At 37.7% G+C, this 57,671-nt stretch carries 53 protein-coding genes and 4 pseudogenes (1 of these 57 running past the window's edge); 52 read left to right on the top strand and 5 right to left on the bottom strand.

From position 1 onward, the window contains the following. The 18 genes from J4O15_RS14975 to J4O15_RS14895 form a co-directional block, all read left to right on the top strand. Window positions 1-1,773: the 3' portion of an ABC transporter ATP-binding protein gene (locus J4O15_RS14975; RefSeq protein WP_009220373.1), read on the top strand. 15 nt of this gene lie to the left of the window's left edge; the window shows 1,773 of its 1,788 coding nt (coding positions 16-1,788); the start codon falls outside the window, past its left edge; the stop codon is at window positions 1,771-1,773. Continuing rightward, window positions 1,766-3,508: an ABC transporter ATP-binding protein gene (locus J4O15_RS14970; protein ID WP_208101362.1), complete on the top strand. Its 1,743-nt coding sequence runs from the start codon at window positions 1,766-1,768 to the stop codon at window positions 3,506-3,508. The genes J4O15_RS14975 and J4O15_RS14970 overlap by 8 nt, the downstream gene beginning before the upstream one ends. A 35-nt stretch (window positions 3,509-3,543) precedes the next feature. Then, window positions 3,544-4,146 (top strand): MptD family putative ECF transporter S component, encoded by a 603-nt coding sequence (locus tag J4O15_RS14965; protein ID WP_208101361.1) that lies wholly within the window; start codon window positions 3,544-3,546, stop codon window positions 4,144-4,146. After that, window positions 4,146-4,877, top strand: coding sequence for an energy-coupling factor transporter transmembrane component T (locus tag J4O15_RS14960; RefSeq protein WP_009220376.1), 732 nt, complete (start codon window positions 4,146-4,148; stop codon window positions 4,875-4,877). Before J4O15_RS14965 ends, J4O15_RS14960 begins: the two co-directional genes overlap by 1 nt. Window positions 4,878-4,904: 27 nt before the next feature. After that, entirely contained in the window at window positions 4,905-6,371 is a 1,467-nt protein-coding gene (locus tag J4O15_RS14955; RefSeq protein WP_002983007.1) for an ABC transporter ATP-binding protein, read from the top strand. A gap of 505 nt (window positions 6,372-6,876) precedes the next feature. Beyond that, a complete protein-coding gene (locus J4O15_RS14950) occupies window positions 6,877-7,320 on the top strand; it encodes an RNA polymerase sigma factor (RefSeq protein ID WP_009220377.1) in 444 nt (147 codons plus the stop codon). Further along, complete coding sequence (locus J4O15_RS14945) at window positions 7,301-7,552, top strand: helix-turn-helix domain-containing protein (protein ID WP_003060825.1); 252 nt, start codon at window positions 7,301-7,303, stop codon at window positions 7,550-7,552. Before J4O15_RS14950 ends, J4O15_RS14945 begins: the two co-directional genes overlap by 20 nt. Window positions 7,553-7,981: 429 nt before the next feature. After that, entirely contained in the window at window positions 7,982-8,185 is a 204-nt protein-coding gene (locus J4O15_RS14940) for an excisionase (RefSeq protein ID WP_002983016.1), read from the top strand. Window positions 8,186-8,260: 75 nt separating this feature from the next. Beyond that, window positions 8,261-9,451, top strand: a complete 1,191-nt coding sequence (locus J4O15_RS14935; RefSeq protein ID WP_002983018.1) for a site-specific integrase — start codon at window positions 8,261-8,263, stop codon at window positions 9,449-9,451. A 10-nt stretch (window positions 9,452-9,461) separates the two neighbouring features. Beyond that, window positions 9,462-9,587 (top strand): hypothetical protein, encoded by a 126-nt coding sequence (locus tag J4O15_RS16200; RefSeq protein WP_023353337.1) that lies wholly within the window; start codon window positions 9,462-9,464, stop codon window positions 9,585-9,587. Between the two features lie 143 nt (window positions 9,588-9,730). Beyond that, on the top strand, window positions 9,731-11,044 hold the full coding sequence (locus tag J4O15_RS14930; RefSeq protein ID WP_208101360.1) for an SPFH domain-containing protein: 1,314 nt from the start codon (window positions 9,731-9,733) through the stop codon (window positions 11,042-11,044). Between the two features lie 29 nt (window positions 11,045-11,073). Beyond that, a complete protein-coding gene (locus J4O15_RS14925) occupies window positions 11,074-11,550 on the top strand; it encodes a methylglyoxal synthase (RefSeq protein ID WP_009220380.1) in 477 nt (158 codons plus the stop codon). 2 nt (window positions 11,551-11,552) lie between these two features. Further along, entirely contained in the window at window positions 11,553-11,888 is a 336-nt protein-coding gene (locus tag J4O15_RS14920) for a zf-HC2 domain-containing protein (protein WP_009220381.1), read from the top strand. A gap of 10 nt (window positions 11,889-11,898) precedes the next feature. Beyond that, on the top strand, window positions 11,899-14,541 hold the full coding sequence (gene polA, locus J4O15_RS14915; RefSeq protein WP_208101359.1) for a DNA polymerase I: 2,643 nt from the start codon (window positions 11,899-11,901) through the stop codon (window positions 14,539-14,541). Further along, a complete protein-coding gene (coaE, locus tag J4O15_RS14910; protein ID WP_208101358.1) occupies window positions 14,541-15,101 on the top strand; it encodes a dephospho-CoA kinase in 561 nt (186 codons plus the stop codon). Before polA ends, coaE begins: the two co-directional genes overlap by 1 nt. A 4-nt stretch (window positions 15,102-15,105) precedes the next feature. After that, entirely contained in the window at window positions 15,106-15,900 is a 795-nt protein-coding gene (locus J4O15_RS14905) for an MBL fold metallo-hydrolase (protein WP_208101356.1), read from the top strand. Window positions 15,901-15,920: 20 nt separating this feature from the next. Further along, window positions 15,921-16,193, top strand: a complete 273-nt coding sequence (locus tag J4O15_RS14900; protein ID WP_243762102.1) for an ACT domain-containing protein — start codon at window positions 15,921-15,923, stop codon at window positions 16,191-16,193. A gap of 8 nt (window positions 16,194-16,201) precedes the next feature. Next, window positions 16,202-17,566: a PFL family protein gene (locus J4O15_RS14895; RefSeq protein WP_208101352.1), complete on the top strand. Its 1,365-nt coding sequence runs from the start codon at window positions 16,202-16,204 to the stop codon at window positions 17,564-17,566. A gap of 66 nt (window positions 17,567-17,632) precedes the next feature. On the opposite strand, the gene lepB is transcribed toward J4O15_RS14895, so the two are convergent. Beyond that, complete coding sequence (gene lepB, locus J4O15_RS14890) at window positions 17,633-18,172, bottom strand: signal peptidase I (RefSeq protein WP_208101350.1); 540 nt, start codon at window positions 18,170-18,172, stop codon at window positions 17,633-17,635. A gap of 281 nt (window positions 18,173-18,453) precedes the next feature. Between lepB and J4O15_RS14885 the strand changes: the two are divergent. The 11 genes and pseudogenes from J4O15_RS14885 to J4O15_RS14835 form a co-directional block, all read left to right on the top strand. Further along, window positions 18,454-19,146: pseudogene (locus J4O15_RS14885) on the top strand (ATP-binding protein); the annotation flags it as partial. A gap of 42 nt (window positions 19,147-19,188) precedes the next feature. Then, window positions 19,189-19,353, top strand: coding sequence for a hypothetical protein (locus tag J4O15_RS14880; protein ID WP_243762100.1), 165 nt, complete (start codon window positions 19,189-19,191; stop codon window positions 19,351-19,353). Window positions 19,354-19,591: 238 nt separating this feature from the next. After that, a complete protein-coding gene (gene glgB, locus J4O15_RS14875) occupies window positions 19,592-21,838 on the top strand; it encodes a 1,4-alpha-glucan branching protein GlgB (RefSeq protein ID WP_208101348.1) in 2,247 nt (748 codons plus the stop codon). Then, a complete protein-coding gene (locus tag J4O15_RS14870; RefSeq protein ID WP_208101346.1) occupies window positions 21,835-22,806 on the top strand; it encodes a mechanosensitive ion channel family protein in 972 nt (323 codons plus the stop codon). Before glgB ends, J4O15_RS14870 begins: the two co-directional genes overlap by 4 nt. Before the next feature lie 12 nt (window positions 22,807-22,818). Next, window positions 22,819-24,459: a 4-alpha-glucanotransferase gene (gene malQ / locus J4O15_RS14865; RefSeq protein ID WP_208101344.1), complete on the top strand. Its 1,641-nt coding sequence runs from the start codon at window positions 22,819-22,821 to the stop codon at window positions 24,457-24,459. 229 nt (window positions 24,460-24,688) lie between these two features. Then, window positions 24,689-25,534, top strand: coding sequence for an amino acid ABC transporter substrate-binding protein (locus J4O15_RS14860; RefSeq protein WP_208101342.1), 846 nt, complete (start codon window positions 24,689-24,691; stop codon window positions 25,532-25,534). A gap of 145 nt (window positions 25,535-25,679) precedes the next feature. Continuing rightward, complete coding sequence (locus J4O15_RS14855) at window positions 25,680-26,330, top strand: amino acid ABC transporter permease (protein ID WP_208101340.1); 651 nt, start codon at window positions 25,680-25,682, stop codon at window positions 26,328-26,330. 6 nt (window positions 26,331-26,336) lie between these two features. Next, window positions 26,337-27,092 carry an amino acid ABC transporter ATP-binding protein gene (locus J4O15_RS14850; protein WP_208101338.1) on the top strand — a complete coding sequence of 252 codons (756 nt, stop codon included), beginning with the start codon at window positions 26,337-26,339 and terminating at the stop codon, window positions 27,090-27,092. A gap of 17 nt (window positions 27,093-27,109) precedes the next feature. Continuing rightward, window positions 27,110-28,312: a cofactor-independent phosphoglycerate mutase gene (locus J4O15_RS14845; RefSeq protein WP_208101336.1), complete on the top strand. Its 1,203-nt coding sequence runs from the start codon at window positions 27,110-27,112 to the stop codon at window positions 28,310-28,312. Window positions 28,313-28,486: 174 nt separating this feature from the next. Further along, the gene (locus J4O15_RS14840; protein ID WP_009220397.1) at window positions 28,487-29,059 is read left to right on the top strand and encodes a DUF1836 domain-containing protein; all 573 of its coding nucleotides are present in this window, start codon (window positions 28,487-28,489) and stop codon (window positions 29,057-29,059) included. Between the two features lie 121 nt (window positions 29,060-29,180). After that, window positions 29,181-30,374, top strand: coding sequence for an N-acetylmuramoyl-L-alanine amidase family protein (locus tag J4O15_RS14835; RefSeq protein WP_208101335.1), 1,194 nt, complete (start codon window positions 29,181-29,183; stop codon window positions 30,372-30,374). Between the two features lie 62 nt (window positions 30,375-30,436). On the opposite strand, the gene J4O15_RS14830 is transcribed toward J4O15_RS14835, so the two are convergent. From J4O15_RS14830 to J4O15_RS14815, 4 genes are all read right to left on the bottom strand, one after another. Beyond that, window positions 30,437-31,711: a glutamate-5-semialdehyde dehydrogenase gene (locus tag J4O15_RS14830; RefSeq protein WP_208101334.1), complete on the bottom strand. Its 1,275-nt coding sequence runs from the start codon at window positions 31,709-31,711 to the stop codon at window positions 30,437-30,439. Between the two features lie 70 nt (window positions 31,712-31,781). After that, window positions 31,782-32,111, bottom strand: a complete 330-nt coding sequence (locus J4O15_RS14825; RefSeq protein ID WP_208101333.1) for a branched-chain amino acid transporter permease — start codon at window positions 32,109-32,111, stop codon at window positions 31,782-31,784. Then, on the bottom strand, window positions 32,104-32,799 hold the full coding sequence (locus J4O15_RS14820; protein ID WP_208101332.1) for an AzlC family ABC transporter permease: 696 nt from the start codon (window positions 32,797-32,799) through the stop codon (window positions 32,104-32,106). The genes J4O15_RS14825 and J4O15_RS14820 overlap by 8 nt, the downstream gene beginning before the upstream one ends. Next, entirely contained in the window at window positions 32,784-33,995 is a 1,212-nt protein-coding gene (locus J4O15_RS14815; RefSeq protein WP_208101331.1) for an FprA family A-type flavoprotein, read from the bottom strand. Before J4O15_RS14815 ends, J4O15_RS14820 begins: the two co-directional genes overlap by 16 nt. Window positions 33,996-34,464: 469 nt before the next feature. On the opposite strand from J4O15_RS14815, the gene ppdK reads away from it, so the two are divergent. The 23 genes and pseudogenes from ppdK to J4O15_RS14700 form a co-directional block, all read left to right on the top strand. Continuing rightward, the gene (gene ppdK / locus J4O15_RS14810; protein WP_208101330.1) at window positions 34,465-37,098 is read left to right on the top strand and encodes a pyruvate, phosphate dikinase; all 2,634 of its coding nucleotides are present in this window, start codon (window positions 34,465-34,467) and stop codon (window positions 37,096-37,098) included. A 233-nt stretch (window positions 37,099-37,331) separates the two neighbouring features. Continuing rightward, window positions 37,332-37,781 carry a DUF6075 family protein gene (locus J4O15_RS14805; protein ID WP_208101329.1) on the top strand — a complete coding sequence of 150 codons (450 nt, stop codon included), beginning with the start codon at window positions 37,332-37,334 and terminating at the stop codon, window positions 37,779-37,781. A gap of 22 nt (window positions 37,782-37,803) precedes the next feature. Continuing rightward, complete coding sequence (locus tag J4O15_RS14800; protein WP_208101328.1) at window positions 37,804-37,983, top strand: hypothetical protein; 180 nt, start codon at window positions 37,804-37,806, stop codon at window positions 37,981-37,983. Between the two features lie 28 nt (window positions 37,984-38,011). Continuing rightward, window positions 38,012-38,794: a ParA family protein gene (locus tag J4O15_RS14795; protein WP_009221111.1), complete on the top strand. Its 783-nt coding sequence runs from the start codon at window positions 38,012-38,014 to the stop codon at window positions 38,792-38,794. Then, window positions 38,787-39,665 (top strand): ParB/RepB/Spo0J family partition protein, encoded by an 879-nt coding sequence (locus J4O15_RS14790; protein ID WP_009221110.1) that lies wholly within the window; start codon window positions 38,787-38,789, stop codon window positions 39,663-39,665. The genes J4O15_RS14795 and J4O15_RS14790 overlap by 8 nt, the downstream gene beginning before the upstream one ends. 16 nt (window positions 39,666-39,681) lie before the next feature. Then, window positions 39,682-40,717 (top strand): annotated as a pseudogene (locus J4O15_RS16495) (DUF6017 domain-containing protein). A gap of 224 nt (window positions 40,718-40,941) precedes the next feature. Continuing rightward, complete coding sequence (locus J4O15_RS14780; protein ID WP_208101327.1) at window positions 40,942-41,745, top strand: KilA-N domain-containing protein; 804 nt, start codon at window positions 40,942-40,944, stop codon at window positions 41,743-41,745. A gap of 88 nt (window positions 41,746-41,833) precedes the next feature. Continuing rightward, the gene (locus J4O15_RS14775) at window positions 41,834-42,319 is read left to right on the top strand and encodes a PcfB family protein (protein WP_208101326.1); all 486 of its coding nucleotides are present in this window, start codon (window positions 41,834-41,836) and stop codon (window positions 42,317-42,319) included. A 284-nt stretch (window positions 42,320-42,603) separates the two neighbouring features. Beyond that, window positions 42,604-44,133 (top strand): annotated as a pseudogene (locus tag J4O15_RS14770) (VirD4-like conjugal transfer protein, CD1115 family); the annotation flags it as partial. A 330-nt stretch (window positions 44,134-44,463) separates the two neighbouring features. Beyond that, window positions 44,464-44,787 carry a single-stranded DNA-binding protein gene (locus J4O15_RS14765; RefSeq protein WP_009221105.1) on the top strand — a complete coding sequence of 108 codons (324 nt, stop codon included), beginning with the start codon at window positions 44,464-44,466 and terminating at the stop codon, window positions 44,785-44,787. After that, window positions 44,787-45,002 carry a Maff2 family mobile element protein gene (locus tag J4O15_RS14760; protein WP_005541812.1) on the top strand — a complete coding sequence of 72 codons (216 nt, stop codon included), beginning with the start codon at window positions 44,787-44,789 and terminating at the stop codon, window positions 45,000-45,002. The genes J4O15_RS14765 and J4O15_RS14760 overlap by 1 nt, the downstream gene beginning before the upstream one ends. A gap of 1 nt (window position 45,003) precedes the next feature. Further along, window positions 45,004-45,867 (top strand): VirB6/TrbL-like conjugal transfer protein, CD1112 family, encoded by an 864-nt coding sequence (locus J4O15_RS14755; RefSeq protein ID WP_009221102.1) that lies wholly within the window; start codon window positions 45,004-45,006, stop codon window positions 45,865-45,867. 94 nt (window positions 45,868-45,961) lie between these two features. After that, complete coding sequence (locus J4O15_RS14750; RefSeq protein ID WP_009221101.1) at window positions 45,962-46,255, top strand: hypothetical protein; 294 nt, start codon at window positions 45,962-45,964, stop codon at window positions 46,253-46,255. Beyond that, complete coding sequence (locus J4O15_RS14745) at window positions 46,243-46,632, top strand: PrgI family protein (RefSeq protein WP_208101325.1); 390 nt, start codon at window positions 46,243-46,245, stop codon at window positions 46,630-46,632. Before J4O15_RS14750 ends, J4O15_RS14745 begins: the two co-directional genes overlap by 13 nt. 43 nt (window positions 46,633-46,675) lie before the next feature. Beyond that, entirely contained in the window at window positions 46,676-49,102 is a 2,427-nt protein-coding gene (locus J4O15_RS14740) for a VirB4-like conjugal transfer ATPase, CD1110 family (protein WP_208101422.1), read from the top strand. Window positions 49,103-49,179: 77 nt separating this feature from the next. Continuing rightward, window positions 49,180-51,507, top strand: coding sequence for a C40 family peptidase (locus J4O15_RS14735; RefSeq protein WP_208101324.1), 2,328 nt, complete (start codon window positions 49,180-49,182; stop codon window positions 51,505-51,507). A 13-nt stretch (window positions 51,508-51,520) separates the two neighbouring features. After that, entirely contained in the window at window positions 51,521-51,817 is a 297-nt protein-coding gene (locus J4O15_RS14730) for a conjugal transfer protein (RefSeq protein WP_208101323.1), read from the top strand. Then, complete coding sequence (locus J4O15_RS14725) at window positions 51,798-52,676, top strand: CD1107 family mobile element protein (protein WP_009221191.1); 879 nt, start codon at window positions 51,798-51,800, stop codon at window positions 52,674-52,676. Before J4O15_RS14730 ends, J4O15_RS14725 begins: the two co-directional genes overlap by 20 nt. Before the next feature lie 257 nt (window positions 52,677-52,933). Continuing rightward, window positions 52,934-53,396: pseudogene (locus J4O15_RS16490) on the top strand (GNAT family N-acetyltransferase). A gap of 129 nt (window positions 53,397-53,525) precedes the next feature. After that, window positions 53,526-54,290 carry a nucleoside phosphorylase gene (locus J4O15_RS14715; RefSeq protein WP_009221188.1) on the top strand — a complete coding sequence of 255 codons (765 nt, stop codon included), beginning with the start codon at window positions 53,526-53,528 and terminating at the stop codon, window positions 54,288-54,290. 100 nt (window positions 54,291-54,390) lie between these two features. Next, window positions 54,391-55,824 carry a peptide-methionine (S)-S-oxide reductase MsrA gene (gene msrA, locus J4O15_RS14710; protein ID WP_442911603.1) on the top strand — a complete coding sequence of 478 codons (1,434 nt, stop codon included), beginning with the start codon at window positions 54,391-54,393 and terminating at the stop codon, window positions 55,822-55,824. 2 nt (window positions 55,825-55,826) lie between these two features. After that, window positions 55,827-56,180, top strand: a complete 354-nt coding sequence (locus J4O15_RS14705) for a cupin domain-containing protein (protein WP_007593636.1) — start codon at window positions 55,827-55,829, stop codon at window positions 56,178-56,180. 209 nt (window positions 56,181-56,389) lie between these two features. Beyond that, window positions 56,390-57,671, top strand: a 1,282-nt coding sequence (locus J4O15_RS14700) for a DNA topoisomerase (RefSeq protein ID WP_208101322.1), incomplete at its 3' end; no start/stop codon positions are given.

Raw genomic sequence — 57,671 nt, 5'->3', positions numbered from 1 at the left:
GTAATGAGCCGTTTGTTTGGTTACATGGGCTTATTCAAAATCACAATGATAATTTCTATTATCTTGTCCGCGGTTTCCGCAGTTATCAACCTATATGCTTTCGTGTGTGTGTATAACGTTATGAAAGAGATTGTCCAATCTCTCGGTGACATACATTCCCTCGACCAAGCATATATGGTGAATATGGGCTGGCGTGCTGTATATTTTATCCTCACGTCCTTTGGAATGTATGGTATGGCATTGTTATTTTCCCATATTACCGCCTTTAATACAGTAGCGAGGTTGCGGATCCGGCTTGTTCGGCATGTGGGACGCTTGCCTTTGGGGTATCATACCCAAAATCCCAGCGGAAAACTGCGAAAGATTATAGAAAAGAATTCAGACAATTTAGAAACACTGATTGCGCATCAAATCCCCGATTTTGCGGGAGCTGTTGCGCTGCCAATTGCTTTTTTGTTTTTTATGTTTATATATGACTGGCGGCTGTCTTTGATTTGTCTGATCCCAATATTAATCGGTTTTGGAATCCTTGTGTATATGCTGAAAGATGAGAGCGAGGGCTTTGCAAAACAATATCAAAAATCCGCCGAGGACATCAGCAATGCGGTTACGGAATATGTCAGAGGCATTTCCGTAGTTAAGGTATTCGGACAAACTGCCAATTCCTTCAGGCGCTATAAAGCCGCAGTAAAAGAGTACAGTGACTATTTGTTAAAGTATGCACTCTCAATGGAAAATACAGACGGTGCTTATCATGCGGCTATCAATGGGATATTCTTTTTCTTAATTCCCGGAGGGATTATCCTTTTTAATGCGGGCGGCAATCCTGAAAAAATGGTATTGAGTTTTCTGTTTTTTGCTGTCATTATCCCCATGGTAGTTACAATTTTAGCCCGTATTATGAGCAGCTCTTCAAATCTGATGCTGTCTAAAGCTTCCTTGGATGCAATTGATAGGATATTGGAGGAAAACCCTTTGCCGGAACCGACAAATCCTCGTAAACCTTCAGGGTATGATATTGCTTTTGAACATGTTTCGTTTGCATATGAAAAAGGAGCCGCAAAAGCTTTGAATAATGTATCTATGAATATAAAAGAAGGAACAATTACTGCACTGGTGGGAGAATCAGGCGGCGGCAAAAGCACTGTCACCAATTTGCTTGCAAGATTTTGGGATGTTCAGGAGGGGGCTATCAGGGTTGGCGGAGTAGATGTACGGGATATGGATTATAAGCAGTGGATGGAGCAGGTCAGTATTGTGTTTCAGGATACCAACCTGTTTAAGATGTCGATTGTTGAAAATGTCGCTGTTTTTAATCCGGATGCTTCTCGTGAGGAAATTCTACATGCACTTCATCTTGCTCAATGTGACAATATTATTGAGAAATTACCGCAAGGTGCAGATACAATAATCGGAACAAAAGGAGTTTACCTCTCCGGTGGGGAGATGCAGCGCATTGCTCTTGCACGCGCAATCCTTAAAAACACACCCGTGGTATTGCTGGACGAGGCTACAGCCTTTGCGGATGCTGAAAATGAATATCTGATCCAGAAAGCTCTTGACGAGCTGCTGCGAGGGAAAACGGTCGTTATGATTGCACATCGGCTTTCCACGATTATACATGCAGATCAAATTTGCGTTTTGAAGCAAGGGAGTATTGTAGAACGAGGGACTCACCGCGAATTAATGGATTTGGATGGTGTATATGCCGGAATGTACAGAGAATATCAGAGCAGCATTTCATGGCGGATTGGAGGCACACACTATGCTTAAAAAAATATACTATATCAGCGACGAGGGAAACAGAGCAATCCTAAAATCCGGGCTGTATATGGGACTGTTCAATATTGCCACTCTGCTGCCGGTAATATTACTAGCAATGGTGGCGAATGAAATGGTGAACCGTTATTTTGGAATAACACAGGGAGATATTCCGCTTTTGGGGTACTGGGGCGTCGCTTTTGTATTGCTGCTTGCAATTTTCTTTACATATCGCATAACCTATCGGAATAAGCATCTAACATCGACATCTGAAGATATGAGGCTTCGTATGGACATTGCGGATAAAATCCGAAAGCTTCCATTGTCTTATATCGGACGGCGTGACCTGAGTGATCTGACATCCACAGTTATGGATGATGTTGCCACTGTGGAAGCGGCTCTGGCAACAAGTGTAGCGGAGTTTATAGGCGGCTTTTTGTCAGGTGTTTCCTGCCTTATTGTTATTGCCTTTTATAACTGGAAGCTGGCTGGCAGTCTGGCTATCTGCCTTCCTCTGGTAGTTATTATAATGTCCCTGTGCCGCGTTATCTCCGAAGGAACAAATAAAAGAAATCGACAAAAGAAACTTGACATTAGTGACGGACTTCAAGAGTATCTGGAAAACATTAAGGTGTTGCGCTCTTCAGAAAAAATGGAGGGATATCAAAACCGTCTGGCTGTAACAATCAAGCGCGTTTTGACAGGACTTGTTTTATATGAGTTTTTGTCAGGATCCACGATTAGTTTTTCTCATAACATCATGAGAACCGGCGTAGGTCTGGTTATCGTTACTGGATCTACACTTCTGATTTCAGGGGAAATCAGTGTGTTTACATTTCTCCTTTTCCTTTTGGTTGCCGTCAGAATTTACGAGCCGCTGACAAAGGCCTGTGAGTCCTTAGGCGTAATGATTTCATCGCTGGTAAGCGCCAAACGGATCCGGGAGCTGATGGATTATCCTGAGCAGAAAGGAGCTGAGAATCTGCATCCCGAAACCTTTGATATTACCTTTGAACATGTATCCTTTGCCTACAATGAGGAAGACGTCCTGCATGACATTTCTTTTATCGCTAAGCAGGGACAAATCACTGCGTTAGTCGGACCATCAGGATGCGGGAAAAGTACACTCTGCCGACTGGCTGCCCGTTTTTGGGATGTAAACAGAGGAAGCGTATCTTTAGGCGGAACAAATATCAACGATATTGCGCCAGATGAGCTTTTGAAGAATTATTCTTTTGTGTTTCAGGATGTGGTGTTATTCAATGACACCATCTACAACAACATAAAGATAGGGAAAGAGAATGCAACTCGTGAGGAAGTCATGAAGGCGGCGAAACTTGCTCAATGTGACGAGTTTATACATCGGCTCCCTCAGGGTTACGATACAGTGATCGGAGAAAACGGCAAGACGCTTTCCGGCGGTGAGCGTCAACGGCTCTCGATTGCACGGGCATTTCTGAAGAACGCTCCTGTGATTCTGCTGGATGAAAGTACGGCTTCGATTGACCCGGAAAACGAAACAAAAATCCAGCAGGCGATCGGCAGACTGATTGAGAATAAAACAGTCTTAATCATTGCTCACAAACTTCGCTCTATCGTGGAGTGCGACAAGATAGTCGTTTTGAAGGAGGGTCAGTTATTGGAAACCGGTACGCATGAAGAGCTTATGAAACATAAGGGCTTATATCACCGCCTCTACTTACTGCAAAATGAAAGTTTAGCATGGACTGTAAAAAAATCTATATAATTATGAAAAATTTATCAACGAAAGGATCGAATAAAATGAAAAAAGAAGTGAACCAGAACCGACTGAATGGTAAAGATTTGATGAATGTAGGAATTTTTACGGCAATCAATGTTATTCTAGGAGTTGTAGTTGCAGTTGCTATTGGTCTAACCCCCATCGGTTTTATGATGATACCCTTTGTTGCAGCGATCATAATGGGCATTCCAATGATGCTTTACTTTACGAAAATAAAAAAGTTCGGCATGATTCTGATTTTTGAGCTCGTAAACGGAATAGTTCTTCTTCTGACCGGAATGGGACCTGATGCGTTGATTTGCGGAGTTGTAATTGGTCTGATTGTGGAATTTATTATCAAATCCGGCGACTATCGAAGTGCGAAGCGTGCCGTTTTTGGATATGCTCTTTTGATGCTCACCTCATGCGCCAACTATATCCATTGGCTGAATGCCAGTGCAGAATGGCTCAATAAAAATGCGGCGACATACGGACAGGATTTCATGTACACCATCTCCGGATGGCTTGACTATTGGTGGATGTTCCATGCAGTTATCCTTTCCGCTTTTATCGGAGGCATACTTGGCGGTTTGCTTGGTCGGGCTGTACTGAAAAAGCACTTTTTGAGAAGTGGGCTGGTCTGATGAACACGATATTACGAAATACAAGGCCGACAGCAAAGCAGATGTATCTTGACCCACGTACAAAGATCCTGCTTTGCCTGACGGTTTCCTGTGTCATGATGTCAAGTGATATTATCGGAATAATGAGATTCGTGTTGCCATGCCTTGCCGCTATTCCTCTTTTATTTCTTGTTTTTTTGAAAAAAACAAAGATTGCAGCCTACTATGTTGTTATGTATATAGTCACCGCAACCGTACCGAGGCTATTGATGCCTCATGTGTCGCCACTGTTCAACCTCCTTTTCACCGGTATGATTGCCATGTTTACAAAGCTGCTGCCAGGGATGTCCATGTTTTGCCTTTTGATATTAACAACAACGGTAAGTGAATTTGTTGCAGCTATGGACAGACTGCATATATCCAAAAAAATTTCAGTTCCGGTATCCGTAATGTTTCGATTTATTCCTACAATTCGGGAGGAGTACAAAGCGATTCGTGATGCTATGCGTCTGCGGGACTTAAGCTGGCGCAATCCGATGGAAATGTTGGAATATAGAATGGTGCCTCTTCTGACAGGGTTGGTAACAATTGGAAATGAGCTGTCTACGTCAGCTCTCACGCGGGGATTGGATTCCCCACAGCGACGCACAAATATGTGCCCGATAGGATTTCACTGGCAGGATGCAGTCGCACTGTTGTTCTGTATTGCCATTATTATTTGCTATGTTCTTTCCGCATTCTTTGGGTGGTAGCTAAAATGTTTAGAAGGAGATTTTTCTTTGATAAAAGTTGAACATGTATCTTTTACTTATGAGAATGCCGAAAACGGTGCGGCGATTCTTGATAACTCCGCACAAATTTCCAAAGGAGAAATTGTATTGTTGTGTGGGGAGTCCGGCAGTGGGAAAACCACATTCAGCCGTTTGATTAATGGACTGATTCCAAACTATTATGAAGGGACACTCGTCGGTAAGGTTCAGGTTAATACTATGATTCCAAAAGAGCTTGAACTTCATGAACTGGCTCCTTATATTGGTTCTGTGTTTCAGAATCCTAAAGCACAATTCTATACCCTGGTAACGGATACCGAAATCGTCTTTTCCTGTGAAAATATGGGCATGGAGCGAAAAGATATACTAATGCGGTTTGATGATACGGTGACCGCAATGCGATTGGAACCACTGCTTGGCCGAAACTTATTTACACTAAGCGGCGGCGAAAAACAAAAAATAGCGTGTGCCTCTGTCCATGCTTTGCTGCCTGATATTTTGGTTTTGGATGAACCGACATCCAACCTGGATATTGGTACAATCCATGAGCTTGAGAATATTTTGTCTTTGTGGAAGGCGCAAGGAAAGACGGTTATTGTAGCAGAACACCGACTGGCTTGGCTTCGCAGACTTGCAGACCGGGTTCTGTATTTCAGGAAAGGAAAAATTGAACAAGAGTTCACCGGTGAGATTTTTTTCCGAAAGCCGCTTCCCTCTTTACATGAAATGGGCTTGCGTGGGATAAGCCACTTTGTGCCGCTGCGAGTGAGCAGCAAAAGGACAGATGAAGGGATAGAACTCCGGGATTTTTCTTTTACTGTCGGAAAGGAAAATCTCCTCAATATTGACTACCTGAAGATTCCAAAAGGCTCCGTTGTTGCAGTGCTGGGGAATAATGGTGCAGGAAAGACAACTCTGGCCAGGTGTTTGTGCGGCTTAGAAAGAAAAATTAAAGGAACCTTTTCATTCCTTGGGAGAGAATATAAATCGAAACAGAGACTGAAACTCTGTTACATGGTGATGCAGGATGTCAACCACCAGCTTTTTGCAGAAAGCGTTTTTGATGAGATAACACTTGGGGCTAAAAATATTTCTGAGGAAGAGAGAAAAAATTACACGGAGAACATTCTGTCCATGTTGGATCTGCTATCGTACAAGGATAGCCATCCCATGTCTCTTTCAGGCGGGCAGAAACAACGTGTGGCAATAGCCGGTGCCATTGCTACGCACAAGGAAATCATCGTGTATGATGAGCCAACCAGCGGATTGGACTACCGCCATATGAAAGAGGTCGCAGCTTGCATCCAAAAACTATCTGATATGGGCAAAACCCAATTTATTATAACCCATGATCCTGAACTTGTCGCATATTGTTGCGATTATATGATGTTTATGGACAACGGTATTGTGTCACATTTTGGGGAATGGACAGATGAAAATATAGCTTTTATTTCCCGCTATTTTGAAAATGAATAGGAAAATCAAATTACATTATTTGGCGCAATGAAAAATGCTATTTCATCTATCTTTACAAAAACAAAGCTGCTGTCAAGGATATGCTGTAACCTGAAAAGTTAATATGATTTGATCTGACGGCGATTTTGAAAGTGTCACAATTTCAAACCGCCGTTTTCTGTTTTGAAAAAGGATGCGGAGGATGTATAGCGTCACTCTATTCACAGAACACAGCGGTATCAAAGGAGGTATCGTCGTGTTTATTTTTCGTCATCTTAAGTTAAAGGGGATATATTCTATTTCCGGGTTTCCGTACCCTTACGGATAACCTGTTACATCATATCCATATAGCTATCTTTTCATGTCCGATCCCGGCTGCCCTGTGCAGTCGGGATTTTTTGTGCCTACAAAAACTTTTTTTCAAAAATATTCGCTTTTCTTTGGCAGTTTTCAACTCTGTGTTGTTGAGGGTTTACGAAAGGGGAAATTCTACCCGCTTTCGCGGCTGCGAAAGGAGGTGAATACCATGAATGAACCTGAAAGAACCGAATGGCAGATACGCTGCGCATTTAACGGCTTCTGCAAGCGGACATTGAAAAACGAAAGTATCAATGCCCATCGGGATCTTAAAAAGCGGCAGGCACACGAAATTAACTTTTCCGACCTGACACCGAAAGAGGAAAACCAACTTTATACCTGTGAAGATTTTTTTACGGAAGATAAAGAAGAACAAACATTTTTCGCAGGTGGAAAGGAATTGAGTGCAAATCTTATTGCCGATGCGATCCACAGCTTGCCGGAAGAAAAAAGAAGAGCTGTCCTGCTCTACTACTTCTTTGATATGAGCGATGCGGAAATCGCAGCACTCTATCAGATTCCGAGAAGCACAGTGCAGTATCGAAGAACCAGCTCATTTGAGCTGTTGAAACGCTATTTGGAGGAACACGCTTATGACTACCCAGGCTGGTAAAACAACCGATGATGAACGCGGCTTGTTGCCTTATCCGGTAATCATAGCCGCAACCAAAGGAGAGCCACAGGCAATGAATATTGTCTGCCAGCATTACGCAGGCTATATCGCACACCTTTCTATGAGAAAGCTCCGTGATGAACGGGGAAACACCTATTACGGCATAGATGAGGATATGCGAGATCGCCTTCGCTCAAAGCTCATGCAGGCTGTCCTGATTTTCAAGATTTAAGATTGTAACAATCTGCGCTCCCCTTTCCGCAGACAAGGCAGAAAATACTTGCCGCCTGTTCTTTGACAAATATACCCGCAAGATAACGGCGGCGTATTATAGGGCAAACCGGACACTTTCCTTTTGTGCCTTAGCTGTGCGGAGAATACGCCATGACACTTCCCTACACGGAAGCCGAGCGAGAAATATTCTACCGCAAAGCAAGCGTAGCACCTTGCAAGCCATGACAGCACAAAATATATAATGATACTCCCTTACAGCCACAGTCCGAGCGTTAGAAGCGTCGCAGGCAATGGGTAGGGCTACATGAGAACCATGCAGGGGTGAGATTCCCGTGAGGCTAATGCTTACAGCCATCCGGTAATGCCTTTCTTAAATATGAATATCAGAACTTTTACTTATACCTATTTTGAGAAAGGGGGCGATGAGATGAATCAAACGGATGTGCCTATCTGGGAGAAATATACCCTTACCATAGAAGAAGCGGCAAAGTATTTTCGCATCGGAGAAAATAAGCTGCGAAAACTGGCAGAAGAAAATCCTACTGCAAATTGGGTTATATTAAATGGCAACCGTATTCAGATCAAGCGCAGACAGTTTGAAAAAATGATCGATACGGTTGACACAATCTAATGGAGATCGAGCCTTGACGATGGTATAATAGATATAGCATATCAAGGCTCTTTCCGTCTTGGAAAGGAGCATAAAATGTCAGGAAAAAGACGGGACAGCAAGAACCGAGTTTTGCGGTCAGGTGAGAGCCAGAGAAAAGACGGGAGATATGCTTACAAATATACAGATACCTTTGGGAAACCGCAATTTGTGTACGCATGGAAATTAGTTCCTACGGATAAGACCCCTAAGGGTAAGCGTGAGGATAAATCCCTGCGTGAAAAGGTTAAGGAAATACAAAAAGACCTTGATGACGGGATTGACCCTGTAGGAAAGAAAATGACCGTATGCCAGCTTTATGAGAAGCACATACGAAATCATGCAAATGTAAGGCATGGTACAAAACAAGGTCGAAAGCAGCTCATGAGAATACTTGAGAAAGATACAATCGGAGCATGCAGCATTGAGAATGTAAAAATGTCTGATGCAAAGGAATGGGCTTTACGCATGAAAGAAAAAGGCTATTCTTTTATCACGATTAGCAACCATAAGCGTTCTCTAAAGGCAGCTTTTTACACCGCTATTCAGGATGACTGTATCAGAAAAAATCCTTTTGACTTTCATATCAATACAGTTATTGAGGATGACACCGAGCCGAAAATTCCTCTTTCGCCCATGCAGGAAGAAAGCCTGCTTTCCTTCGTGAAAAGCGATAAGGTCTATTACAAGTATTATGATGAGCTTATCATTCTGCTTGGAACAGGACTTCGTATTTCCGAGTTTTGCGGACTAACGGACAGTGATATTGACTTTGAGAATCGGACAATCAATGTAGATCATCAGCTTCAATACTCCGGTAAAAAGTCCTACCGCATAGAAACTCCGAAAACGGAAAACGGCATTCGTAAAATTCCAATGAGTGACCGCGTACTGGAAGCCTTGCAGAGAGTGATGCAGAACCGAAGAAAAAGCGATTTTACTGTTGACGGTTATACAGGCTTTCTCTTTCTTACAAGAAACGGAACACCTCAAAACTACATTAACTATGATATTATGTTTCGCAAACTTGTAGAAAAGTACAACAAGAAACACGAGGAAGTTTTGCCGGTGGTAACAACACCTCATACTCTGCGGCACACATTCTGTACCAATATGGCAAATGCGGGAATGAATCCGAAAGCCTTGCAGTATCTTATGGGACACGCCAACATAACGATGACCCTGAACTATTACGCACACGCCACCTTTGACAGCGCACAGGCGGAATTTTTCAGACTGGTGGCTTAAAGGAAAAGAGATGTTTTACTACTTCTTTACTACCTTTCAAAGCGAAAACACAAGCGGATTTAAGAAAATATGTGAGTATCTCCCGATAGATAAAATACCGGCAATGCCTGTAAAGACAGGCTATACCGGCATATAAGAAGTTTTGAGAAGATAGTTAAAAATCGTATTAGAGTTTATATAAATATTTAATAATTGATTTACTGGTATTGATTGTAAAAAATTGATATAATCATAGTAATTATCGCTTTAAAAATTAAGCGCAACAGGAGGTTAGAATCTATGGGACTTATTTCAGCTATAAGCGGTGCAGCAGGTGGTGTACTGGCAGATTCATGGAGAGACTATTTCTATGAGGATTCATTGGAAGGTGATTTACTCGTAACAAAAGGTAAAAAAAGAGTGGACCAGAGAGGTTCAAATAATAAATCTACAAATAATGTTATTACAGACGGCTCTATTATTGCGGTGGCGGACGGTCAGTGTATGATAGTGGTTGAAAACGGAAAAATAAAGGATGTCTGTGCCGAAACCGGAAAATATGTGTACAGTAATACTGAAGAGCCTACTATTTTTGCAGGTAATCTTAAAGAAACAGTGAAAAGGACATGGGAGCAGTTTAAGAGCAGATTGGTGTTTGGAGGCGGTGCTACCGGAGATACCAGAGTCTATTATATCAATACAAAGGAGGTACCGGGATTTAAATTCGGAACTTCCACACCTATACCATACAGAATAGTGGATTCAAATATCGGACTTGATATTGATTCCAAAATCAGATGTCATGGTGAATATTCTTTCAAAATAGTAGATCCTTTACTTTTTTATCAAAATGTAACAGGAAATATAGCAGGTGATTACAGACTTGAGGGGAAGCTTTTAGATCAGATGACTGCAGATCTTTTAAATTCGCTTCAGCCTGCATTTGGAAGACTTTCGGGAATAGGCTCAAGATACAGTGATATTCCTAATCATGCTATGGAACTTGCGGATGAGCTTAACAGTATAATGTCAAGTAAGTGGGGAGACAGACTTGGAATTGAGATTGCTTCATTTGCAATAAGCGGTATGTCTATTCCACCGGAAGATGAGGACATGATAAAGCAGCTTCAAAGAACAGCTGTTTTCCAGAAAGCATCTATGGCAGCTGCAAACCTTAGTTCGGCACAGGCTGATGCTATGAGAGATGCGGCAAAAAATACAGCAGGCGCAATGATGGGATTTGCAGGTATGAATATGGCAAGTCAAATGGGTGGAATGAATGCAAACCAGCTTTATCAGATGGCTGCAAATGAGCAGGCACAGCAGCAGGCTAATCAACAGATGTATGGTAATCAGCCAAATATGAACGGTATGCCGCAGCAGGGCAATCAGATGCCACAGGGCGGTAATGCCATGTCGCAAAGCAGCGGTCAGCAGGCGGCGGATGGCTGGACATGCAGCCAAGGTCATTCACATAATACAGGAAAGTTCTGCTCAGAATGTGGAGAGCCTAAGCCTGTAGCAGCTCAAATTCATTGCTCGTCATGCGGATATACTCCAAATGATCCGAGCAATCCTCCAAAGTTTTGCCCGGAGTGTGGAAAACCGTTCTAAATTAGATGATTTAATTGAATGGAGACTTTATGAATAATATAGACAAGGTAACCCTTACAATTCCTAAAGAAAAAAATATTGCATTGATTGCACATGACGGAAAAAAGCCTGATATTATAAAATGGTGTGAAGATAATAAGGATATATTGGCAAAGCATAAACTGTATGGAACAGGTACGACAGCCAGACTTATTACGGAAAAGACGGGACTTACCGTGAAGGGGTATAACTCAGGTCCGCTTGGCGGAGATCAGCAGATAGGTGCAAGAGTGGTGGAAGGTAAGATAGATTTTGTTATATTCTTTACGGATCCGCTTACTGCAGCACCTCATGATCCTGATGTTAAGGCATTGCTTCGAATAGTACAGGTTTATGATGTACCTATGGCTATAAATAAATCAAGTGCCGATTTTCTTATAACATCTTCGCTTATGGATACGGAATATGATCATGATGTAATAAATTTTAAAGAAAATATTTCCCAAAGGGTTAAGGAAATGTCATAGATATGACTTGCAGGGAAGCCAGAAAGCTCATCATACCGTTTATACATGATGAGCTTTCCATAGAAGAAACAAGAGATTTTTTGCAACATGTAAGGGGTTGCAAAGCTTGTATGGATGAGCTTGAAATCTATTATATAGTTCATGTGGGACTGGATAAGTCGGATAGTGAGGACATCGAATATGATTTGACAGCTGCCCTTAACAGTCACATAAGAGAAGCATACCAGAGAATTTTTATAATATTCCTGGGTATGGTTTTGAAGTATTCCATAAATACGCTTATGTTTTTCGGAGTATTTATCATAGCAATGATGCAATTAAGAATATGGTTCTTTTAGTAGGAGATATATGAAAAAATTAGTTCTGATAGACGGACATAGTATTTTAAACAGAGCTTTTTACGGAGTTCCGGAGCTTTCAAACTCACAGGGACTTCATACAAATGCGGTTTACGGTTTTTTGAATATTATGTTCAAAGTTTTGGACGAGGAGGCGGCTGATTATATAGCAGTCGCTTTTGACTTGTCTGCCCCTACATTCAGGCATAAGGCGTATGCGGAATATAAGGGTACAAGAAAGTCAATGCCTGATGAACTCAGGGAGCAGGTACCGCTTATAAAGGAAGTACTTTCATCTATGAATATCCCCATTCTCACGAAGGAGGGATATGAGGCGGATGATATAATAGGTACTATTGCAAAGAGATATCAAAGTGATGAGGTTTTTGTCAGTGTATTATCAGGTGACAGGGATCTTTTGCAGCTTAGTGATACTCATATAAAAATAAGAATTCCAAAGACATCAAAGGGAGTGACTACAGTTCACGACTATTTGCCTGAGGATGTAATGAATGAATATGGTGTAACACCAAAGGAATTTATAGATGTAAAGGCACTTATGGGAGATACATCCGATAATGTACCGGGAGTACCTTCAATAGGTGAAAAAACAGCTACAAAAATAATACAGGAATATCATTCCATCGAAAATGCCATAGAACATGTGGATAAATTAAAACCGCCAAGGGCATCAAAGGCATTGGCTGAGCATATAGAAGATGCAAAGTTTTCAAAGATGCTTGTAACCATAGTGACAGATGCACCGATAGAAACGGAAATTTCCGATATGGTGGTGGGAAATCTTTATACAAAGGAGAGCCTTGAGTGGATAAATAAGCTGGAGTTTAAATCCTTCTTAAAAAGATATGAAAATGTAGAAACGACAAGTAATATAGAAATAGAGACAGATATTATAAATACCGGGGAAAATTGGGAGAGCCTTTATAAAATCTTAAAAAAAGCAAGGGAATTCGGTATATCCGTTTGTTTGGAGGAAACTGCTATAAAAAGCTATCATACGAGTGAACTATATGCCATTTCCATTACTTTGGATAACAAAAGTTATATTATAAAGGATCTGGATAATATAGCAGAGATATTGGAGCAAATCACGGCTTTGGATGCAAAAAAATATATACTTTCTCTAAAGCCTCTTTTAAAATTGCTTAAAAGTATGGAAAATGCAAAGAATTTCTATGATATATCCGTAGCGGCATATCTTATAAATCCTTTAAAGGACAGTTATTTTGTTGAAGATATCGCCGGAGATTATATGGGAAGTGCCTGTTCTTCAAAGTCTGAGATGATAGGCAAGGCGAAGTTAAATGAGGTTTTAAGATTTAATGATGAAAAGGCGATAAATTACTTTGCTATGGAAAGTTATGTTGCAGTACATTCAGGAGAAAATATATTGAAAAAATTATCGGAGCTTGGGCTTGATGATTTATATAAAAATATAGAAATGCCTTTGATATATTCACTTGCAAAGATGGAGGATACCGGAGTAAGAGTGGATGAAGAAAGATTAAAAAAATATGCAAATACCTTGCTTGAAAAAATAGATAAACTTGAAGAAAGCATTATTTCAAAGGCGGGAGAGAGCTTTAATATAAATTCTCCAAAGCAGCTTGGAGAGATATTATTTGGAAAACTTAAACTCTCAGGAGGAAAAAAGACCAAGACGGGGTATTCAACTGCCGCCGATGTACTTGAAAAGCTGGCTCCGGAGCATGAGATAATAAGAGATATACTTGAATACCGCCAGCTGACAAAGCTTAATTCAACCTATGCTACAGGACTTGCAGGCTATATAAGAGAAGACGGTCGTATACATGGTACATTTAATCAGACCATCACAGCTACAGGGCGTATTTCATCCACCGAGCCGAATCTGCAAAATATTCCGGTAAGGACTGAGATGGGCAGCAAAATAAGGGATATCTTTGTGCCGAAGCCCGGATATGTATTTGTGGATGCGGATTATTCACAGATAGAGTTAAGAGTTCTGGCTTCGCTTTCAGGTGATGAAAAACTTATAGAAAGCTATCATTCTGCGGCAGATATACATGCAGCTACAGCATCACAGGTTTTCCATGTGCCGCTTGAGGAGGTAACACCTGAACTTAGAAGAAATGCAAAGGCTGTAAACTTCGGAGTGGTTTATGGCATATCGGCATTCGGACTTTCAGAAGACCTTAGTATATCCAGAAAAGAAGCGCTTGATTATATAAATAATTATTTTAAAATCTATGGCGGTGTAAAAAAGTTTTTGGATAAGCAGGTGGCTGATGCCAAGGAAAAAGGCTTTGTAAAGACAATGTTTGGAAGAATCAGACCTATACCTGAGATAAAAAGTTCCAATTTTATGACAAGATCCTTTGGTGATCGAGTGGCAATGAACTCACCTATACAGGGAAGTGCCGCAGATATTATGAAGATATCCATGCTTAAGGTGGATGAGGCGCTGAAAGAGAGCGGATATGATGCAAATATTGTATTGCAAATTCATGATGAGCTTTTGATAGAGGTAAAGGAAGATGAGGCGGAGAAGGTATCAAAGCTGGTTGAGAAGACCATGAAAGAGGCTGTAAGTCTTAAAGTTCCTTTGGAAGTGGATGCACATATCGGAAAAACATGGTTGGAGGCAAAATAATGAATATTTTGCTCCTCGGCGGCATTGGTTCCGGAAAAAGTGAAGCTTTAAAAATACTTAAAGAAGAATTTTCTGCAAATATTATTGAGGCGGATAAAATAGCACATTTTTTATATGAAAAAGACAGGGCAGGATATACTGCCCTAAAGTCTGTTTTTGGAGATTTGATACTGGATGATAAAAAAAACATTGATAGAAAAAAATTAGGTGATATACTTTACTATGATAAAGACAAACTGCATAGGGTAAACAGTATAATACATCCATTGGTAAATGATGAAATCAAAAGAAGACTTTTAGAGAACAGATTAAATGTGGTGGAGCAGGCGCTTTTGCCGGATGATAAAAAAATCTATAATTCCATCTGGTATCTGCATACGGATAAAGATATCAGAATAGAGAGATTGATAAATGCAAGAGGCTTGGAAAGAGATAGGATAGAGCAGATAATCTCAAAGCAGCCAAATGAGTCCGAGTTTGAGGCTATTGCGGATATAATTATACAAAATAACGGTGACAGGTCTGAATTGGAAAAAAACATAAGAGAGGCTTTGAGGTGATATTTTGAGACTGGTTAGCTTGGCAAGTGGAAGTGACGGCAATTCCACATATATCGGCAGTGAAAACACCCACATCTTGGTGGACGCCGGTATATCCAATAAAAAAATAGAAACAAGATTAAATGAACTGGGACTTTGCGGCAGGGATATTTCGGGGATTTTCCTGACACATGAACATAGCGATCATATAGCAGGTTTGGAAGTTTTTGTAAGAAAAAATGAAATACCTGTATATGCTTCCGAGGGTACACTCAGATATTTAAAGGATAGAGATAAATACTCCAAAATTACGGATTATTTTCATATAATAGAATCAAAAAGACATATAAGGCTTGGAGATTTGGATGTTTTGGCATTTGATATAGACCATGATGCCAATGAGCCTTTCGGATACAGAGTGGAATCAGGAGATAAAAAGATTGCCGTAGCTACCGACCTTGGGAGATATACAAAGGATATAGTCGGCTATCTTTCGAATCTTGATGCATTACTTATAGAGGCAAACCATGATATAAGAATGTTGGAGACCGGCCCATATCCCTATGAGCTTAAAAGAAGGATTTTAAGTGAGAAGGGGCATTTATCCAATGAAAATTCAGGTAAGCTTATATGTGAAATATTAAATGACAGGATCAAAAAGATTTTCCTCGGACATCTGTCTGATAAAAACAATCTTCCGGAGCTGGCACTTGAAAGTGTAAGATTTGAAATTTTTGCAGATGAAAGACCTTATAATCCGAAAGATTTTGATATAGAGGTTGCAAAAAGAGACGAATTATCGGAGATTTGTTATATTTAGCATTAGGAATGGAGAAAATTATGAACAAGGTTATAATAACTGTGGTAGGCAAGGATACGGTAGGTATTATAGCAGGAGTATGTACCTATCTTGCGAATAATAAAATAAATATATTGGATATATCCCAGACTATTGTAAGCGGATATTTTAACATGATGATGATCACGGATATGGAAAAGTCCACAGTGAATTTCACAAAGGTTTCAGAGGATTTGGACTCCCTTGGAGACAGTATAGGGGTAAAGATAAAAGCACAAAAAGAAGAAATTTTTGAATCCATGCACAGACTCTAGGAGGAATTATGCTGAACATGTTTGAAGTAATAGAAACCAATGACATGATAGACAAAGATCTGTTGGATGTCAGGACTATTACTATCGGAATAAGCTTACTTGACTGTATAGATACGGACCTTGATAAGCTTTGTAAAAAGATATACGATAAGATCACAAATACCGCAAAGGATTTGGTGAGGGTGGGTGATGAAATATCAAAAGATTTCGGAGTGCCCATTGTAAATAAAAGAATATCAGTTACACCTATTGCACTTGTGGGCGGCAGCGCCTGTAAGAGTAAAGAGGATTTTGTACAGATAGCAAAGACACTTGATAAGGCGGCAAAGTATCTGGGAGTGAATTTCCTTGGAGGATATTCAGCCATAGTATCAAAGGGAATAACTGCGGCAGACAGACTTCTTATGGAGTCCATACCGCAGGCTATGAATGAGACGGATTTTATATGCAGTTCGGTAAACTTAGGTTCCACAAAATCAGGACTGAATATGGATGCTGTAAGGCTTATGGGAAAGATTGTAAAAGAGACTGCCCTTATGACAGCGGACAGAGATTCTATAGGCTGTGCCAAGCTCGTTGTATTTTGTAATGCTCCGGATGATAATCCCTTTATGGCAGGTGCATTCCATGGTGTTACCGAGGCGGATGCCATTATAAATGTAGGTGTCAGCGGACCGGGAGTGGTGCGTGCGGCTTTAAAAAATGCCAGAGGCGAAAACTTCGAGGTACTTTGTGAGACTATCAAAAAGACTGCTTTTAAGATTACAAGAGTAGGACAGCTGGTGGCAAGAGAAGCATCAAAAAGGCTTGGTATACCTTTCGGCATTATAGATCTTTCTTTGGCGCCTACACCTTCGGTAGGTGATTCGGTAGCCGAAATACTTGAAGAAATCGGTCTTGAGAGAGTGGGAGCACCGGGAACTACGGCGGCACTTGCACTTTTAAATGATCAGGTAAAAAAGGGCGGTGTTATGGCATCTTCCTATGTAGGCGGACTTTCGGGCGCATTTATACCTGTATCTGAGGATCAGGGTATGATAGATGCTGTAAATGCCGGAGCCCTGACATTAGAAAAGCTTGAGGCAATGACCTGTGTATGTTCAGTAGGACTTGATATGATTGCAATACCGGGAGACACTTCAAAAGAAACTATAGCAGGCATTATTGCGGATGAGGCTGCTATAGGAATGATAAATCAAAAGACCACAGCAGTAAGGCTCATACCTGTTATAGGTAAGGGAGAGGGAGAAGTGGTAGAATTTGGCGGACTTTTGGGATATGCTCCCATAATGCCTGTAAACAGATTTTCCTGTGAGAAATTTGTAAACAGAGGAGGCCGAATACCTGCGCCTATACATAGCTTTAAGAATTAAAAGAAAAGTCGGTAAAACGGCATATAAATGGGGCTGTCACAAACTTGAAACAGCCCCATATTTTTATTATTTTATCAACTTAAATCCCGGGAAATATCGGAAGATTACTTTTGCAATTATCTTTTCCTTATATACATACGGGTGAACCCACCTTCTGGAGTCGGCGGAGTTGTTTCTGTTATCTCCCAGACAAAAGTAAGCCCCCTCGGGCACTTCAAAATGCATATCCAATTCGGGAATCATAGCTTCCTTGATATAGTCTTCCTCAAGAGGAGTTTCAGAATTGTTTAAATAAACCCTGCCTTCCTTGATATCTACAACATCTCCCGGCTCACCGATAATTCTTTTTACATAGTATAAGCTTTCATCATCCGGAAACTTAAATATAATGATATCTCCACGCTTAGGCTCCTGGAAAAGATAAGTAAGTCTAAAGCCAACCACTCTATCACCGGTCATTATCGTGTTTTCCATAGAGGCGGACGGCACTCTTGAATTAGCTATAATAAAAAGGTTCAGCACCAGTGCTATTATTGCCGCTACCACTATTATAGAAATCCAACTGAAAATTTCTTTTACAACATCAAAATCTGAATTGTTCTTCATTATCTTCTCCAATCTAATTTTGCAGCACAAAATTTTTTTTGTTTGAACTCATACTATTTTACGATAATTGAATTTATAATACAACCAAATGATAAAATTATTTTGGAAATAGTAATAAATATCTTGATAAGACTTTAAAGTTTTAAATATTATATGTGATTACTTTTATGGTATAATAAATAAGTAATGTGTGTATATATAATGGGGTACAAAAACAGTATAAAAAATGATTTTGAAGTATCATCCGGGGAAAATGTTAAAAAGAAGATGAAGGATAAGCCAGCAAGTATTTTGAAGATAATATTATGGCTTCATACACCATAAGGGAAGCTGATAAAATTGAGCATAAGATTATCTATAACTATCCTCTTACTGCATTTGAGGAGCTTGCTACTAATGCTATTTTGCATAAAGAATATGATACACCTGAATATGTAGGAATATATATTTACAAGGATAGAATTTCTTTTGTAAACCATAACAGACCACTTCCTCCTGTAACTATCGAAGCTCTTAATAGGGACAGAAGTTTTGATAGAAGGCAGTATCTTAATAAAGAGCTTAAAAATATGTTCTTTTCTCTTAATCTGATAGAGTCTTACGGTTCAGGAATAAGGCGTGCAAAAGATGCACTATTAGAAAATGGTTCTCCTGAGCTTAAGTTTTATCCGGACAATGAAGAAGATAACTATACTAACGGAGTTATGGGTGTGAACAAAGAATTTTTGAAAGAGTTTAATGGTAGTACTACCAAAGAAACTACCAAAGAAACTACGAAAGAAATAAGTAGTATACAAGAACAAATAGTTCTTCTTATGAAAAGTAATTCAAGTATTACTGCGGAACAGATAGCAAATGAGATTAAAGAAATATCAGCAGATGGAGTGCGATACCATATAAAGAATCTTAAAGCTCATGGAGTTATTAAAAGAGAAGGCTCTACCAAGTCAGGTAAATGGGTAGTGCTGAAATAGAATAAACAAGGTCATAGAATCAAAAGGTGATTAGAGCACTTTATGCTGTCTGATGATTTGACTTATGAGGAGATATTAAGGCTGTTTGTAAATGACGGTCAGGATTTATCTTTTGACGGTGTAATAGTGGATGCGAAGAGTTCTGTAGACGGACTTTTTCATAAAGCAACAGCTTTGAAGATTTTTATAAATATACTGAGCCGGTAAAGCAGTTTAAACCTGAATATAAGCCTATAGTTGATTAGGTGAATGTAGGTGGCAACTGATAAATACATATAAAATAATTATATAAATAATAATAATCACATTTACATCTGTAAGTTTATAACATTTACTTTCCAGTTTTGTAAAAGAATAGTATAATCTATATAAATGTTATGGAGCGGATAAGCGGGCGGTATCTTATCTGAACTATTACTCAGATTGTTAGAAGGAAGGTTAGGCTATGGATAAGAATTTATATGATTTGATGGATTGGGCAGCAATAGAAGAAATCACTTATTCTGAATGTGATAGACCAAGTAAGATTCTGGGTTCACATAGGGTTGAAAACGGTTTTTTGGTTCAAACCTTTATCCCAAGCGCAAAAGAGATAGGGTTATTGATTGACGGCAATAAAAACCCTGTAGCTATGCAATGTGTGGACGAAGCAGGATTTTTCGCATGCTTTGTCGGAAGAAAGCAGGCATTCAAATACAAGCTTATAGTGAAATATGATAATGAAGTAGAACAGACGATTTCTGATCCATATTCCTTTGAAAGTATTTATACTGAGGAAGATTTATCAAAGTTTGATGCCGGAATCAACTATGAGATATATGAAAAAATGGGAGCAAAGACCATGACTCTCTCAGGTGTGGATGGCGTAAACTTTTCAGTATGGGCACCGGAGGCGATGAGAGTATCGGTAGTAGGCGATTTTAACCTTTGGGACGGAAGAAGACATCAAATGAACAGACTTGGAGATTTCGGTGTATTTGAGATATTTATACCGGGTGTGCGTGTGGGAGATCTCTATAAGTTTGAGGTAAAGAATAAAAAGGGCGAGCCGATGCTAAAGTCGGATCCCTATGCATTCTATTCGGAACTTCGTCCAAATACTGCAAGTATAGTGGCTGATATTTCAGACTTTGAATGGACTGACGGGGACTGGATGGATAACAGAGGGGATTCCCAGTCCACAAAAATAAATGAATCCGCGGCTATGAATATCTATGAATTGCATCTTGGTTCATGGATAAGAAAAGAGATGCAATATGATGAAAACGGCGAGGAAGTAAACGGCTCCGTATTCTATAATTACCGCGAAATAGCACATAAGTTGGCTGTTTATGTAAAGAAGATGAATTATACACATGTGGAAATAATGCCTGTAATGGAACATCCGCTTGATGCCAGTTGGGGATATCAGGTGACCGGATATTACAGCCCTACAAGCAGATATGGAACTCCACAGGATTTTATGTATTTTATAAATTATTTACATAAAAAAGGTATCGGAGTAATAATAGACTGGGTACCGGCACATTTCCCAAGAGATTTACATGGACTTGCATGTTTTGACGGCAGCCATCTGTATGAGCATGCCGATCCCAGACAGGGAGCACATCCGCACTGGGGTACTTTGATATACAATTATGCAAGACCGCAGGTAAGCAATTTCCTTATATCAAATGCGCTTTTCTGGGCTGAAAAATATCATGTGGACGGTATAAGAATGGATGCGGTGGCTTCCATGCTCTATCTTGACTATGGAAAAAATGCCGGAGAGTGGGTTGCCAATATATATGGAGGCAATGAAAATCTGGATGCCATCGAGTTTTTAAAACATCTGAATTCGATATATAAAAAGAAAAACCCGTCAAGCCTTTTAATAGCCGAAGAGTCCACGGCATGGCCTAAAGTCAGCGGTGATTTGAATGATGGCGGACTTGGCTTTGACTATAAGTGGAATATGGGTTGGATGAATGACTTCCTTGAATTTATGAAGCTGGATCCGTATTTTAGAAGTGGTGATTATAATGCCTTGACCTTCTCACTTTTATATCATTACAGTGAGAACTTCATACTTGTTTTAAGTCATGATGAGGTGGTGCATGGTAAGGCGACGCTTGCAGGAAAGATGCCGGGAGCCACACAGGAAGAAAAGTTTGCCAATCTTAGAGCCGCTTATGGTTATATGATGACTCATCCCGGTAAAAAGCTCCTCTTTATGGGACAGGAGTTTGGACAGATGAATGAGTGGAATGAGGATGCTTCACTTGAGTGGAATCTTTTGGACTATGATATTCACAAAAAAATGCAAAAGTATTGCAAGGCATTAAATAAATTATATATTGAAAATCCTGCATTATATAAGCTTGATTATAATCCTGAGGGATTTGAGTGGATAAATTGTACTTCAAAGGATGAGAGTATAGTTATTTTCTTAAGAAAGACTAAGGAAGCAAAAGATACCTTGTTGGTTGTATGTAATTTTACTCCGGTAGTGTATGAAAAAGAGATAGGAGTTCCGTATAAGGGTGTATATAGCGAGATTTTCAACTCTGATGATAAGAAATTCGGCGGAAGCGGAGTAGGAAATAAGAGAGCAAAGAAATCAGTCAAGAAAAAAGTTGACGGAAGAGAAAACTCTTTGAAAGTAAAGATTCCACCAATGGCTATGATAGTATTTAAGTGTGAAGAACAGTGATTTTCAGTTATTTAATAAGTAGTTTATTCGGTACCGGAATTTGTTTAACAGCTGCGGCAAATTCCGGTTTGCCAAGTATATCGGAAAGTGATGTGGCACAATCCGTAGTGGAGGATATAGAAAACTTAAAGCCAAGTGTGATGATGCAGACTCTTAAGGAGATTTCGCCTTTCCTGCTTGCAATCGCATATAATATAGCTGTTGTAGTAATTGTATTGTTTATTTCAAGCCGGATTATAAAGCTCTTATCAAAGATGCTTGATAAGTTTTTAAAGAAGATAAATGTAGATTTGGCTGTAAGGAGATTTTTAATTTCCACATTAAAAGTAATAGTGTATGCTCTTATAATCATGGCATTGGCTGAAAGGCTGGGAATAAATCAGGCTACAATAGTGGCTGTTTTGGGTTCTGCAGGTGTGGCTATAGGTCTGGCGTGGCAGGGGAGTCTCAGCAATTTTGCAGGAGGTATGATTATACTGGTCAGCCGCCCGTTCAGCAGAGGAGATTATATTATTACGCCCAAGGCTGAGGGGATTGTAGATACTATAGGAATAATATATACGATACTTTTGACTCCCGATAATAAGCGCATTTCCATACCGAACGGAGCATTGGCAAATGATGTTATAACAAATGTCACAGCCAATGATATCAGAAGAATAGATATTCAGGTAGGAGTTGCGTATAATACGGATATCAGAAGGGCAAAAAAGCTTATAAAAGAGGCTTTTGATGAAAACGGTCTGGTATTAAAAAATAATGAAATACTCTCCTATGTAAGCGAATTGGCATCATCCGCAGTTATACTCGGGGGCAGAGCATGGTGTAAGACAGAGGATTACTGGACTGCCAGATGGGGAATTATAGAAGAGATAAAGGTTAAATTTGATAAAAACGGTATTGAGATTCCGTATGATCAATTAGAAGTACATATAAATGAATCAAAAAATTCATTAAGTAAAAAATAGATTGGAAATATTATGAAGAGAGCATGTGGTGTTTTATTGCCTGTATCAAGTCTTCCCGGAGATTACGGTATAGGTACCTTTTCAAAAAATGCATATGAGTTTGTGGACTTTTTAGAAAAGTCAGGTCAGAGCTATTGGCAGATATTGCCTCTGGCTCCTACAGGATACGGAGATTCTCCATACCAGTCAAGCTCCGCATTTGCAGGCAATGCCAATTATATAAGCCTTGAGTATCTTCTTGGCAATTGTCTTTTGGATAAAGGTGATTTAAAGGATATATACTGGGGTGAAGAAGAAAAGATAGACTACGGTATTATGTGGGAGAACAGAGAAAAGCTTTTACATAAAGCCTTTTTAAACTTCCTGGAAGAAAAATACAAAGAAAAGAATATATCTGTAAAAGATACTCTTAAAGAAGATATCGGCACAGAGGATAAAAGAGTGCTTGAATCCGGTGAGTTTTCTTTGAATGATATCATTGACAAAGAAAAGATGCCTTATGAGGAAGATATCTTAACAGTAAAAGAATTTTATAAGCTGAAAGAAAATTTTTCAAGAGAAACAAAAGAGTTTTGCCTTTTTCAGGCTATAAAAAAGAGAAATTCTTATAAACCATGGTATGACTGGGAAGATGATTTAAAACTTAGAGATAATTCAGCAATTGAAAAGTTCAAGTCTGATGAAAAAGAGCTTATTCTATTCTATGAATGGATACAGGTATTGTTTAATGTAGAATGGAAAAAGATAAAAAAGTATGCCAATGATAAAAAAATTGAGATAATCGGTGATATGCCGATATATGTTTCACTTGATTCATGTGACAGCTGGGCAAATGAAAAGCTGTTTTTATTTGATGAGAACAAAAAGCCGAAAAAGGTGGCAGGTTGTCCACCGGATTATTTTTCACCGGAAGGTCAGCTTTGGGGCAATCCTCTATATGACTGGGATTATCATAACAGTACGGATTATAAATGGTGGAAGGAAAGATTTGAATACAATCTGGAACTCTATGATTATATCAGACTGGATCATTTCAGGGGTTTTGACGAGTTTTATGCAATAGATGCCGATGCAAAGAATGCTATAATAGGAACATGGGAGAAAGGTCCCGGACTGCTGATGTTTAAGGCGGTAGAGAAGTATTTTAAAGACAGATTTGATATATTACCGGTAATCGCCGAGGATATGGGACTGCTTACAGATTCTGTAATAGAGATGGTAAAGGAGAGCAATTTCCCATCTATGAAAGTACTGGAATTTGCCTTTGACTCAGGTGATAAGAATATTTATCTGCCGCATAATTATGAAAGAAACTGTGTGGCATATACCGGAACTCATGATAATACAACTCTCAGAGCATGGCTTGACGAGCAAAAAGGTGATGTAAAGGAATTCATTATCAAATATCTCGGAGCGGAGAACACAGCTGAAGATAATTTGCATCTTGTATGTATCAGGACATTGTTTGCATCAGTGGCTGATACGGTAATAATACCTATACAGGATTACCTGGGACTTGGAGAGAGTGCAAGAATCAACACTCCGGGTACATTGGGTGAGAACTGGAAGTGGAGATTAAATAAAAAATCTATAGATGATAAGCTTATAGGATATATGAGCCTGTTGGCAGGTATGTATTCCAGAAAGTGCTGATATTTTAATATATAAGAGCTATTGTACTAAGGTATAAATTAAGGATATATGAATTATCCGACATAATTTATATTATTTGATTAGTATAATGGCTCTTTTTATTAAATTAAATGAATATAAAAACTTTATTTTAGTAGAGAAATAAAGTGTTGACAAAACTACTTTAGCGTGCTACCATAAGAAAGTACAAAGGAACATTAAAAAAGCAAGCGAAAAAATGAGGTGTATTATGAAAAAAATGTATTTATTGGGAATTTTGGCAGCATTTGTTTTGGCAGGTTGTTCATCAGCAAAGCCGGCTGAAAGTTCATCAGCTGACACAAGTAAGGCTGAAACTACGGTAGCAGGTGAAACAACTACAGCGGCAGTCACAGACAGCAAGAATACTTTTACAGTGGGATTTGATCAGGACTTTCCACCTATGGGATTTGTAGGAGATGACGGAGAGTTTACAGGATTTGATTTGGAGCTGGCGGCAGAAGTTGCAAAACGCCTCGGCAAGGAGATAAAGTACCAGCCTATAGCATGGGATGCAAAGGATATGGAACTTTCCTCAGGAACTATTGATTGTATTTGGAACGGTTTCAGTATCCAGGGCAGAGAAGATAAGTACACATGGTCAAAGCCATATATGAATAATGAACAGGTATTTGTTGTAAAATCGGATTCAAGTATTGAGTCAATAGAGGATTTGGCAGGAAAGACGGTAGAAGTTCAAGTGGATTCATCAGCGGAAGCTGCATTAAAAGAAAATACGGAGTTGGCATCAACCTTTGGTAAGTTACAGACTGTAGCCGATTATAATACAGGATTTATGGATCTTGATATGGGCGGTGTGGATGCCATAGCTATGGACAGTGTAGTAGCAAACTATCAGATAACCAAAAGAGGAGGCGAAGGCTTTACAGTACTTGATACACCACTTTCCACAGAAGAGTACGGTATCGGATTTAAGCTTGGAAATGAAGCCCTCAGAGATGAAGTACAAAAGGCACTTGATGAAATGAAGGCTGACGGAACTATGAAAACTATTTCGGAAAAATGGTTTGGTAAGGATGTTACCACCTTAAACTAATGATGGGGCGCCGACAGATATCTGCCGGCGTTTTATTATTCTAAAAGTTTTATTTTGTAATTCTTTCAGTTCAAAAAAAGAACTTATGGTAGGATTGCAAAATAAAGGATATAATAGTAAGATATTTACACTGATTGGAGATTTTATGAATATTCTTGATATTGCATTAAAACTTGCGCCGGGAATGCTTGTAAGTATACAGATATTTTTTACAACTCTGCTGCTTTCACTTCCTCTTGGACTTGTTGTAGCTTTTGGAAGATTGAGCAAAATAAAGGTTGTTTCATATATATGTAAAATATATATTTCCATAATGCGTGGAACACCGCTTATGCTTCAACTGATGGTGGTGTACTTCGGACCATATTATATTTTCGGTGTTTCCATCTCGGGAAGTTATAGAGTAATAGCTACCGTAATAGGTTTTGTAATAAATTATGCGGCATATTTTGCGGAAATATACAGGAGCGGAATACAGTCTATGCCAAGCGGGCAGTATGAAGCCGCTAAAATACTGGGATATAGTAAATCACAAACTTTTTTTATTATAATATTGCCACAGGTAATAAAAAGAATTTTGCCGTCTATAACAAATGAGGTAATCACATTGGTAAAAGATACATCATTGGCATTTACAATCAGTGTAGCCGAGATGTTTACAATGGCAAAGGCACTGGCAAGCAGTACAACAAGTATGTATCCATTTGTCTGTGCGGCATTATTTTATTATATATTTAATGCGATAGTAGCATTTGTTATGGATATGATTGAGAAAAAATTGGGATATTACAAGTAGGTGATTATGGCATTATTAAGTATGAAATCAGTTAAAAAATCCTTTGATGGTGTGGAAATTTTAAAGGGTATATCACTGGAAGTAAATGAAGGTGAGGTTTTAAGTATTATAGGTCCTTCAGGTTCAGGCAAGTCTACACTTTTAAGATGTGCCACTTTGCTTGAGGAGATGGATGACGGGGAGCTATATTATAATGGCAATGCGGTTTGCAAAAGTTTAGACTCAAAGGCTGTTTATGAAAGTCATAGCAAACTAAGGAAGATTTCGGAATGTTTCGGACTGGTATTTCAAAACTTTAATCTTTTCCCGCATATGAATGTATTGCAAAATATATGTGATGCACCGATCAGGGTTCAAAAAAGGGATAAAGCTGCTGTGGAGAAGGAGGCATTTGCCTTACTTAAAAAGATGGGGCTGGAAGACAGGGCTAAGGCATATCCTTTTCAGCTCTCCGGCGGACAGTCTCAAAGAGTTGCTATTGCAAGAGCATTGGCACTCAATCCGAAAATACTCTTTTTTGATGAGCCTACCTCAGCACTTGATCCGGAGCTTACAGGCGAGGTATTAAAGGTGATAAAATCTTTATCGGATTTGGATATTGCAATGGTCATTGTCACCCATGAGATGGCATTTGCAAGGGAGATATCTGATAAGGTGATATTTATGTCTGACGGGGTTATTGTGGAGTCGGGAACCCCTGAAGAAGTCTTTGCATCCAATAATGAAAGGACAAAAAACTTTATAGGTGCATTAAGCAAATAAATAAAAAGGTGGATAATATGAAATACATAGTTGTACTTGGAGACGGAATGGCAGACAGAGATATTCCAAAGCTTGGGAATAAGACTGTACTTGATGTGGCAAAAAAGCCGAATATTGACGGTTTAAAGGGTATACTCGGTATGGCAAGAACAGTGCCGAATGAGCTTAAGCCCGGCAGTGATGTGGCAAATCTCGCAGTGATGGGATACAATCCTTTGGAATGTTATACCGGTCGCTCACCTCTTGAGGCGGTAAGCATAGGTATAAAAATGAATGACACAGATGTTGCAATAAGATGTAATCTGGTAACATTATCGGATGAGAGTGATTCCAAATCAAGAACAATGCTTGACTACTCCGCAGGTGAGATTTCAACTGAGGAAGCAAGGCAGCTTATAGAGGCTGTTGAAAAAGAACTCGGAGATAATGAGTTTAAGTTTTATCCCGGCATATCCTATCGTCATTGCCTTATATGGGATAATGGAAAGACAGGGATTGAGCTTACACCACCACATGATATTTCAGACAGAGTGATAGGTGAGTATCTACCAAAGGATACAAAGATTCTAAGTCTGATGGAGAAAAGCTATAATATTTTAAAGGATCATCCGGTGAATTTAAAGAGAAAAGCTGCGGGTAAAAACCCTGCGAACTCTATCTGGCTTTGGGGTGAGGGTACCAAACCGAATGTAGATAATTTTGAGAAAAAGAACGGACTTAAGGGTGCCGTTATCTCAGCAGTGGATCTTATAAAGGGCATCGGGCTCAGTGCAGGAATGGAAAGCATTGATGTAGACGGTGCAACAGGTACTGTGGATACAAATTATGAGGGAAAGCTTGAGGCGGCAAAAAAGACCTTGCTTACAGACGGCAATGATTTTGTATATATTCATTTGGAAGGTCCGGATGAATGCGGGCATCATGGAGATATTGAAGGTAAGGTTTTAGCAGTAGAGAGAATTGATGAAAAAGTGGTAGGTCCGCTTTGCAAGGCATTAAGGGATGCAAATGAAGACTTTGCCATGCTTATAATGCCCGATCATCCAACACCTATAGAGACCAAAACTCATTCCTCAGATCCCGTTCCGTTTAAGATATACAGATCAAATAATGAAACAGATGTTGCAAAGGCTTATACTGAAAAGAATGCAAAAGAATCCGGAATATTCATAGAGGACGGATATACACTTTTAGCAAAATTTATAAATAATGAATTATAATAAAGAGAGTCGCTTTGGCGGCTCTTTTTATACTTTGCAGGGAGAATGTAGACTTATATTGGTATAACCGGCTTTATATCTAATTATATTATATGTATATGGATGATTACAGATACATAAGATATGGACAGATTATTACTTGATATATAGTTTTTAATACTATATACTAATGTTATGAAAACCAATATAAAAATTTTTAATGATATGATAAAGCATTTTGAGGAACTTGATATTGTAAAATCTGAGGATATTCCCGATATTTTATTATATATGGATCAGATGACGGGATTGATTGATGAGAAGCTTCGAAGTTTTAAAAGAGAGGAGGAGGACAAACTTCTTACAAAAACCATGATCAATAATTACACCAAGAATAAGCTCCTTCCGCCATCCGATAAGAAAAAATATACCAAGAACCATGTGATGCTGCTTGTGCTTATATACTTTTACAAAAATGTACTTTCATTCGCGGATATAAAAAGACTCTGCGATTTGAGCATATATGAAAATTTTGAAAAAGAGGATGAATCCTTTTCTAAATTATATGATATTATAACCAGTCTGGAGAATGATAAAAAAGCCGAAATCATAGATGACCTTAAGAAAAGGCTGGAATATTCACATAGCAGACTCAATAATTTTGATGAGAAAGATGAAAATATTGAGCTATTTACCTTTTTATCGGATATTGTACTGGAAATATATTTTAAACAGCATTTGGTGGAATATATTCTGAATAAAATTTGAGTACAAAGATATGAATAAGTAAGAAAATTTTAACTGTACATAGCCCCCTATATTACATATACTTATAGTATAAACATATTTATAACAAACTATATAATATGGATAATATAAGGAGGAATATATGAGTTTAGCTAAAAAAATAGCTATTTTAGGAACTGTTTTACTGTGTTCGATTTTATCAAAACCTGTATATGCTGCCAATAAAACAATAAGCTCGGTCGGCATAAAAGTAAATACAAGTTTGAATATCGGCGACAGTACAGATTCTGTCAGTATAAACTATAACAGCAGCTCAGGAGGTGATATAAATGTATATACTACCTCAGACAGATTTGATATAGTGGATGCTGAGATCACGGGGGGTAGAAGTCGTCTGAATATAGGAGATGAAATAAAGATGAAGCTCACTTTAGAGCCGCATAGCGAATATTCGTTTAAAGGTACTTATTCATCTTCAAATATAAGTGTAAGCGGTGGAAAATTTGTTTCCGCATCCAAGAAAAATGGGGATTTGGTGGTAAATATAAAGCTTAATCCGCTAAAAGGTACCTATGAGCCGCCTGAGGATGTAGAGTGGAAAGACAGCGGTATCGGCATTGCAAAATGGGATGAGCCGGGAGAGACCTCCGGTTACTATGATATTATACTGTTGCGTGGAAGTACTCAGATTACAAAGGTGGAAAACTACAAAGGAAACAGCTATAATTTCAGAAATGATATGACACAAAAGGGTACATATAAATTCAAAATAAGAACAGTGACAAGTAATGATAAGGATTATGGCAGAAGTTCCGACTGGGTGACTTCGGATGAATTTTATCTGGATGAGTCCAATGTTTCAACCGGAGGCGGCAGTAGAGATCAGGCGGGCAACAGTGTAGGCTGGAACAAATCAGGGGATACATGGTATTTTAGATTTCCTGACGGCAGCTTAAAGACAAATGGCTGGGAGTATATCGGAGATAAATGGTATCTCTTTGATGACACCGGCAGAATGCTTACAGGCTGGCAAAAAAGTGAGGGTGAGTATTATTATTTAAACTCATCAGGTCAGATGAAAACAGGCTGGCAGCAGTCAAACGGTAAATGGTATTATCTGAATTCGGAAGTACCAAGAGGTAAGATGCTAAGTAATACATGGCTTCACAGCAGCGACGGCAAATATTATTATTTGGACAGCAATGGTGCTATGTGTGAGGGCTGGACACAAATCAGCGGTAAATGGTATTATTTCTATCCAAGTTCAGGATATATGGCTATAAATACTACTATAGATTCATTTAAGCTTGGTCCAAACGGTGCATGGATAAGATAGTAAAAAATAAAATTCCGACAGATAACAAAGTAAAACTTTGTACTGTCGGGATTTTATACTTTTTATAAATCCTTAAAATGAAAATCTTTATTTCCGTCGGCATAATCCGCCACAATATCACCATTGCCGTAAAGCTTATATTTATAGGTGCAAAGTCCCTCAAGCCCTACAGGACCTCTGGCATGAAGTTTTCCTGTACTGATACCTACCTCGGCACCGAAACCGTATCTGAAACCGTCGGCAAATCTTGTGGAACAATTCTTATATACATTGGCGGAATCGACTCTGCTCATAAAATAATCCGCGTTCTTATCTATGTTTGTAAGTATTGCATCCGTATGATGTGAGCCATAGGTATTGATATGATTTATCGCCTCTTCAATATTTTTTAAAGACTTTATATTGATAGTCTTCTCAAGATATTCCGTATGGAATGATGTATCATCTGCAGGTAATGCATTATCAAAATAGGAAATAATATCCTTATCTGCAAATACCTTGATGCCTGCCTCACCAAAAGCTTTATTTAGCTTGGGTAAAAGTAGAGGCACTGATTTTTCATGAACCAATAAGGTCTCCGTGGTATTGCATGCAGAAGGGTACTGAGTTTTTGCATCAATTAAAATCCTTATGGATTTTTCAAGGTCAAAATCCTCATCCACATAGGTATGGCAAATACCGTCGGCATGTCCCATTACAGGGATATTGGTATTGTCCATAATATATTTTACAAATGAGTTTGAACCTCTTGGTATCAGTAAATCCACATATTCACTGCAGGAGAGCAGTTCACCTACATCACTTCTTGCTTCAAGCTGTATAAGGATATGTTCAGGAAGATTTGCTTCTAAAACAGCTGCTCTTATACTTTCAAATAATGCTCTGTTGGTAAGTTTTGCTTCACTTCCACCCTTAAGTATGGCTGCATTGCCGCTCTTAATACATAGGGAGGCTATCTGCACCAATGCATCAGGTCTTGCCTCAAAAATCACACCTATAACTCCTATCGGTGTGGTGGTTCTTGTAAGAACAAGACCGGCATCAAGCTCTCTTTTTAAAGTGATTTTCCCTATAGGATCTTCCATTTTTATCAAATCCCTGATACCGGCTATTACCGTATCCATCTTATGATCGTCAAATAAAAGTCTTGACAGTATGGAGGAGGATATATTTACCGCTTTGGCATTTTCTATATCCTTTTGGTTTTCTAAGAGTATATGCTCTCTGTTTTTATTCAAATTATTTATAATATTTTCAAGACAATTATTTCTCATTTCATTACTGCTTGCCATAAGAATAAAACTGTCCGATTTTACTTTTTTTGCAATTTCTTTCATATATCTCCTTAATCATTGATTTATAATCATGATATAAAGATATAGTAATCAACTAATAATTGCAAGCAATTTATTTGAAAATAAATTGTACAAGCAGCATATAAAGAATTGTACCGGCAGAGATGGAAAGTATCATCTGCCTTTTCCAAAAGTGTAATAATACAATAACTGCAATGCTTATAGCCTCAGGTAGAGCATGATATCCATAAAATACAGACACATCTTTTAGTGAATATACCACTAAAAGACCAAGTACCGCAGAGGGCAGCACTTTTCCGAGATATTTTATATATGCAGGTGTATTTTTATTTGCCGGAAAAGCTATAAAGGGTAAAAACCTTGTAATCATTGTGGCAAAGGCTACGATTAATATTATAATTATCTGTTGTATTTTACCCATGATTTCTTATCCTCCCTCTAAGCATTGTAAGAACGGCAAGTATTATAAACATTGAAGGTATAATAAAGTTGCTGCCCTTAAAAATACCAAGACATATAAATGAAAGAGCAAGTCCGATTATGGAGGCGGTATGATTATCTTCCTTTATCCAATTTTCAAGGAATATTACAACAAAGAGTGCGGTCATTACAAACTCGATTCCCTCAGTGTCAAAGGGGATGAAGCTGCCAAATATTCCGCCTATAGTGGCACCTGATACCCAATATATTTGATTAAGCAATGTTACAAAGAACATAAACCATCCTCTGTCAATATCCTTCGGGATATCTACAGTAGCATTTATAGAGAAGGATTCATCACACATACCATAGATTAAATAATATTTCTTTAATCCGGGAATATTATATTTTTCAAGCATGGAAAGCCCATAGAATAAATGCCTGGCATTGATCATAAGAGTAAGAAAAAATATATTTACCGGATCAAAACTTCCAAGAAGCCATGAAACAGTTGCAAATTCTACAGAACCGGCAAATATTATAAAACTCATAAACATCGGATAATAAAATTTAAAACCGGATTGATTCATATATATGCCATAGGCAATACCTAAGAATAAAAATCCGGCTAAAATAGGCAGGGTATTTGGAAATGCCGCAAAGAATGCGGATTTTATTTTTTTAAACATTCTACAATCTTATCAGCCATTGCCACAGCATCTGCATATTGCTCATCTGTAAGGAGTGATTTGATACTGATGGTTTCCTCGGCAATATTTACCTTCTTTAACTGACCGATAATTTCACGCATGCTCTTACCTGCTGTAAGTGCCCATGAACCGTTCTCAACTACAAAAACATCTCTGTTCTGGAAATTATGTGCTACAAGATCCATAAGGAAGTTTTCCATAGGAGTGAAGAGTCCGCCATTGTAAGATGAAGATGCAAATACTAATACCTTAGCTCTGAAAGCTTCTGAAAGGAGGTAAGATACATCAATTGATGATATATCAAGTACCTTTGTATTTCTTACACCTCTTTGTGCAAGTAGTGTTCCAAGAAGTGTGGAGAACTCCTCGGTATGTCCGTATACCGAACCTGAGTAGATAACTACTTCTTCATCTTCAGGAGAATATGAACCCCAGGTCTGATACTTTTTGAGACAATCAAGGATATCCTCTTTTCTTCTGTATATCGGTCCGTGGAGAGAGCAAATCAACTCAATATCAAGGACTGAAATTTTTTTGATTATATTTAAAACCTGAAGTCCGAACTTTCCGACTATATTTGAATAATATCTTCTGCACTCGGAGTACCACTCACATTCATAGTTTAATTCATCGGCAAAAATATTTCCTGAGAGTGCACCGAAACAACCGAAGGCGTCTGATGAGAATAAAGCCTTTGATTTTTCATCATATACCATCATCACTTCAGGCCAGTGAACCATAGGGGCAAAGAAAAATTTAAAAGTATGCGCTCCTGTGGATAATGTATCACCCTCCTTTACCTCAAGGAATCTGTGCTCCAAAGAGAAATCAAAGAACTGTCCGATCATTGTCTTGATTTTTGCATTTCCCACTATCATCATTTCAGGGTGTATATTTAAAAGATCACCCAAAGTAGCGGCATGATCCGGCTCCATATGTGTGATTACTACATAGTCAAGGGGTCTGTCACCAAGTGTTGCCTTTAAGTTTTCAAAGAAGACACCTTCAACCGACATATCAACAGAGTCAAAGAGTACTGTCTTCTCGTCTAATATAACATAGGAATTGTAGGCCATTCCATATGGAATAGGATAGGCATTTTCAAAAAGTCTCTGCCTTCTGTCACTTGCTCCTACATAATATAAATTGTCCTTAATACATTGTTCCTGATGCATAATTCCTCCATATACGTTTGCATAGATAAAGCAGCACCTGCTGCCACAGTAATATCTTATTTTATTATTTTACACATACATAGTATAATGCAAAAGTTTTTAATTGCAAGATTTTTATTGAATACAATTTAATAAAATTTTATTTTATTTTGTAGCGGACAGGGTAATTTTTGTTATTGCACTAATTATCTTATCGGTTTATGTACTTGAATTATGACTTTTGGATTACTGCCTAAATTATGCAGGCTGAATTATGCAGGCTGAATTATGCAGGGGTAAACCTAAATAGAAGGGATACTGTATACAGAATTTTGTTAAAATTAACCTCTCAAAGTTTTTTTGGTAAGAAAATATCAAAAATTTGATGTAAAAGGTAAATAATTTTCTTTTTTACGCTTTGCTATATTATATGAATATGGTATAATAGTTGACGGAAAATACAGGAAAATACATATGGAGGTTTTTACGTATGGCAAATAAGTGGGTATACCTTTTTACAGAAGGTAACGCAACAATGAGAAATCTTTTAGGTGGTAAGGGTGCTAACCTTGCAGAGATGACTGCATTAGGTCTGCCTGTTCCACAGGGATTTACAATTACAACAGAGGCATGTACTCAGTATTATGAGGATGGCGAGAAGATAAATGATGAGATCATGGGTCAAATCATGGAAAATATTACTAAGATGGAAGAGATCACAGGAAAGAAATTCGGTGATAAGGAAAATCCACTCTTGGTTTCTGTTCGTTCAGGTGCTAGAGCATCTATGCCGGGTATGATGGATACTATCCTTAACCTTGGTCTTAATGAAGAGGTTGTAGAGGTTATAGCTGCTAAGTCAGGCAACCCAAGATGGGCTTATGACTGCTACAGAAGATTTATCCAGATGTTCTCAGATGTAGTTATGGAAGTTGGTAAGAAGTACTTTGAGGTTCTTATCGACGAGATGAAAGAGAAAAAGGGAGTTACACAGGACGTTGACCTTACAGCTGAAGACTTGAAGGAACTTGCAAATCAGTTCAAAGCTGAGTATAAGTCAAAAATCGGTTCAGATTTCCCTTCAGATCCTAAGGAACAGCTTATGGCTGCCGTTAAGGCCGTATTCCGTTCATGGGATAACCCACGTGCAAATGTATATCGTCGCGACAATGATATTCCTTATTCATGGGGTACAGCAGTTAACGTACAGATGATGGCATTCGGTAACATGGGTGAGACATCAGGTACAGGTGTTGCATTTACAAGAGATCCTGCTACAGGTGAGAGAAAGCTCATGGGTGAGTTCCTTATGAACGCACAGGGTGAGGACGTTGTTGCCGGTGTTCGTACACCACAGCATATCGACCAGTTAAAGGAAGTAATGCCTGCTGTATATGATGAGTTCGTTGAGATTTGCCATAAGCTTGAGAATCACTATAGAGATATGCAGGATATGGAGTTTACTATCGAGGATAGAAAGCTTTATATGTTACAGACAAGAAACGGTAAGAGAACAGCATTTGCTGCACTTAAGATCGCTTGTGACCTTGTAGATGAGGGCATGATCGATGAGGCTAAGGCTGTTTCTATGATAGAGCCAAGAAACCTTGATACACTTCTTCATCCGACATTTGATACAGAGGCTGTTAAGAAGGCTACACCTATCGGCAAGGGACTTGCAGCTTCACCGGGTGCTGCAAGCGGACAGATCGTATTTACAGCTGATGATGCTAAGGCTTGGGCTGAAGCAGGTAAGAAGGTTGTTCTTGTAAGACTTGAGACATCACCTGAGGATATCGAGGGTATGAAGGCAGCTCAGGGTATTCTTACAGTTCGTGGCGGTATGACATCACACGCAGCCGTTGTTGCTCGTGGTATGGGTACTTGCTGTGTATCAGGTCTCTCAGAGATTATCATGGATGAGGAGAACAAGAAGTTCGAACTCGGCGGAAAGACATTCCACGAGGGAGATATTATCTCATTCGACGGTACAACAGGAAATGTTTATGACGGTGCTATCCCAACTCAGGAAGCTCAGATTGCAGGTGAGTTCGGAAGAATCATGGGATGGGCTGATAAGTATAGAAGACTTAAAGTTCGTACAAACGCAGATACACCTGAGGATGCAAGAAAGGCAAGAGAACTTGGTGCAGAGGGTATCGGTCTTTGCCGTACAGAGCATATGTTCTTTGAGGGCGACAGAATTGACGCATTCAGAGAGATGATCTGTTCAGATACAGTAGAAGAGAGAGAGAAGGCTCTTGATAAGATTTTACCTGTACAGCAGGGAGATTTCGAGAAGATCTACGAGGCACTTGAGGGTAACCCTGTTACAATCAGATTCCTTGATCCGCCACTTCATGAGTTCGTTCCTACAGAAGAGGCAGAGATTGAGAAGCTTGCAAAGACTCAGGGCAAGAGTGTAGCACAGATCAAGGCTATTATTGCTTCACTTCATGAGTTCAACCCAATGATGGGACATAGAGGTCTTCGTCTTGCAGTAACATATCCTGAGATTGCTGTAATGCAGACAAAGGCTGTTATCAGAGCTGCTATCAATGTAGCTAAGGCTCATCCTGATTGGAACCTTAAGCCTGAGATAATGATTCCACTTTCATCAGATTCTAAAGAGCTTAAGTATGTTAAGGATATCGTTGTTAAGACAGCAGATGAGGAGATTGCAGCTGCAGGTTCAAACCTTAAGTATGAGGTTGGTACAATGGTTGAGATCCCAAGAGCATGTCTTACAGCTGATGAGATTGCTAAGCAGGCTGAATTTTTCTGCTTCGGTACAAACGACCTTACACAGATGACATACGGTTTCTCAAGAGATGATGCAGGTAAGTTCCTCAATGCTTACTATGACAAAAAGATCTTTGAGAACGATCCGTTTGCTAAGCTTGACCAGGTTGGTGTCGGTAAGCTTATGAAGATGGCTATCGAGCTTGGAAAGCAGACAAGACCTGAGATCCACGTAGGTATCTGCGGTGAGCACGGTGGAGATCCTTCATCAGTTGAGTTCTGCCACAAGATCGGTCTTGACTATGTATCATGTTCACCATTCAGAGTGCCGATTGCAAGACTTGCAGCAGCACAGGCAGCGATTGCGGAAAAGAGGAATTAGTCAGCAATATATTTATTTTTGCAGCTTAACGGTGAGGCGAGCGGATGTGCAGGCATTTATGGCTGAGCATCCTGAGTACACAAAGGCAAACAGATTTAAAGATATTGAAGTAAAAGTCTATATATAAAGTTCTGCGAGGGAAAGCATTTATTGCTTTCCCTTGTTTAACGTTTGGGAATAAGCACTTTTTATAAGTGTTTGTTCCCTTTTTTATACCTATAAGGAGGTTCAATATGAAGAACACAGCGTTAAGTGCAGAAAATAATAGTAAACGGTCTATTATATTTAATAGCGAAGCACATGAAAAATTCTACTATGAAAAACTAAAAGAAGTAAGGGAACAAGATGCCTACCATAAGGCACTTTGCTATTGTCTGGGTATCAGCCCTGATACGAGAAGAAATATTAACAGTATTTATGATTTTAAGACCGGTGATATAAAGACCGAGTGTTTGTGTGAGGGGTGGCAAACAGGTAGCAGTATGAAGGTGGTGAGACTGGCATTTAACCTTTATTGTAACACTACACCAAGTGTAGATGATTATAAAGAACCGGAAGAACAGATGGATGAGTGTATGAAGTATACAGTAGAAGATTTGTTTTGCTGTACTTATGCACCATTCTTTTGGCAAGCGATACAGATTCGCTATCCTGACTACGCTAATTATAATTGTGAGATATAAGCTTTATTGGAGGTGCAAACTAATGCTAAAAATCAGATTAATGGGAACAAAGAGTGATATTGCATGGTTTCAAAAAATATTAAGCAGTAATAATAAAATAGAAGTTCTGGAGATATCAGAGCTTTATAGCAATAAGGGAACAAGGAAATATTACAGGGCTTATGCACAAGTGCAGAAAGTAAATTTGAAAAAAGACAACTAAAATAGTAGAACAATAGGAGAATTATATCATGTGTAGAGTTATAGCTATTGCAAATCAAAAAGGTGGAGTTGGAAAAACCACAACAACAAGTAACTTGGGAATTGGACTGGCAAGGCAAGGAAAGAAGGTTCTGTTGATAGATGCAGATGCACAAGGAAGCCTTACGGCAAGTCTTGGGATTAGGGAGCCGGATAGATTGGAAATTACACTTGCAACTATAATGGGAAACATTATTAATGATGAGGAAATAAGATCAGATTATGGAATTTTAAGCCATGATGAAGGAGTTGATTTTATACCCGGAAATATAGAACTTTCAGGTTTGGAAACTTCACTTATTAATGTGATGAGCAGAGAAACCGTACTGAGAACCTATATAGACTTGCAGAGAGAAAATTATGATTATATTTTGATTGACTGTATGCCATCCCTTGGAATGATTACAATAAATGTTTTTACTTGTGCAGATAGTATTTTAATTCCTGTACAGGCGGCATATTTACCTATAAAAGGCTTGGAACAACTTATTAAAACCATAGGGAAAGTAAAGCGTCAGATTAATCAGAAACTTGAGATTGAGGGGATTTTGCTAACAATGGTTGACAACCGTACCAATTATGCAAAAGATATCAGTAATCTGCTTATTGAAAATTATGGGAGCAAAGTTCATATATTTGAAAACAGTATCCCAATGTCGGTAAGGGCAGCGGAAATTTCTGCGGAAGGTGTGAGCATCTACAAGCACGATCCGAATGGGAAAGTGGCAAGTGCATATAAGTCATTGACAAAGGAGGTGCTTTGCAATGAATAAGACAGGAAGTGCTACAAAGGTAAAGCTTAACAGCTTTGATGATTTATTCGGGATTGAGCAGCCACAGTCAGGAATAGAGCAAGTACAGGAAATTGCATTAACAGAACTTCATGAGTTCAAAGAACATCCGTTTAAGGTATTGGATGATGAAAAGATGCAAGAAATGATTGAAAGTATCAGAGAGTATGGGGTATTGATGCCGGGTATTGCAAGACCGATGAAAGGCGGCGGTTACGAAATTATCGCCGGACATCGTAGAAAATATGCATGTGAAATGGTTGGACTCTCTACAATGCCGATGTTTATTCGTGATTATACAGATGATGAAGCTACAATTATCATGGTAGATTCTAATATTCAAAGAGAAGATATTCTGCCAAGCGAGAAATCAAAAGCGTACAGAATGAAATACGATGCAATGAAACATCAGGGAAGTAAAGCAGGTGGACTTACACTTGGGGAACTTGGAGAAGCGGCAGGAGAGAGCGCAAAGACTGTTCAGAGATATATATGGATTTCACGCTTGGCGGATGAGTTGCTTGATATGGTGGATACAAAGAAAATAGGTATAATGCAGGCAGTTGATTTATCATTTTTATCAGAGGATGTACAGCAATGGGTTTTGGCTGTAATACAGGAGACAAATATTATTATTACAACTTTGCAAAGTTCCATGCTCAAGGAAAGTTATAAAAAGGGTGAGCTTACATTTCCAATGGTTCGTATGGTGCTTGAAAAAGTGAAAACTGTGGAACGAAAGGTTGTTATAAAAGCAGAGCGTATCAACAGTTATTTCCCTGTAACATATAGCAGGAAAGAAATAGAGAACATTATTTATCAGTTATTGGATAACTGGAAGAACAATCAGTAGAAAGGAGGAGCCGGGAATGAGTGAAATATTACAACTGGATTATTATTATGGGATTGAAGCGGAGCAGTTCTCATTCTATAGAGTTCCTCGCTTGCTTATCAAGGATGAACGATTTAAGAAATTATCAAGTGATGCAAAACTTTTATATGGTCTGATGCTTGATCGTATGTCCTTATCTATAAAAAATAAATGGTTTGATGATAATAACAGAGCATATATAATATATACCATAAATAGTATTATGAAAGATTTGGGATGTGGAAAGGAAAAGGCGGTTAAGGTTCTTGCAGAGCTGGACAATATTAAGGGAATTGGTTTGGTGGAAAAAGTTCGTAGAGGATTGGGCAAACCGGATATTATATATGTCAAGAATTTTGCTTCGCCGGAAGGAAATGTAGATAAAAAAGAGGCAGTAAATACTGATAAAATCACTGAAGTCGGAAAATCGGACTTTAGGAAGTCGGAAAATCAAACTTCTAGAAGTCAGAAAACAGGACTTCAAGAAGTCGGAAAAACAAACCTTTAGAAGTTCGGAAAACGAAACTCAAGAAGTTGGAGAATCGAACCCTAATTATACTAAATATAATAAAACTGATTTAAACTATATTGAGGAGAGTTATATCAATCCTATCACTCAATCCGATTTAGAGAAGAATGATGTGATAGATGATGTACAGAAATGCATAGAACTGATCAAAGAAAATATCAGTTATAATCATCATATGAAATATGATAGTTATGGAGAAAAAGAACTCTATGATGAACTGTTTCAAGTAATATGTGAGGTAGTATGTGTGAGGCGTCCAACAATCAGGGTAGCAGGAGAAGAATATCCGTATGAGCTTGTGAAATCAAGATTTTTGAAACTGGAAAGCAGCCATTTGGAATATGTGATTGAATGTATGAAGAATACAGCCACTAAAATCACAAATATCAAGGCATATATGATTACGGCACTTTATAATGCAACCACTACAATAAATCATTTTTATCAGCAGGAAGTAAATCACGATATGTATGGAGGAGGCTGGTGTAAAAAGGATATTATTTAAGGTAATGCTGTTATTGCTTTTGATTGTAGTGTAGAATAAAATACAAGGTATATAAAGAAACTGTGTATCTGCTTTTTTATAACTTCTGGTCATAATGTCCAGAAGAGGGAAGGAATAAAAAAATGATGCAGATAAGTGAAAATTATAAAGCATGGCGACATAATGGTTGCAGTGGGAAAAAGGTATAATAGTTATAATTTATTTAAGAATTGAGAGGTGATTTTGTGTCTAAAATAAATGTTGAAGGATCTGAAATCAGCATTATAGCCATAGATGATAAAGATTATATTTCTTTAACTGATATGGTAAGAAACATTGAAAACGGTTTAGCGTTAATCGAGAAGTGGCTAAGAAATAAAAATACCATAGAGTTTTTAGGTATTTGGGAGGAAATGTATAATCCTGATTTTAATTCCCTCGAATTCGAGGGAATTAAAAATGAAGCCGGACTGAATCGCTTTGTTTTATCGGTAAAACAGTGGGTAGAAAAAACCAATTCTATCGGTATTGTTGCAAAAGCAGGAAGATACGGAGGAACTTACGCACATAAAGATATTGCTTTTGAGTTTGCTTCTTGGGTATCCCCATACTTTAAGTTGTATTTAATAAAAGAATTTGAACGCTTAAAAGAAGAAGAACAAAAGAAACTCGGTTGGGATATAAAAAGAAATTTGGCAAAAATCAATTATAGGATTCATACTGATGCTATAAAGAATAATCTTATACCTGAAAAACTGCAAAAGGAAAAAATCAACTTTATTTATGCAAATGAGGCTGATATTTTGAATATGGCTTTGTTTGGAATGACTGCAAAGGAATGGAGAGATGAAAATCCAAATTTAAAGGGAAATATCAGAGATTATGCGGATATATCTCAACTTGTTTGCCTTTCTAATCTCGAAAACCTAAATGCAGTATTTATAAATGAAGGGATGAAACAGTCGGACAGATTGGAAAAATTGAATTCTATTGCAATTGAGCAGATGAAAATATTATCTGAAGCTGAAAGTGTAAAAAAGCTGAAGTAAAATGAATCTTAAAAGAATCCTGTAAAGAGGTAATTAGAGTAAAATCTAACTACCTTTTTTCTTGTAATAGATGAAGGGAGGTAAACTATTGATCAATGAAGAAGTAAACAGACAAGTTATTGCTATAGTAAAAAGTGGAAATATAAAATCTGCCAAAATGATAATAGACCTTATGAAAAAAATGTTAAATATGGCAGCCAAAAAAGGGAAAAGTTTAAAGGAGTTTATAGAAGAAAAGAAACCTACAACCGTAAAAGAGTTGGTGAAGAAAGGGAAGGTTGAAACCTTAGAACTAAATGACCTTGATTTTGAGAGCTTAAAAAGAGAGCTAAATAAAAACGGAGTAAAATTCAGTATAAAAAAAGATCTTACTACAGTAAATAATATCATCTTCTTTCATGCAAAGGATGAAAAGGTTATGGAGCAGGCGTTTAAGGAAGCAGTAGAAAAATTTGCCGGAAAGAATAAGAAAAGAGAATCGGTAATGGTCAAACTAAATCAATTCAAAGAAAAGGTAAAAAACGCACCTAAGAAAGATAAAATCAAAGAAAAGCTTAAAGAACAGAGTTTGTAGAAGGAGGGGTAAATACGAAGATATTAGAAGCAATACTGAAAGATATAAAAAATATATTTCATATAAGAGATAAGAAAAAGTTTGTAATTCAAAACTTACCTTATCTCTTTTTATTTTATCCGGGAAACATCCTATCAGCACATGTTAGAAGTTATATAGGTGGAGATATTTTGGATAAGATTTTTAAGGCGATTTTAGAAATTAGCAAAATAAGTTTTATTCCAAGTATTCATTTAATAGATATAATGGTGGGAATAATAGTAGCAGCCCTAATCAAAGTAATTGTCTATACCAAAGGAAAAAATGCCAAGAAGTTTAGGCAAGGTAAAGAGTATGGATCAGCAAGATGGGGGAACTCAAAAGATATAGAGCCGTATGTAGATGAAAAGTTTGAAAATAACATTCTTTTAACTGATACGGAAAGACTTACCATGAATGGTAGACCTAAAAACCCTAAATATGCAAGGAATAAAAATATACTTGTGGTGGGAGGCTCAGGAAGCGGAAAGACCAGATTTTTTCTAAAACCCAATCTTATGCAAATGCACTCATCCTATGTTGTAACAGATCCTAAGGGTACCGTTCTCATAGAGTGTGGAAATATGCTTGAGAAAAACGGCTATGATATTAAAGTGCTAAATACAATAAATTTCAAAAAATCCATGCACTACAATCCATTTGCCTATCTGAGAAGTGAAAAAGATATTCTAAAGCTTGTACAAACCATTATAGCTAATACGAAAGGCGAAGGAGAAAAATCCAGTGAGGATTTTTGGGTGAAAGCAGAACGCCTTTATTACACCGCACTGATTGGATATCTTTATTATGAAGCACCGGAGGAAGAGCAAAACTTTGAAACACTGCTTGCTTTTATTGATGCCAGTGAGGTAAGAGAAGAAGATGAAAACTTTAAAAATGCAGTTGACTATATCTTTGATGCACTGGAAAAAGAAAAGCCGAATCACTTTGCGGTAAAGCAATACCGTAAATACAAGCTTGCAGCCGGAAAAACTGCCAAATCGATTCTTATAAGCTGTGGTGCAAGGCTTGCTCCATTTGATATTGAGGAGCTTAAAAACCTTATGGAGTATGATGAGATGGGCTTAGATACTATAGGAGATAAGAAAACAGCCCTATTTATTATTATTTCAGACACAGATGATACATTTAACTTTGTAGTGGCAATGATGTATACTCAGCTATTTAATCTACTTTGTGATAAGGCGGATGATGTCTATGGCGGCAGACTTCCCGTTCATGTAAGGTGTTTATTGGATGAGTTCAGTAACATCGGTCAGATTCCAAAGTTTGAAAAGTTAATTGCAACCATTCGTTCAAGAGAAATATCCGCAAGTATTATACTCCAGGCAAAATCACAACTTAAAGCTATATATAAAGACAATGCCGATACGATTTCAGGTAATTGTGATAGTGAATTATTTTTGGGTGGAAAGGAAGGAACAACCATAAAGGAGTTGTCAGAGAACTTAGGAAAAGAAACCATAGACCTGTATAACACATCGGAAACAAGGTCAAATCAAAAATCTTTCGGACTGAACTATCAAAAACTTGGAAAAGAACTTATGAGCAGGGATGAACTTAAAGTGATGGATGGTGGGAAGTGCATACTGGAGATAAGAGGAGCAAGACCTTTTTATTCAGATAAGTTCGATATTACAAAGCATAAAAATTATAAGCTGCTTTCAGACTACAACAAGAAAAATGCCTTTGATATAGAAAAATATTTAAAAAGAAGAGATAAGGTCAACTTAAAAGAAGAAATGAGGGTAAAGGTGGTGGAGGTTGATAGGTAAACTCGGGATAACTTTAGTTCAAAATGAGCAGAAGTTAATATCAAACCGAATTTTTGAAAGGATTAGTAAATGGATGAATGGGAAAAGATAGAAATGAGAATTAAAAAAGCAGGGAAGAGGTTGGGCAAAGTAAAGGATTAAGATAAATCAAATCTTAGTCTTTTTTTGTTGAAGAAAAGGAGAAATGGTTAAGTGAAAGCAAAGGTAAGAAGCCCTCCGACTTTAGTTCAAAATGAGCAGAAGTCAGCATAAAAAATATAAATAAGTCTATGGTAACTTGAAAAGACTATGGTCTTTTTTATTAAATCAAATAGGAAACGGAGAAATTATATGCAAAAAGAAATGCTTAACATCAATGGAAATCTGATTAATGAAGTGGAGATAAAAGTTATTAAGGGTAAGGACGGCGAAGTTAAAGCTGCTAATTTTACTCTCTTTAGAAAGATGGGAAAGGTAGGGGAGAAAAAGAAGGAATATATAAATTGTAATGTTTACGGTGAAAAAGCCGAGTTTACGAAGGAATTTGAAAAAGGGGATTTTATTCATGTTTTCGGCTATTTTAAAGAGGTTAAAAAGGAAGATAAAAGTTATAGAAACTTTATTGTAAAACATCTTAACAAGGCAGATAAGACAGTAAATGAGGAGGAAGAATAATGGCATTTTTTACACAGGCGGTAGATGTATTAAAGATTTTGGTAACAGCAATAGGGGCAGGACTTGGAGCATGGGGAGTCATAAACCTGCTTGAAGGTTATGGAAATGACAACCCCGGAGCGAAATCACAGGGAATAAAGCAGCTTATGGCAGGGGGAGGAATAGTTTTAATAGGGCTAAAACTAATTCCGCTACTTGCCACTGTACTTAATTAATATGTTGGATTTATTTGGAAAAATAGATGAGTTTTTCAAGAATATCATGATTGATGTAATTAAGGATAATCTCTCGGCAATGCTTTTAGATATTAATGAGAAAGTGGGAACAGTTGCCGGAGAGGTTGGTAAAACTCCGAGTTCATGGAACTCGGAGGTATTTGCCTTCATAAAATCAATCAATGAAAATGTTGTTTTACCCATAGCAGTAATAATCCTTACAGCAATCTGTTGTATTGAATTAATTCAAGTGGTAATGCAAAAAAACTCCATGCATGATACGGATACCTTTGAGTTTTTCAAATACATCATAAAGATGTGGATAGCTGTATGGCTTGTATCCCACGCTTTTGAGTTTTCTATGGCGGTCTTTGATGTTGCACAGGAAATGGTAGGAAAGGCAGCCGGGGTTGTGGGAAGCAGTGCGAATATTTCACCGGGAGATTTTGATGCTATGGTTGATGCCCTAAAAGAGAAAAGTGTTGGAACACTCATCGGAATTTCACTTGAGACAGGACTTGTTAAACTCTCTTTAACAATACTTTCTGTTTTAATTACAGTAATCTTATACGGAAGAATGATTGAAATTTATATTTACTGTTCCGTAGCCGCTATTCCTTTTGCCACAATGGGAAATAAGGAATGGAGCAGTATAGGAACAAATTATATAAAAAGTTTGTTTGCACTTGGACTTCAAGGACTGTTTATTTTAATCTTTTTTGGGATCTATGCGGTACTTGTAAAAACCGTAAACTTTACGGATATTCATGTAAGTATTTTCAAGGTGCTGGCATATGGATTGATACTTGGAGTAATGATGATGAAGTCGGGAAGTATCGCAAAGGCTATTCTTAATAGCCATTAGATGACTTTTGTTCAAAATGAGCAAAAGTAAAAGATTGAAATGATGAAATTAAAACAGTAGGTTTAAGTAAAAATATAAGTACTGGGAGGTAGCAATGAAAATATTAAATAAAAAAATGAGAATAATATCAGGAGCAGGAGTAATGTTTTTTATAGGGGTGTTGCTTGGTAAGATCATAAGCAGAAAAAAGCAGGATATATCAGTACCCTTAGATAAAGACTTTGACTTTGTAATAATAAAAGATGATGAAAATATCTTATGTAAAGCTGATTTTGAACTTGCAGAAGAATTAGAGAAGGTAAAAGAGGAAATCATCTCACTTTGGGAACATATAGAAGCACTTTCAAATAGCGAAGAATCAAGGGAGAAAAGTTTATGGCATATGTAAAAGTACCGAAGGATCTTAGCAAAGTAAAAACAAAGGTAGCCCTTAACCTTACTAAAAGACAGTTGATCGGCTTTAGTATAGTAGGACTATTAGGTTTTCCTGTTTATCTGTTATGTAAAAACTTTTTAAGTACGGATATTTCAATGATACTGATGAGTATAGTAGTACTTCCGATTTTGTTTGCAACGCTTTATGAAAAAGATAATCTGCCATTTGAAAAGCATTTGGCATATATAGTAAGGTTTCATAAGGCTGAAAAGATAAGGGTATATAAGATGAAAAGCATTTATAACACTGATAAGAAAGACAAAATAAAAGAGAAAATAATTATAAATAAGTCCGGCTTAAAGGGTAATAGGAGGAGAAGAATTGAATAATGAGAAGAAGAAAAAACAAGAGCAAAGAATACAAAGGGATGAAATGGAGCTTAGGAAAAACAGTAAGGAATTATCCGAGTTTAAAAAGTTAAGCAGAAAGAATACAGGCAATAAAAAAGACGGGAAATCATTCATAAAAAAGGGGTGGTTTCCCTTTCTGATAAAGTCTAAGAAAAAGGAAACGGTACAGGATACAATTCCCTATAAAAGAATGTTAAAGGACGGGATCTGTCAGGTTGAAAAGGATAAATACAATAAAACCATTCGCTTTTTTGATATTAATTATAGGCTTATGGAAGAAGAGGATCAGGAGGGGATATTTGCCGACTTTTCTTCTTTTCTTAATTTCTTTGATTCAAGTGTGGAAGTGGAGTTTAACTATATTAACAGTATAGGTGAGAATGAAGAAAGGAAAGAGCTTATTAATATCAAAGAAACCGAGGATGATTTTAATGAGATAAGAAATGAATACAGACAAATGCTCCTAAATCAAAGTAGCAAGGGAAACAATGGACTGTCAAAAAATATGTATTTAACCTTTACCATAAAAGCTGAGGATTTAAAACAGGCAAAAAGCAGACTGGAGAGAATAGAATCGGATATATTAAATAACTTTAGGCAGATGGGTGTAAAGGGCTATGTACTTGACGGAGAAGAACGCTTAAAAGTCATTCACGATATATTAAATCCTGATGACAGGTTTATTTTTAACTTTGAAGATTTGAAATATAGCGGGCTTACAACAAAGGAATATATTGTACCGACTTCCTTTAATTTTTCAAAGCCTACATATTTTAAGATGGGAGAAGTATTTGCAGATGTAAACTTTCTACAGATTTTAGCATCGGATATAAAGGATGAAATGCTTTCAGAATTTTTAGAGGTGGAAGAAAATATTATCGTTACCTTTCATATCAAAGCTGTTGACAGGATGGAAGCGATTAAAAATATAAAAAGAAAAATAACCGACCTTGATAAGATGAAACTTGAGGAAAATAAAAAAGCAATCAGAGCAGGATATGATATAGATATCCTGCCAAGTGATCTTGTAACTTATGGTGCGGAGGCAAAAAGCTTACTTTCTGAACTTCAAAATCATGATGAAAAGATGTTTTTAGTAACGATCCTTAGTATGAGTACAGGTAAAAGTAGGACTAAGCTTGAAAATACCGTATTTACATTAAAATCCATTGCAAACAGGCACAACTGTAACCTTAAAAACTTAAACTACAGGCAGGAACAGGGGCTTGTTGCAAGCCTTCCGCTTGGAATAAATGAGGTGGAAATAGAAAGAGGACTTACCACAAGTTCGGTGGCTATATTTATTCCCTTTACAACGGAGGAACTCTTTATTAAGGGTGAAAGTCTGTATTACGGTTTAAATGCTTTAAGTAGAAATATTATCATGGCTGACAGAAAGAAACTTAAAAATCCGAACGGGCTGATACTTGGAACACCGGGTAGCGGAAAATCTTTTGCGGCAAAGAGAGAGATTACCAATGCTTTCCTAATTACGGATGATGATATCATTATTGCAGATCCTGAGGCTGAATATTCTCCTCTTGTTAATGCTCTAAAAGGTCAGGTTATTAAAATATCACCGATTTCAAAAGACTATATAAATCCCCTTGATATAAACACTGACTATGCAGATGAAGATAATCCGTTGTCATTAAAATCTGATTTTATACTGTCCCTTTTTGAGCTTGTAGTTGGAGAGAAAAAACTTAGTGCTGAAGAAATCTCAGTTATTGACAGGTGCTTGCCAATTCTTTATAAAGCCTATTTTGAAAACCCTATACCTGAAAATATGCCTATACTGGAAGATTTATATAATCTTCTTAGAAAACAGGAGGAGAAAATAGGAAAGAAACTTGCGGTAGAGATGGAGATCTATGTAAAGGGAAGCCTTAATGTATTTAATCACAGAACGAATGTAGATACAAACAACAGGGTGGTTTGCTATGACATTAAAGAACTTGGAAAACAGCTTAAAAAAATAGGAATGTTAATAATACAAGATCAGGTTTGGAACAGAGTAACAATAAATAGGGCAAGTAAAAAAGCAACAAGATATTTCGTTGATGAATTTCACCTTCTTTTAAAAGAGCCGCAAACAGCCAACTATTCTATAGAGATTTGGAAAAGATTCAGAAAATGGGGTGGTATGCCGACAGGCTTAACACAAAATATCAAGGATCTTCTTGCAAGTCCGGAGATTGAAAATATCTTTGATAATACCGACTTTATTCTGATGCTTAATCAGGCGGGAACGGATAGAGATACATTGGCTAAGAAGCTTAATATTTCAAAGCACCAGCTTTCCTATGTAACTAACAGTAATGAGGGAGAAGGTTTAATATTCTATGGAAATACCATTGTCCCCTTTATAGATAAGTTTCCTAAAAATACAAAACTGTACTCATTGATAACAACAAAACTAAGTGAGACAGGAAAAGATAAAAAGTGAGAAGCAGTATGCAGAATCCAAGATAAATACATAATATATGGGGTTTGTAAGAAAGACAGAAAGTGAGGTAAAAAAACTTGAGAAAGAAAAAGAATATAAGGTGTAAAAACAGTAGAGAAAAGCCGTTAAATCAAGAGATACAGCCTTTTCCATCTAAAAATCAAACAAGTTATAAAAAAGAAGATGTTCAAAATCAGGATGTTCCGATTAAAGATGAGATACCAACTGAAGTAAAGAAATCTTCATCTAAGAAAACATTTATAAATCATACGGATATAGAGGATAAATATAAGGATTTAAATAAAGGCAGTGATTCTTATGGCTTACTTAGAAAGGAAAACATAAATCAGGGCAAATCTTTTTTTGAGCAAAAAAAGAATAGAAAGGTCAGACAAAGGCAGATAGGCAGATTTCATCAGAAAGAAAAAGAAACCTATGAAGATTTATCTAAAGATACGGATAAAAATATAGCTTCTAATCCCTATGATATGGGCTTTAGGGATGATAAAGCTTTACAAAAGGCATTAGACAAGGAACGAAGGCATAAAGAAAATGCCGCCACCATAACAACTGATAAGTCTAAAAATAAAGTAAGAGCAAATAGGAAACGATATAAGAAAATCTTAAAAGAAAACCATGACAAAGAAGATTTAAGCTTAAAAGATCGTCCAAAGAAATATTTTAAAAGTAACTTTGAAGATGAAGAATTTACAAGGACTAAAAACAAGAAAAAAACTCTAGACACAAAGGATGGTGTAAAAGAAAAAAATGATAATAAAGAAGAAATAGCGGATAATTCAAAGCCTAAGCCTAAAGAATATTCAAAAAAAGCCAATGATAAATTTAGAAAACAGGAAAAGAAGATTTTAAAGCTTCAGCATAAAAAGCAAAGTTTTGAAAAGAAACTTAAAAACAAATGTAAGGACAGCATATCTTCTAAGAGTGCAATAGTTGCGGTAGGAGCGGTAAACAGGTATCTTGAAAGTGGACAAGAGGATAATGCCGGTGTCAGTGCCGCTCATAAGACAACAGACGGCATAGAAAGTCTTGAAAGAAAAGCCCACAATCATGGAAAAGGTAGGGCATTAAAAAGACAAAAAAGGGTAGTAAGGCTTAAAAAAGATATTGAAAAACAGGAAAAAAATCTGTTTTTTAAGAAAAATATGGAAGAATTTAAGAAAAATAATGAGTATCAAAACACTTCAAGGTTAAGACAGTTTTTTAAAAGGAGGCAGTATAAAAAGCAACTTCAAAAGAAATACAAAGAAAGGATAAAGAACGGGCTTAAAAAATCCTTAGCAAAGGGAAGTAAAAGGTTTGCAGAATTTATAAAAGAAAGAAGTAAAAAGATAGTGTTCCTAATACTTTTGGTGGCAGGAACATTTTTTATGCTCGTTCAGGCAGGAAGCATGGTAATGAATATAGGAACGGGAACAATAAGTGATACCGTTTCTACAACCTATCTTTCCTCAGAAGATACCTTAAGGAATATCAATCAGGAATTTTCTTCTTTAGAACAGGGACTGCAAGAGGAAATGGAAAGCGTAGAAGAGACACATCCGGGATATGATGAATATATAATAAACGGAAAAGAAAAAATCGGTCATAATGTCCATGAGTTGCTATCTTATATAACATCTCGATATGGTGTGGTAAAAGAAGTATCTGAAATAGCCGAGGAAATACAACAGCTGTTTAATCAAATGTATACATTGACCTATGATGAAGAAATTGAAATCAGATATAAAACCGTTACATCAAGCTATATTGATGAAGCGGGGAATGAGCAGACAGAAAGCCATGAAGAAGCTTATGAATATAAAAAACTCATTGTAAACTTAGAAAAAAGAGAAATGGACGATATCATCAGAGAAGTATTTAATTCTTATCCCAACAATTTAGCTCACTATGAAGCACTGCTTTCAAGTAAAGGCAATATGGAGCTTGTTTTTGGAAGTGATAACGGGGATCTATCGGAGATTATAAACAATCCCAACTTTTCAAATCCGGGAATCGCCTTTGATGATGTAACGGTTAAGGCACTGTTTAACGAGGCGGAGAAACATATAGGTAAAAAATATGTATTTGGAGCAAACGGACCGAATAACTTTGATTGTTCGTCATTTGTATGCTGGAGTTTTACACATTCAGGAGTTAAAAATATGCCAAGAACTACTGCTTGGGGGATTTATAAAACTTATTGTAATCCTATATCTCCAAGTGAAGCAAAGGCGGGAGATATTATATTCTTTAAAAACACTTATAACAGCAAGAGTCCGATATCCCATGTAGGTATCTATGCAGGAGACGGAATGATGATACATGCAGGCAATCCTATTCGCTTTGTAAGTATCAATACACCTTACTGGATAGAACATTTCTATGGTTTCGGTAGAGTTAAATAACAGGAGGAAGAGGTTGAATAAAAAATATCAAAAGAATATCGAAAATCAAAAAGCGATAGAAGAAAAAATAGAAGAACTTAGGCTGAGGCAGGAAATACTTAAAGAAGAGCAGGAGGAAATGGAGCAAGTTGAGGTTCTAAAAGAATACAGAAGCATTGATATTTCACTTGATGAGTTTTTAGAAATGATGAGAAATTACAAAAAGGAAAGGCAAAGTGAAAAGAAAATGAAAGAGCCGGAAAATTCTAAAGAAGTAGAGGAAAACAGAGAAAAAATTATGGAGGATACAAATGAAGGAAATGAAATCTAAAAAGAACAGGGTGAAAAGATTGGTAGGAGTTATTTTCTTACTTTTGATGTTTGTTGTAGGGAATATCTACCCTACATATGTTTTTGCACAGGTTAATGAAAGTGAAATAGAAACTGAGGCAATTAAGGAAACAGCCTTAGAAAAAGATAACGGGGAGAGAGAAGTACGCTTTCCGAATAAACTGGAGGCAAAAGAGCCTCCAAGTGATAATCAGTTAGGTAGACAAGGTGATAGTATAAATAAAGGTATTCCTACAGCAGAAGGAAGTGCAAAGGCGGAACTTATAGAAAATGTAAATAATGCCAATCAGGACTATCCTATTTATCATGGAGAAAGTACGGGGGATGAAAGTGGTAAATATTTTGCCGATGCCAGACAGTTCATTACATTTAAAACAAAGTCAGGAAAGACCTTTCATCTAATTATTAATTATGATGAAGAAGGGCAAAATGTCATGCTGCTTACAGAGGTAAGTGAAGATGATTTACTAAATATGGTCGAAGCAAAAGAAAAACCTAAAGAGGAAGTAAAAAAGATAGAAGAGGTACCGCCACCAACAGAAGCAACAAAAGAAGAAACGGTAAAGGAAGAGCCTAAAAAGAAGGAAGAAAGTAAAGGAGCAGGGCTTTATATATTTTTAGGATTGCTTGTCATGGCAGTTGTCGGGGCAGGATATTATTTTAAGATTTATAAGAAAAAACAGGAAGAAAGTGAGGATGATGAAGACTATAATGAGCTTGAGGATGATTATGAAAGCGAGGATAATGTAGAGGTTCCGGAAGAAGCACCGGAGGAAGAGGAGCAGGAGGAAGTGGATGATATGGCAATAGATGCTTATGAGGATGAAGATGAGGAGTAAAAATGTAAAGAATATATAGTGTATTTTTGGGCTTAATATAGTATGATATATACGGATAAAGAAGTATAAAGTGGTGGGGTTAATAGGTGGCTTGTATTTGATACATGTATTTAACAAATTAGAATTTACGAGATGATTAGTATAATGGAAAATTAGAAGTAGCAGAAACAATTCAAAAAGTATGGAGGTATAGTATGTGTGGAATTTATACCGATTTATAAAATAATAAATTTACAGAACATAGATTGGAGGCAATAATGGATTATGTAATTAGAGAATTAAAGCAGAATGAAATTAATTTATTGGATACTTTTCTATATGAAGCTATTTTTATTCCTGAAGGAGTACAAGCTCCATCCAAAGATATTATAGAACATCCCGATTTACAAATATATGTTGCTGATTTTGGCAAGAAAGATGATTTATGTTATGTGGCGGATTTTGATGGAAAGGTAGTAGGAGCTGTATGGACTCGTATCATCAATGATTATTGATGACACAACACCCTCTCTTTCCATTTCTCTCCTCAAGGAATATAGGAATTTGGGAATTGGAACTGAACTTATGAAACAAATTCTTTTGACATTGAAAGAGAGAGAATATAAGCAAGTTTCATTATCGGTTCAAAAGATAAACTATGCAGTGAGTATGTATAAAAAAGTAGGTTTTGAAGTTGTTCGTGAAAATGAAGAGGACTATGTTATGTTTTGTAAACTTTAGTTTATGGTAACTCCGGGTTTGTAGATTTAAAAAATAAATTTGCCGGTTTGATAAATTTTATTTCCCACTCGTTTGGACTAATAAATAATGAATAGATGAATAGTTAATATTTAGAGGAGAATGCTGAAGATGATAATAAAAAATGAAATTCCTATACTTGAATATGACAATTTTTCTATAGAGGTAATTAAACCAAATCATGGTTGCGAGGAGTTGAAACTTCCGGAAAAGTGTGTGTTTGCTTTCTTAGGAGACTGCGTAGATGAATTCGCAATGAATAGTAATGCAATAATTGCCGAAGAATTTGAAAATTGCTGTAGAACTACAAATATATATGTGATTGAGTATAAAGGGCAAAGAATATGTCTTGTCCGTCCTAATATTGGTGCACCTGCGTCCGTACAGCTTTTGGACAGGCTGATTGCTTGTGGTTGTAAGAAAATAATTGCAACAGGTTCTTGTGGGGTTCTGAGGGATATAAAAGAAAATGCATTCCTTATTCCTACAAAAGCATTGAGAGATGAGGGAACATCATTCCATTATTTACCACCATCACGATATATTGAAATCGACCGGAAAATGATTGGTGAAATTAAGGATGTTTTTGAAAAATTAGACATACCATTTGAAGAGTGCATAACTTGGACAACAGATGGTTTTTTTAGGGAAACACGGGAAATGGTTCAGTATAGATTAAGTGAAGGCTGCTCTGCTGTCGAAATGGAATGTGCTGCACTTGCTGCGTGTTCACAAAAAAGAGGAGCATCATTTGGTCAATTCTTTTTTACTGCGGATTCGCTTGCAAGTGTTACTGAACATGATGAAAGGAATTGGGGAATTTCGTCACACTCTAGAGCATTACACCTTGCTTTGAATTTAATATGCAATATATAAAAAAGATACTCCATTTTATTGAGATAATAATTGAAGGAAAAATTGTAATTTTATCTATGTAAAAACTATGACAAATTTGAATTTACCGAGGTAACATAGAATGAAAAAGATGAGAGCAATAGTAGAAAAAGGGCGCTCAGGTGTTCCAAGACCGTTGTTTTTGATTTTGATGACCATTTTTCTTCTGACTGGTTGTTTGGTAAATACTGCCGGTTCAGTGCAAGAGGTCGAGAGCTATCATCAGATCGATCAAGATATGGCAAAGCAGATGATGACCCGGGATGACGGGCATGTGATTGTAGATGCCCGCAGGCAAGATGAATACGATGCAGGCCATATTCCTGGCGCAATTCTAATTCCAAATGAGAGCATTGAAGCGGAGCGGCCGGAAGAACTCCCGGATCTGGATCAGATCATCCTGATTTACTGCCGAAGCGGGAACAGATCCAAGCAAGCAGCGCAAAAGCTTGCGGACATGGGATATACCAACATCTACGAATTCGGCGGGATCAACACCTGGTCCGGAGAGATCGTGACAGGAGAAACTACTATGGAGATACCGGAGAATATAAAAACAATCTATCTTGCAGGCGGCTGCTTCTGGGGAACGCAGAAGTTCTTTGATCAGTTTGTCGGCGTAATCCGAACAGAAGCAGGTTATGCAAACGGACCTGACGAAGCTCCGACCTATCAGGACGTCTGTAACAGCAGCGGGCATGCCGAGACAGTGCGGGTCGACTATGACCCTGCTGTAATTTCTCTGACTGATTTGCTGAATTACTATTTCATGGTGATCGATCCGCTCTCTGTAAACAAACAGGGCAATGATCGAGGCATCCAGTACCGGACGGGGATCTATTATACGGAAGAAGACCAGCTTCCGGAAATCGAAGCGGTTTATCGGGCGGAGGAAGAGAAAGCCGGAGCCAGGCTTGCTGTTGAACTGCTTCCGTTGGAAAACTTCTTCCCCGCAGAAGAGTATCACCAGAAGTATCTGGACAAGAATCCCGGCGGCTACTGCCATATCCCGCGCAGTTACTTTGATCTTCAGCAAAACAGCGCAGAAGAATCTGCAGATGAACTTCGGGTGCGGATCGGCGATTTGGCCTTTGAGGTCACACAGCACGCCGCCACGGAGTACGCCTTCACCGGCGAGTATGACGACTTCTTTGAAAAGGGCCTTTATGTCGACATTGTCAGCGGCGAACCGCTCTTTACATCCATGGACAAGTATAGTATAATTCAGGGTGTGGCTGGCCGGCGTTCACCAGGCCGATCGCGGAAGATGCTGTCACTGAGGCCGTGGACACTTCACATGGTATGGTCCAGACGGAAGTGCGCAGCAGCGGCGCGGATTCCCATCTGGGTCACGTGTTCAACGATGGTCCCCGCGAGTCCGGCGGGCTGCGTTATTGCATCAACTCGGCAGCTCTTAGATTCATTCCCTACGATGAACTGGAAGAACAAGGGTATGGGGAGTATCGGAAGCTCTTTGAGTAAGAATAATCAAAAATCAATACAAGGCGGCATATAGCAATGGAAGAAAAAAGAATCTATGAAATGGACATGGTAAAACAAGAAGACAAAAAAGCTGCAAAGAAAACACCTTTTTACCAAACAGAATCTACAGGAGGGTCGGTGTGGGTGATTAAACCGGGACAAACCTTGCAGAAGCACCGTCACCACAATTCTGATGATATCTGGATCATTTTACAGGGAGAAGGAATATTCTATCCCGAACCGGATAAAGAGATTCCCTTAAAAAAAGGACAGGTTATCGTTTCTCCTAAAGGTGCATGTCACGGCGCAATGAACACAGGAACAGAGGATATAGTTTTTGTGAGTATCGTTGCACCGGTTCCGGCAGATTATGATCCTATAGGCGAATGAAATACATTTTTTTGAATGTGTTTTGATAAATTCAAGTTTCTGAAGCTTATATGAAGTAACCCCAAAAACTTTGCAAGAAAAATATGAAGATAGAAATTCAATCAAAAGCCGTAAATAGGCAATAATATAAAAAATTAAATACAAAAAACTAAAAGGCAATCAGATAACTTTCGGTTGCCTTTTTTCATACAAAAAAGGAGGATTTATAAATGAATTTAGTGATATGTGAAAAGCCGAGTGTTGCAATGAGTATTGCAAAGGTAATCGGTGCAACCGGTAGACAGAACGGATACTATGAAGGAGGTGGATATATTGTAAGCTGGTGTGTGGGGCATTTGATACAGATGGCAAGCCCTTTGGCTTATGATGAAAAGTATGCCAAGTGGAGATTGGAGGATTTACCGATTATTCCTGGCAAGTATAAGTATGAGGTTGTAAAGGCAACTAGGGGTCAGTTTAACACTCTTAAAAAGCTGATGAACTCTAAAGAGATTGAAACGGTTATTAACGCCTGTGATGCGGGGCGTGAGGGAGAGTTAATCTTTAGGCTTGTGTATGAGCAGTCAGGTTGTAAAAAGAATATCAAAAGACTTTGGATCTCATCAATGGAGGATGTGGCAATTAAAGAAGGCTTTAGGCAGCTAAAAGAGGGAAAAGAGTATGAAAATCTATACCAATCAGCTCTTGCCAGAAGTAAGGCGGATTGGCTTGTCGGTATGAACATGAGCAGGTTGTATTCACTTATTTATAATCAAAATTATTCTGTTGGAAGAGTACAAACACCCACGCTTGCCATGATTGTAAAAAGAGATGATGAAATAACGGCTTTTAAGAAAGAAAAATATTATATAGGCGAGCTTTATTTTACCGGTTTTACTCTTTCAACAGACAGAATAGACAGTCTTGAAATTGTAGAAGATTTAGTAAATGTGGTAGGAAATACAATCGTAGTAAAAAATGTGGAGAAAAAGGAGAAGCTTACAAAGCCTGACTTGCCTTTTGATCTAACAACACTTCAAAGAGAATGTAACAAGTATTTCGGATACAGTGCAAAACAGACACTTGACTATGCTCAAAGCCTTTATGAAAAGAAAATGATTACATATCCTAGAACGGACAGCCGACATCTTTCGGAAGATATGATTATAAATACGATAAACAACATACTTGGCAAAAATGACTTTGATACGGAGAGAATTAAAGTTATTTTTAACTCAGCTAAGGTAACGGATCACCATGCAATCATACCTACAGTAAGTTCTTTAGAGGAAGATATGTCCACAATTCCTGAAAGTGAACGAAAAATATATAACCTTATCTTAAATAAACTCCATGCAAGTGCATGCTATCCCTTAATTGAAAATATAACAAAGATTGTTGCGGTATATGAAAGTCAGGGTGATGTATTTGAATTTAAGGCAAGCGGTAAGGTCATTATAGATGAAGGCTTTACAAAATATCTTAAACAGTACGGTTCAAAGAAAAATGAAG

The organism is Lachnoanaerobaculum sp. Marseille-Q4761 (genome assembly GCF_017565785.1).
Classification (GTDB): Bacteria; Bacillota; Clostridia; order Lachnospirales; family Lachnospiraceae; genus Lachnoanaerobaculum.
This window is presented reverse-complemented; position numbering and strand designations above follow the sequence as displayed.

Bases quoted from the DNA above. Each gene is read 5' to 3' on its own strand.
- J4O15_RS14970 (WP_208101362.1), top strand. From the start codon at position 1,766: ATGCTTAAAAAAATATACTATATCAGCGACGAGGGAAACAGAGCAATC.
- J4O15_RS14965 (WP_208101361.1), top strand. From the start codon at position 3,544: ATGAAAAAAGAAGTGAACCAGAACCGACTGAATGGTAAAGATTTGATG.
- J4O15_RS14960 (WP_009220376.1), top strand. From the start codon at position 4,146: ATGAACACGATATTACGAAATACAAGGCCGACAGCAAAGCAGATGTAT.
- J4O15_RS14950 (WP_009220377.1), top strand. From the start codon at position 6,877: ATGAATGAACCTGAAAGAACCGAATGGCAGATACGCTGCGCATTTAAC.
- J4O15_RS14945 (WP_003060825.1), top strand. From the start codon at position 7,301: ATGACTACCCAGGCTGGTAAAACAACCGATGATGAACGCGGCTTGTTG.
- J4O15_RS14940 (WP_002983016.1), top strand. From the start codon at position 7,982: ATGAATCAAACGGATGTGCCTATCTGGGAGAAATATACCCTTACCATA.
- J4O15_RS14935 (WP_002983018.1), top strand. From the start codon at position 8,261: ATGTCAGGAAAAAGACGGGACAGCAAGAACCGAGTTTTGCGGTCAGGT.
- J4O15_RS16200 (WP_023353337.1), top strand. From the start codon at position 9,462: ATGTTTTACTACTTCTTTACTACCTTTCAAAGCGAAAACACAAGCGGA.
- J4O15_RS14930 (WP_208101360.1), top strand. From the start codon at position 9,731: ATGGGACTTATTTCAGCTATAAGCGGTGCAGCAGGTGGTGTACTGGCA.
- J4O15_RS14925 (WP_009220380.1), top strand. From the start codon at position 11,074: ATGAATAATATAGACAAGGTAACCCTTACAATTCCTAAAGAAAAAAAT.
- J4O15_RS14920 (WP_009220381.1), top strand. From the start codon at position 11,553: ATGACTTGCAGGGAAGCCAGAAAGCTCATCATACCGTTTATACATGAT.
- polA (WP_208101359.1), top strand. From the start codon at position 11,899: ATGAAAAAATTAGTTCTGATAGACGGACATAGTATTTTAAACAGAGCT.
- coaE (WP_208101358.1), top strand. From the start codon at position 14,541: ATGAATATTTTGCTCCTCGGCGGCATTGGTTCCGGAAAAAGTGAAGCT.
- J4O15_RS14900 (WP_243762102.1), top strand. From the start codon at position 15,921: ATGAACAAGGTTATAATAACTGTGGTAGGCAAGGATACGGTAGGTATT.
- J4O15_RS14895 (WP_208101352.1), top strand. From the start codon at position 16,202: ATGCTGAACATGTTTGAAGTAATAGAAACCAATGACATGATAGACAAA.
- lepB (WP_208101350.1), bottom strand. From the start codon at position 18,172: ATGAAGAACAATTCAGATTTTGATGTTGTAAAAGAAATTTTCAGTTGG.
- J4O15_RS14880 (WP_243762100.1), top strand. From the start codon at position 19,189: ATGCTGTCTGATGATTTGACTTATGAGGAGATATTAAGGCTGTTTGTA.
- glgB (WP_208101348.1), top strand. From the start codon at position 19,592: ATGGATAAGAATTTATATGATTTGATGGATTGGGCAGCAATAGAAGAA.
- malQ (WP_208101344.1), top strand. From the start codon at position 22,819: ATGAAGAGAGCATGTGGTGTTTTATTGCCTGTATCAAGTCTTCCCGGA.
- J4O15_RS14860 (WP_208101342.1), top strand. From the start codon at position 24,689: ATGAAAAAAATGTATTTATTGGGAATTTTGGCAGCATTTGTTTTGGCA.
- J4O15_RS14855 (WP_208101340.1), top strand. From the start codon at position 25,680: ATGAATATTCTTGATATTGCATTAAAACTTGCGCCGGGAATGCTTGTA.
- J4O15_RS14850 (WP_208101338.1), top strand. From the start codon at position 26,337: ATGGCATTATTAAGTATGAAATCAGTTAAAAAATCCTTTGATGGTGTG.
- J4O15_RS14845 (WP_208101336.1), top strand. From the start codon at position 27,110: ATGAAATACATAGTTGTACTTGGAGACGGAATGGCAGACAGAGATATT.
- J4O15_RS14840 (WP_009220397.1), top strand. From the start codon at position 28,487: ATGAAAACCAATATAAAAATTTTTAATGATATGATAAAGCATTTTGAG.
- J4O15_RS14835 (WP_208101335.1), top strand. From the start codon at position 29,181: ATGAGTTTAGCTAAAAAAATAGCTATTTTAGGAACTGTTTTACTGTGT.
- J4O15_RS14830 (WP_208101334.1), bottom strand. From the start codon at position 31,711: ATGAAAGAAATTGCAAAAAAAGTAAAATCGGACAGTTTTATTCTTATG.
- J4O15_RS14825 (WP_208101333.1), bottom strand. From the start codon at position 32,111: ATGGGTAAAATACAACAGATAATTATAATATTAATCGTAGCCTTTGCC.
- J4O15_RS14820 (WP_208101332.1), bottom strand. From the start codon at position 32,799: ATGTTTAAAAAAATAAAATCCGCATTCTTTGCGGCATTTCCAAATACC.
- J4O15_RS14815 (WP_208101331.1), bottom strand. From the start codon at position 33,995: ATGCATCAGGAACAATGTATTAAGGACAATTTATATTATGTAGGAGCA.
- ppdK (WP_208101330.1), top strand. From the start codon at position 34,465: ATGGCAAATAAGTGGGTATACCTTTTTACAGAAGGTAACGCAACAATG.
- J4O15_RS14805 (WP_208101329.1), top strand. From the start codon at position 37,332: ATGAAGAACACAGCGTTAAGTGCAGAAAATAATAGTAAACGGTCTATT.
- J4O15_RS14800 (WP_208101328.1), top strand. From the start codon at position 37,804: ATGCTAAAAATCAGATTAATGGGAACAAAGAGTGATATTGCATGGTTT.
- J4O15_RS14795 (WP_009221111.1), top strand. From the start codon at position 38,012: ATGTGTAGAGTTATAGCTATTGCAAATCAAAAAGGTGGAGTTGGAAAA.
- J4O15_RS14790 (WP_009221110.1), top strand. From the start codon at position 38,787: ATGAATAAGACAGGAAGTGCTACAAAGGTAAAGCTTAACAGCTTTGAT.
- J4O15_RS14765 (WP_009221105.1), top strand. From the start codon at position 44,464: ATGCAAAAAGAAATGCTTAACATCAATGGAAATCTGATTAATGAAGTG.
- J4O15_RS14760 (WP_005541812.1), top strand. From the start codon at position 44,787: ATGGCATTTTTTACACAGGCGGTAGATGTATTAAAGATTTTGGTAACA.
- J4O15_RS14755 (WP_009221102.1), top strand. From the start codon at position 45,004: ATGTTGGATTTATTTGGAAAAATAGATGAGTTTTTCAAGAATATCATG.
- J4O15_RS14750 (WP_009221101.1), top strand. From the start codon at position 45,962: ATGAAAATATTAAATAAAAAAATGAGAATAATATCAGGAGCAGGAGTA.
- J4O15_RS14745 (WP_208101325.1), top strand. From the start codon at position 46,243: ATGGCATATGTAAAAGTACCGAAGGATCTTAGCAAAGTAAAAACAAAG.
- J4O15_RS14740 (WP_208101422.1), top strand. From the start codon at position 46,676: ATGGAGCTTAGGAAAAACAGTAAGGAATTATCCGAGTTTAAAAAGTTA.
- J4O15_RS14725 (WP_009221191.1), top strand. From the start codon at position 51,798: ATGAAGGAAATGAAATCTAAAAAGAACAGGGTGAAAAGATTGGTAGGA.
- J4O15_RS14715 (WP_009221188.1), top strand. From the start codon at position 53,526: ATGATAATAAAAAATGAAATTCCTATACTTGAATATGACAATTTTTCT.
- msrA (WP_442911603.1), top strand. From the start codon at position 54,391: ATGAAAAAGATGAGAGCAATAGTAGAAAAAGGGCGCTCAGGTGTTCCA.
- J4O15_RS14705 (WP_007593636.1), top strand. From the start codon at position 55,827: ATGGAAGAAAAAAGAATCTATGAAATGGACATGGTAAAACAAGAAGAC.